The organism is Roseibium sp. AWQ4_290, assembly GCF_056160985.1.
The window spans coordinates 113642-169276 of the sequence record NZ_JBSWYG010000005.1 but is presented as its reverse complement, the minus strand read 5'-3'; the positions used below and the strand labels follow the sequence as shown (position 1 = coordinate 169276).

General features: G+C 60.1%; 54 protein-coding genes and 3 pseudogenes (2 of these 57 only partly in view). 28 read left to right on the top strand and 29 right to left on the bottom strand.

Going from position 1 to position 55635, the window contains the following annotated elements; genetic code table 11:
- Nucleotides 1-1021 carry the 5' portion of a TonB-dependent receptor gene (locus tag ACXAH0_RS07080; protein ID WP_475189936.1) on the bottom strand. It extends 1103 nt beyond the left edge of the window, so only the first 1021 of its 2124 coding nucleotides appear in the window; it begins with the start codon at nt 1019-1021; its stop codon lies off the left edge, out of view.
- Between the two features lie 470 nt (nt 1022-1491).
- Here ACXAH0_RS07080 and ACXAH0_RS07075 point away from each other — a divergent pair, with 470 nt between their 5' ends.
- The 5 genes from ACXAH0_RS07075 (at nt 1492) to ACXAH0_RS07055 (ending at nt 5935) form a co-directional block, all read left to right on the top strand.
- Complete coding sequence (locus tag ACXAH0_RS07075) at nt 1492-2118, top strand: TetR/AcrR family transcriptional regulator (protein WP_475185572.1); 627 nt, start codon at nt 1492-1494, stop codon at nt 2116-2118.
- 220 nt (nt 2119-2338) lie between these two features.
- Entirely contained in the window at nt 2339-3241 is a 903-nt protein-coding gene (locus tag ACXAH0_RS07070) for a siderophore ABC transporter substrate-binding protein (RefSeq protein ID WP_475189935.1), read from the top strand.
- 9 nt (nt 3242-3250) lie between these two features.
- Nucleotides 3251-4246: an ABC transporter permease gene (locus ACXAH0_RS07065; RefSeq protein WP_475189932.1), complete on the top strand. Its 996-nt coding sequence runs from the start codon at nt 3251-3253 to the stop codon at nt 4244-4246.
- 49 nt (nt 4247-4295) lie between these two features.
- Nucleotides 4296-5180 carry an iron chelate uptake ABC transporter family permease subunit gene (locus tag ACXAH0_RS07060; RefSeq protein ID WP_475185662.1) on the top strand — a complete coding sequence of 295 codons (885 nt, stop codon included), beginning with the start codon at nt 4296-4298 and terminating at the stop codon, nt 5178-5180.
- Nucleotides 5177-5935, top strand: coding sequence for an iron ABC transporter ATP-binding protein (locus ACXAH0_RS07055; protein WP_475185583.1), 759 nt, complete (start codon nt 5177-5179; stop codon nt 5933-5935). Before ACXAH0_RS07060 ends, ACXAH0_RS07055 begins: the two co-directional genes overlap by 4 nt.
- Before the next feature lie 127 nt (nt 5936-6062).
- Here ACXAH0_RS07055 and ACXAH0_RS07050 read toward each other — a convergent pair whose 3' ends face one another.
- From ACXAH0_RS07050 to ACXAH0_RS07025, 6 genes are all read right to left on the bottom strand, one after another.
- Nucleotides 6063-8096 (bottom strand): TonB-dependent receptor plug domain-containing protein, encoded by a 2034-nt coding sequence (locus tag ACXAH0_RS07050; RefSeq protein ID WP_475189931.1) that lies wholly within the window; start codon nt 8094-8096, stop codon nt 6063-6065.
- Between the two features lie 373 nt (nt 8097-8469).
- The gene (locus ACXAH0_RS07045; RefSeq protein WP_475189928.1) at nt 8470-9594 is read right to left on the bottom strand and encodes an energy transducer TonB; all 1125 of its coding nucleotides are present in this window, start codon (nt 9592-9594) and stop codon (nt 8470-8472) included.
- The gene (locus ACXAH0_RS07040; protein WP_475185591.1) at nt 9591-10001 is read right to left on the bottom strand and encodes an ExbD/TolR family protein; all 411 of its coding nucleotides are present in this window, start codon (nt 9999-10001) and stop codon (nt 9591-9593) included. Before ACXAH0_RS07040 ends, ACXAH0_RS07045 begins: the two co-directional genes overlap by 4 nt.
- 9 nt (nt 10002-10010) lie before the next feature.
- Nucleotides 10011-10409 carry an ExbD/TolR family protein gene (locus tag ACXAH0_RS07035; protein ID WP_475185593.1) on the bottom strand — a complete coding sequence of 133 codons (399 nt, stop codon included), beginning with the start codon at nt 10407-10409 and terminating at the stop codon, nt 10011-10013.
- On the bottom strand, nt 10399-11136 hold the full coding sequence (locus ACXAH0_RS07030) for a MotA/TolQ/ExbB proton channel family protein (RefSeq protein WP_475189927.1): 738 nt from the start codon (nt 11134-11136) through the stop codon (nt 10399-10401). The genes ACXAH0_RS07035 and ACXAH0_RS07030 overlap by 11 nt, the downstream gene beginning before the upstream one ends.
- Nucleotides 11137-11145: 9 nt before the next feature.
- Nucleotides 11146-11568 (bottom strand): hypothetical protein, encoded by a 423-nt coding sequence (locus tag ACXAH0_RS07025; protein WP_475189925.1) that lies wholly within the window; start codon nt 11566-11568, stop codon nt 11146-11148.
- Between the two features lie 609 nt (nt 11569-12177).
- Here ACXAH0_RS07025 and ACXAH0_RS07020 point away from each other — a divergent pair.
- On the top strand, nt 12178-12696 hold the full coding sequence (locus ACXAH0_RS07020) for a hypothetical protein (RefSeq protein WP_475185601.1): 519 nt from the start codon (nt 12178-12180) through the stop codon (nt 12694-12696).
- A 22-nt stretch (nt 12697-12718) separates the two neighbouring features.
- On the opposite strand, the gene ACXAH0_RS07015 is transcribed toward ACXAH0_RS07020, so the two are convergent.
- Complete coding sequence (locus ACXAH0_RS07015; protein WP_475189922.1) at nt 12719-13450, bottom strand: FadR/GntR family transcriptional regulator; 732 nt, start codon at nt 13448-13450, stop codon at nt 12719-12721.
- Nucleotides 13451-13636: 186 nt separating this feature from the next.
- On the opposite strand from ACXAH0_RS07015, the gene acuI reads away from it, so the two are divergent.
- The 5 genes from acuI to ACXAH0_RS06990 all read left to right on the top strand — a co-directional run bounded on the left by acuI (nt 13637) and on the right by ACXAH0_RS06990 (nt 18092).
- Nucleotides 13637-14629 (top strand): acryloyl-CoA reductase, encoded by a 993-nt coding sequence (acuI, locus tag ACXAH0_RS07010; protein WP_475185611.1) that lies wholly within the window; start codon nt 13637-13639, stop codon nt 14627-14629.
- 273 nt (nt 14630-14902) lie between these two features.
- Nucleotides 14903-15100, top strand: coding sequence for a 50S ribosomal protein L35 (rpmI, locus tag ACXAH0_RS07005; RefSeq protein ID WP_023002610.1), 198 nt, complete (start codon nt 14903-14905; stop codon nt 15098-15100).
- 26 nt (nt 15101-15126) lie between these two features.
- Nucleotides 15127-15486: a 50S ribosomal protein L20 gene (gene rplT, locus ACXAH0_RS07000; protein WP_475185615.1), complete on the top strand. Its 360-nt coding sequence runs from the start codon at nt 15127-15129 to the stop codon at nt 15484-15486.
- Between the two features lie 213 nt (nt 15487-15699).
- Complete coding sequence (locus tag ACXAH0_RS06995) at nt 15700-17130, top strand: alanine/glycine:cation symporter family protein (protein ID WP_475185619.1); 1431 nt, start codon at nt 15700-15702, stop codon at nt 17128-17130.
- 623 nt (nt 17131-17753) lie between these two features.
- The gene (locus ACXAH0_RS06990) at nt 17754-18092 is read left to right on the top strand and encodes a hypothetical protein (RefSeq protein WP_475185621.1); all 339 of its coding nucleotides are present in this window, start codon (nt 17754-17756) and stop codon (nt 18090-18092) included.
- 609 nt (nt 18093-18701) lie between these two features.
- On the opposite strand, the gene ACXAH0_RS06985 is transcribed toward ACXAH0_RS06990, so the two are convergent.
- Nucleotides 18702-20087 (bottom strand): multicopper oxidase family protein, encoded by a 1386-nt coding sequence (locus tag ACXAH0_RS06985; protein WP_475189920.1) that lies wholly within the window; start codon nt 20085-20087, stop codon nt 18702-18704.
- 112 nt (nt 20088-20199) lie between these two features.
- Nucleotides 20200-21120 carry a GlxA family transcriptional regulator gene (locus ACXAH0_RS06980; RefSeq protein ID WP_475189919.1) on the bottom strand — a complete coding sequence of 307 codons (921 nt, stop codon included), beginning with the start codon at nt 21118-21120 and terminating at the stop codon, nt 20200-20202.
- Nucleotides 21121-21215: 95 nt separating this feature from the next.
- On the opposite strand from ACXAH0_RS06980, the gene ACXAH0_RS06975 reads away from it, so the two are divergent.
- Entirely contained in the window at nt 21216-22076 is an 861-nt protein-coding gene (locus ACXAH0_RS06975; protein ID WP_475189916.1) for an MBL fold metallo-hydrolase, read from the top strand.
- 82 nt (nt 22077-22158) lie between these two features.
- On the opposite strand, the gene ggt is transcribed toward ACXAH0_RS06975, so the two are convergent.
- Nucleotides 22159-23754 (bottom strand): gamma-glutamyltransferase, encoded by a 1596-nt coding sequence (gene ggt, locus ACXAH0_RS06970; protein ID WP_475189915.1) that lies wholly within the window; start codon nt 23752-23754, stop codon nt 22159-22161.
- 285 nt (nt 23755-24039) lie between these two features.
- On the opposite strand from ggt, the gene ACXAH0_RS06965 reads away from it, so the two are divergent.
- A complete protein-coding gene (locus tag ACXAH0_RS06965; protein ID WP_475185638.1) occupies nt 24040-24474 on the top strand; it encodes a GlcG/HbpS family heme-binding protein in 435 nt (144 codons plus the stop codon).
- A gap of 528 nt (nt 24475-25002) precedes the next feature.
- Here ACXAH0_RS06965 and phaR read toward each other — a convergent pair.
- Nucleotides 25003-25596 carry a polyhydroxyalkanoate synthesis repressor PhaR gene (phaR, locus tag ACXAH0_RS06960; RefSeq protein WP_475185642.1) on the bottom strand — a complete coding sequence of 198 codons (594 nt, stop codon included), beginning with the start codon at nt 25594-25596 and terminating at the stop codon, nt 25003-25005.
- A 322-nt stretch (nt 25597-25918) separates the two neighbouring features.
- Here phaR and ACXAH0_RS06955 point away from each other — a divergent pair, with 322 nt between their 5' ends.
- Nucleotides 25919-27100, top strand: a complete 1182-nt coding sequence (locus ACXAH0_RS06955) for an acetyl-CoA C-acetyltransferase (protein WP_475189914.1) — start codon at nt 25919-25921, stop codon at nt 27098-27100.
- A 245-nt stretch (nt 27101-27345) separates the two neighbouring features.
- Entirely contained in the window at nt 27346-28074 is a 729-nt protein-coding gene (gene phbB, locus ACXAH0_RS06950; RefSeq protein ID WP_475189911.1) for an acetoacetyl-CoA reductase, read from the top strand.
- A 149-nt stretch (nt 28075-28223) separates the two neighbouring features.
- On the opposite strand, the gene ACXAH0_RS06945 is transcribed toward phbB, so the two are convergent.
- Nucleotides 28224-30185: a methyl-accepting chemotaxis protein gene (locus ACXAH0_RS06945; RefSeq protein WP_475189909.1), complete on the bottom strand. Its 1962-nt coding sequence runs from the start codon at nt 30183-30185 to the stop codon at nt 28224-28226.
- A gap of 666 nt (nt 30186-30851) precedes the next feature.
- Here ACXAH0_RS06945 and ACXAH0_RS06940 point away from each other — a divergent pair.
- Together ACXAH0_RS06940 and ACXAH0_RS06935 are read left to right on the top strand one after the other, a co-directional pair.
- Nucleotides 30852-31670 (top strand): alpha/beta fold hydrolase, encoded by an 819-nt coding sequence (locus ACXAH0_RS06940; protein ID WP_475189908.1) that lies wholly within the window; start codon nt 30852-30854, stop codon nt 31668-31670.
- Nucleotides 31671-31867: 197 nt separating this feature from the next.
- Complete coding sequence (locus tag ACXAH0_RS06935; protein WP_475189907.1) at nt 31868-32737, top strand: DUF3800 domain-containing protein; 870 nt, start codon at nt 31868-31870, stop codon at nt 32735-32737.
- Nucleotides 32738-32986: 249 nt separating this feature from the next.
- Here ACXAH0_RS06935 and ACXAH0_RS06930 read toward each other — a convergent pair.
- Nucleotides 32987-33118 (bottom strand): annotated as a pseudogene (locus tag ACXAH0_RS06930) (IS1595 family transposase); the annotation flags it as partial.
- 67 nt (nt 33119-33185) lie between these two features.
- On the opposite strand from ACXAH0_RS06930, the pseudogene ACXAH0_RS06925 reads away from it, so the two are divergent.
- Nucleotides 33186-34375 (top strand): annotated as a pseudogene (locus ACXAH0_RS06925) (IS3 family transposase).
- A gap of 51 nt (nt 34376-34426) precedes the next feature.
- Here the strand turns inward: ACXAH0_RS06925 and ACXAH0_RS06920 are convergent.
- Both ACXAH0_RS06920 and ACXAH0_RS06915 read right to left on the bottom strand, forming a co-directional pair.
- Nucleotides 34427-34699, bottom strand: a pseudogene (locus ACXAH0_RS06920) (transposase); the annotation flags it as partial.
- A gap of 20 nt (nt 34700-34719) precedes the next feature.
- On the bottom strand, nt 34720-35463 hold the full coding sequence (locus ACXAH0_RS06915; RefSeq protein ID WP_475189905.1) for a DUF3299 domain-containing protein: 744 nt from the start codon (nt 35461-35463) through the stop codon (nt 34720-34722).
- Nucleotides 35464-35784: 321 nt separating this feature from the next.
- On the opposite strand from ACXAH0_RS06915, the gene ACXAH0_RS06910 reads away from it, so the two are divergent.
- Nucleotides 35785-36456 (top strand): septation protein A, encoded by a 672-nt coding sequence (locus ACXAH0_RS06910; RefSeq protein ID WP_475186099.1) that lies wholly within the window; start codon nt 35785-35787, stop codon nt 36454-36456.
- Nucleotides 36457-36676: 220 nt separating this feature from the next.
- Here the strand turns inward: ACXAH0_RS06910 and ACXAH0_RS06905 are convergent, their stop codons facing one another.
- From ACXAH0_RS06905 to ACXAH0_RS06890, 4 genes are all read right to left on the bottom strand, one after another.
- On the bottom strand, nt 36677-37099 hold the full coding sequence (locus ACXAH0_RS06905; RefSeq protein WP_475186113.1) for a hypothetical protein: 423 nt from the start codon (nt 37097-37099) through the stop codon (nt 36677-36679).
- A gap of 180 nt (nt 37100-37279) precedes the next feature.
- The gene (gene rpmF / locus ACXAH0_RS06900) at nt 37280-37465 is read right to left on the bottom strand and encodes a 50S ribosomal protein L32 (RefSeq protein ID WP_207143138.1); all 186 of its coding nucleotides are present in this window, start codon (nt 37463-37465) and stop codon (nt 37280-37282) included.
- A gap of 181 nt (nt 37466-37646) precedes the next feature.
- Nucleotides 37647-38297, bottom strand: coding sequence for a monofunctional biosynthetic peptidoglycan transglycosylase (gene mtgA / locus ACXAH0_RS06895; RefSeq protein ID WP_475190040.1), 651 nt, complete (start codon nt 38295-38297; stop codon nt 37647-37649).
- A gap of 198 nt (nt 38298-38495) precedes the next feature.
- Nucleotides 38496-39713: a class I SAM-dependent methyltransferase gene (locus tag ACXAH0_RS06890; protein WP_475189904.1), complete on the bottom strand. Its 1218-nt coding sequence runs from the start codon at nt 39711-39713 to the stop codon at nt 38496-38498.
- 163 nt (nt 39714-39876) lie between these two features.
- Between ACXAH0_RS06890 and ACXAH0_RS06885 the strand changes: the two genes are divergently transcribed.
- Entirely contained in the window at nt 39877-40782 is a 906-nt protein-coding gene (locus ACXAH0_RS06885; protein ID WP_475189902.1) for a polyprenyl synthetase family protein, read from the top strand.
- Nucleotides 40783-40827: 45 nt separating this feature from the next.
- Here ACXAH0_RS06885 and ACXAH0_RS06880 read toward each other — a convergent pair whose 3' ends face one another.
- Genes ACXAH0_RS06880 through ACXAH0_RS06870 form a run of 3 tightly spaced genes read right to left on the bottom strand, consistent with a single transcriptional unit; the run spans nt 40828 to nt 43810 of the window.
- Nucleotides 40828-41769 carry a prephenate/arogenate dehydrogenase family protein gene (locus ACXAH0_RS06880; RefSeq protein WP_475186092.1) on the bottom strand — a complete coding sequence of 314 codons (942 nt, stop codon included), beginning with the start codon at nt 41767-41769 and terminating at the stop codon, nt 40828-40830.
- Nucleotides 41766-42896 carry a histidinol-phosphate transaminase gene (hisC, locus tag ACXAH0_RS06875; RefSeq protein ID WP_475190038.1) on the bottom strand — a complete coding sequence of 377 codons (1131 nt, stop codon included), beginning with the start codon at nt 42894-42896 and terminating at the stop codon, nt 41766-41768. The genes ACXAH0_RS06880 and hisC overlap by 4 nt, the downstream gene beginning before the upstream one ends.
- 14 nt (nt 42897-42910) lie before the next feature.
- Nucleotides 42911-43810, bottom strand: coding sequence for a chorismate mutase (locus ACXAH0_RS06870; protein WP_475186087.1), 900 nt, complete (start codon nt 43808-43810; stop codon nt 42911-42913).
- A 223-nt stretch (nt 43811-44033) separates the two neighbouring features.
- Here ACXAH0_RS06870 and metX point away from each other — a divergent pair, with 223 nt between their 5' ends.
- Together metX and metW are read left to right on the top strand one after the other, a co-directional pair.
- Nucleotides 44034-45236, top strand: coding sequence for a homoserine O-acetyltransferase MetX (metX, locus tag ACXAH0_RS06865; protein WP_475186107.1), 1203 nt, complete (start codon nt 44034-44036; stop codon nt 45234-45236).
- Nucleotides 45237-45239: 3 nt separating this feature from the next.
- On the top strand, nt 45240-45872 hold the full coding sequence (metW, locus tag ACXAH0_RS06860; protein WP_475186086.1) for a methionine biosynthesis protein MetW: 633 nt from the start codon (nt 45240-45242) through the stop codon (nt 45870-45872).
- 193 nt (nt 45873-46065) lie between these two features.
- Here the strand turns inward: metW and ACXAH0_RS06855 are convergent, their stop codons facing one another.
- Nucleotides 46066-46866: a methyltransferase domain-containing protein gene (locus ACXAH0_RS06855; RefSeq protein ID WP_475186085.1), complete on the bottom strand. Its 801-nt coding sequence runs from the start codon at nt 46864-46866 to the stop codon at nt 46066-46068.
- Nucleotides 46867-47012: 146 nt separating this feature from the next.
- On the opposite strand from ACXAH0_RS06855, the gene gloB reads away from it, so the two are divergent.
- The 3 genes from gloB (at nt 47013) to ACXAH0_RS06840 (ending at nt 48568) form a co-directional block, all read left to right on the top strand.
- The gene (gene gloB, locus ACXAH0_RS06850; protein ID WP_475186082.1) at nt 47013-47795 is read left to right on the top strand and encodes a hydroxyacylglutathione hydrolase; all 783 of its coding nucleotides are present in this window, start codon (nt 47013-47015) and stop codon (nt 47793-47795) included.
- Nucleotides 47796-47918: 123 nt separating this feature from the next.
- Nucleotides 47919-48122, top strand: coding sequence for a hypothetical protein (locus ACXAH0_RS06845; protein ID WP_475186079.1), 204 nt, complete (start codon nt 47919-47921; stop codon nt 48120-48122).
- Nucleotides 48116-48568: a cupin domain-containing protein gene (locus ACXAH0_RS06840; protein WP_475189900.1), complete on the top strand. Its 453-nt coding sequence runs from the start codon at nt 48116-48118 to the stop codon at nt 48566-48568. Before ACXAH0_RS06845 ends, ACXAH0_RS06840 begins: the two co-directional genes overlap by 7 nt.
- Here the strand turns inward: ACXAH0_RS06840 and ftsY are convergent, their stop codons facing one another.
- The 3 genes from ftsY to dapF form a co-directional block, all read right to left on the bottom strand.
- On the bottom strand, nt 48569-49972 hold the full coding sequence (gene ftsY / locus ACXAH0_RS06835; RefSeq protein ID WP_475189898.1) for a signal recognition particle-docking protein FtsY: 1404 nt from the start codon (nt 49970-49972) through the stop codon (nt 48569-48571). It abuts the gene before it with no gap.
- Between the two features lie 109 nt (nt 49973-50081).
- Nucleotides 50082-51350: a tRNA (N(6)-L-threonylcarbamoyladenosine(37)-C(2))-methylthiotransferase MtaB gene (gene mtaB, locus ACXAH0_RS06830; protein ID WP_475189897.1), complete on the bottom strand. Its 1269-nt coding sequence runs from the start codon at nt 51348-51350 to the stop codon at nt 50082-50084.
- Nucleotides 51347-52258, bottom strand: coding sequence for a diaminopimelate epimerase (dapF, locus tag ACXAH0_RS06825; protein WP_475186073.1), 912 nt, complete (start codon nt 52256-52258; stop codon nt 51347-51349). Before dapF ends, mtaB begins: the two co-directional genes overlap by 4 nt.
- 333 nt (nt 52259-52591) lie before the next feature.
- Here dapF and ACXAH0_RS06820 point away from each other — a divergent pair, with 333 nt between their 5' ends.
- Complete coding sequence (locus tag ACXAH0_RS06820; RefSeq protein ID WP_475186072.1) at nt 52592-53074, top strand: hypothetical protein; 483 nt, start codon at nt 52592-52594, stop codon at nt 53072-53074.
- 37 nt (nt 53075-53111) lie between these two features.
- Here ACXAH0_RS06820 and ACXAH0_RS06815 read toward each other — a convergent pair whose 3' ends face one another.
- Nucleotides 53112-53651 (bottom strand): L,D-transpeptidase family protein, encoded by a 540-nt coding sequence (locus ACXAH0_RS06815; protein ID WP_475186070.1) that lies wholly within the window; start codon nt 53649-53651, stop codon nt 53112-53114.
- Nucleotides 53652-53843: 192 nt separating this feature from the next.
- Between ACXAH0_RS06815 and ACXAH0_RS06810 the strand changes: the two genes are divergently transcribed.
- Complete coding sequence (locus tag ACXAH0_RS06810) at nt 53844-54527, top strand: response regulator transcription factor (protein ID WP_299477884.1); 684 nt, start codon at nt 53844-53846, stop codon at nt 54525-54527.
- A gap of 25 nt (nt 54528-54552) precedes the next feature.
- A complete protein-coding gene (locus tag ACXAH0_RS06805; protein ID WP_475189894.1) occupies nt 54553-55059 on the top strand; it encodes a Crp/Fnr family transcriptional regulator in 507 nt (168 codons plus the stop codon).
- A 122-nt stretch (nt 55060-55181) separates the two neighbouring features.
- Here ACXAH0_RS06805 and leuD read toward each other — a convergent pair whose 3' ends face one another.
- Nucleotides 55182-55635, bottom strand: partial view of a 3-isopropylmalate dehydratase small subunit gene (gene leuD, locus ACXAH0_RS06800; RefSeq protein ID WP_475186067.1) — the 3' portion only. The gene runs 152 nt beyond the window's last position; the window shows 454 of its 606 coding nt (coding positions 153-606); the start codon falls outside the window, past its right edge; its stop codon occupies nt 55182-55184.

The window sequence follows — 55635 nt, the reverse complement described above, 5'->3', positions numbered from 1 at the left end:
ATTCTGTTTTGGTGAAGGTCGTCGTGTTCTTGTTGTAGTAAGTCTGGAGCTCGAACGTGCCGCCTAGAAGGTCATCATTGGTGTAAGTGCCGTTCAGGGTCAGATTGTCCGTGCCCGGCGTTCTGGTGTTCAGATTGCCGCGGGCCGCAGTCGCACTGGTGTTGTTGACCCGGCTGCCGCCGGAAACAACGCCGGACCAGTCGCTGTCCTGCCAGAACCGGTATTTGTTAGCGCTGAACTCGATCGTGTGGCTCTCGTGCTCATAGCCGATCTTGCCCAGGAAGTTATAGGCGAAGATATCGTCCGTGCCACCCTGCGTGCCGAAGGAATCCGCAGGCCGGCGCTCGCCATCGGCGGTATAGGATGCACCCGTGTCTTCCCAGCTGCCATTTGCCAGATAGAAAAAGCCGTTCTTGGCGCCGGATGCCGACGCTTCGGTTGTATAGGCGAAGGACTCCGAGACATTTGTGGGAGAAACCGTCACACCCAGGCTGAGCTCGGCGTTGAATTCCCCATCCTTGGGCTTTTTGGTGATGATATTGACGATGCCTCCCGGCGCTCCGAAACCGTAGGCCGCCGTTGCGCCCCGCACCACTTCAATCTGCTCGATCGCTGTCGTGCTGATGCTGTTCAGTGCCCGGTAATTGTTGTTGAGCGTGTTGGTCTGGGGAACCCCGTCAATCAGGGTGAGGAAATTCCGGCCGCGCAGGGTCTGGCCATAATCGGTCATGTTTTCGGTCGACTGCCCGAAGCCTGGAACGGTCTTTGCCAGAATTGCCCCCACATTGGCGCTGACTTCAGCTTGCCGCTGCACCTGTTCTTCCGTCACCACGGACACGGAAACCGTTGATTCAGAAATCGGCGTCTCAGTCCGCGTTGCCGACTTCACGACGATCAAGTCCAGAACCGTTTCGTCTTCGCTGCTCAGCACCGGCTCTTCTTCAAGGGTGAGATCCTGTGCATGCACGCCTTGAACGGCCGCCAGAAGCGTTGCGCTCACCAGTCCAGAATATTTCAACATGTGCCCTACTGCCCATTTTTTTTGCGCATCCTGGCGTCTTGGCTGGATGATTTCTTTCTCAGGCGGTTTATAAATGTTGAATATAACATGCAAGAAATAATGCGAGCTATAGCTCATATTTTTGAGACTCCTGTTGCCGTCAGGCAACAAGTCATTTTTCCGTGAAATGTCAGATACATAGAAAAAGATCTGCCGCAGGGCACCTCTCGAAACATCACATTTCCTCTGACTTTCCAGCCCTTTCATGCCAAAGTTCCACGCGCCGCGAATACAATCTTCCTGATCGGCCCAGGCCAAAATCCTGACGGCTACGGCAGCCGGGCTCCGCTTGAAACACCGTTTGAATTTCGCAGCCAAACGGTCTATCTCCGCACTGAGCACAAGTTCGGCAGACCGGTTTGCACAACCGGCCGGCAGGAAACCCCTGCCGTCTGACAGGCCTCCCGGGCCCGTTGTTTGAAGGAGAGGACATGGATCCGGAATCAACCCGTGAGCGCCTGCTGGCAAATGCCGAGCGGCTGATGGCGGAAAAGGGGATTGCAGCCACCTCGGTGCGGGAGATCACCGACGCTTCGGACGCCAATGTCGCCTCGGTGAACTACTATTTCGGCAGCAAGATGGAGCTTCTGCTGGAACTGCTCAAGAACCGGTTCTCGCAGCTGGACAAAGAGCTGTTGACCCGGATCGAACAGGCCGAGCAGAGTGCACAGGAAGATGGCCCCGGCACCCGGGCTCTTGTCGGCGCCTATTTCGACGCGCTGGCCGATCTCGGTCAAGACGTGGCAACCGGCGCCCCTGGCCCCTTCATTATCCTGATCGAGCGGGCTTCGGCGGAACAGGAAGCCGTGCTGGAGCGGGCCCAGGACTATCAGGCGCCCGGGATCAGCAGGTTAAGGACGCTTCTGGGGGCCAAAGTGCCGCCGGAACACCGGAGCCGCTTGGAACCGACGCTCCTGATCGACCTGATGTTTTCCGCTTCCGTGTCGGCCATTCCGCTGATGGGCGCCGGCACAGGACCCAACGTCCAGCTGGATGCCTTGAAGGAATTCCTGTTTGCCGGAGTTGACGCCTATCTGACCCGGCTTGCGGCCCCGTGAGGCTGCGTGCAAAATTCAGTGGCAAACGGGCAATTGGCAAAGGCAGAATGCTGGCCCGGACCGGCCAATTGGCATAGACATGAAGCTCAGGCCCGCACCGCCCGGAGCGACGGCCCTCAAATAGCCCTTCTGCGGCCAGATCCGAACGCCGCATTGACGAAACCGCTCAGCCACTTCCAATGGAACAGCCAGGCGACCGGAGATGGAGACAAGGATGCGCATGATCCGACTGTCCGCCGCCGCTGCGGCCCTGTTTATGAGTGCACAGGCTGCCCTTGCCGGCATGGTGACGGTTGAAACGGCGGCCGGCCCGGTGGATGTGCCCGCACAGCCCGAAAAGGTTATTGTTTTCGACATTGCTGCGCTGGACACACTCACGGCCCTTGGCGTTCGCGCCGCAGGCGTTCCGAACCGGGTCTATGTCGACTATCTGCAAGAGGCCGCGCAAACCGCAGCGCCCGCAGGCTCCCTGTTCGAGCCGGATTTCGAGAGGGTCAACGCGGTGGCCCCTGATCTCATCATTGCTGGCGGACGGTCCTCGGCGCAGGTTGACGCCCTGTCCGCCCTTGCTCCCACCATCGACATGACCATCTGGGGCGACGGCCTGCTGACACAGGCCAAGGCCCGTCTGGACGCCTATGGCCAGATCTTCGGCAAGGAAGACGAGGCCAAAGCCCTCACCGGGAAGCTGGATGCGGCGGTCGCAGCCCTGCGCACCCGCACGTCCGGGGCCGGCAAGGCCCTGATCGTGCTGACCAATGGCCCGAAGATAAGTGTCTATGGTCTGGGGTCCCGTTTCGGCTGGCTGCATTCCGAGCTCGGCATTGAACCTGCCCTGCAAGAGGTCAAGGCCTCCACCCATGGCGAGGCGGTCTCCTTTGAATTCATCCGTGACACGGACCCGGACTGGCTGATCGTGATCGACCGGGCAGCCGCCATTGGCGAGGATGCAAGCCTTGCCTCAGAGACCCTGAACAACCGGCTCGTGGCCGAAACCAAGGCCTGGACCTCCGGTCAGGTGATCTACCTGAATGCCGCCAAGGTCTATATTGCGTCCGGCGGATACCGGTCCGTGATGGACACGGTTGACGACCTGAGCAAGGCTTTCTCCAAAACCAACTGACAGACCGCTTTGCCCTTTCCCTTTCCTGCCCGCGCGGCGCGGCCGCATCGTCTGGTCTGGCCGCTGCTGCTGGGTGCGGGTCTGCTGGCCCTGATAGCCGCCAGTGTGGCCACCGGGGCCGCCCAGGCCGGATTCTTCGAGCTGTTTCAGAGCGGCGGCAAGGGCGAACTGCTTTTGGTCAGCCGGGTGCCGCGTACCCTGGCCGCGATCCTCTCCGGCGCATCACTCGCCGTTGCCGGGGTCATCCTGCAAACGCTGGTGCGCAACCGCTTTGTGGAACCGGCCACCACCGGCACCGGTGAATGCGCCGCGCTCGGCCTCTTGCTGATGACCCTTTTCGTTCCGGGCGCCAGCCTGTTTGTCAAAATGGCCTGCGCCAGCGCCGCTGCCTTTGCCGGCACCGCCGTCTTTCTGGCCATTGTCCGTAAACTGCCGCCGACCCAACCCTTGTTGGTGCCCCTGACCGGGATTGTCTATGGTGGCATCATTGCCGCCCTGTCCACCTTTCTCGCCTATGAATACGATCTGCTGCAATATCTCGCTGTGTGGATGAACGGGGAATTCTCCGGAATCTTGCAGGGGCGCTATGAGCTCCTGTGGGCGTCCGGCGCAGTGGCCGCCTTCGCCTATCTTTATGCCGATCAGTTCACGGTGGCCGGATTTGGCCGCGAAACAGCGACAGGCCTTGGCCTCAACTACCGTTTCGTGATGACCTCAGGTCTCCTTTTCGTCTCTCTGATCACCTCCTTTACAGTGCTGACTGTTGGCTTGCTGCCCTTTGTCGGGCTGGTCGTGCCCAACATCATCAGCCGGTTCCTGGGCGATAACACCCGCGCGACGCTGCCGCTGATTGCCCTGACCGGCGCGGTTCTGGTGCTGGCGAGTGACCTTGCCGGACGTCTGATCCGCTACCCTTATGAAATTCCGGCCAGCACGGTGTTCGGCATTGCCGGCACCGGCATCTTTCTCTGGCTTCTGTTTGCAAGGCCCCCGCACCGTGGGTAGACCCCTGATCCTGCTCGCCCTTTTGGCCCTTCTGGCCATAGCGGCCTTCATGACCCTTGGCGCCCGGGGCAACTGGGACTTCATCCTCATGTTCCGGGGGGCCAAACTGCTGGCCCTGGTGCTGGTGGCCACATCCGTTGCCCTGGCCACGGTGCTGTTCCAGACCCTGACCGGCAACCGCATCCTGACCCCTTCCATCATGGGCTTTGATGCGCTGTATGTGCTGCTGCAAACCGCGCTGGTCTTTGCCCTGGGCGGGTTCGGATTTGCAGCCTTGCCGCCGGAAGGCAAATTTCTGGCCGAACTGGCGCTGCTGACCGGCGCCGCCCTGCTTCTCTTCGGGGCCCTGCTGGGCCGGGGCCTTCAGGACCTCTTCCGCATGCTGCTTGTGGGGGTCGTGTTCGGCGTCCTGTTCCGCAGCTTCACCAATCTGCTGCAGCGGATTATGGACCCGAGCGAATTTTCCATTCTTCAGGGCTCGGTCTTTGCCAGTTTCAACCGGGTCGATACCACGTTGCTGGCTCTGACAACGCCGTTGATCCTGCTGGTCTGCGCCTTTATCTGGCACAAGCGCCATGTGTTTGATGTGATGGCCCTGGGCCGCGATCAGGCCATCGGGCTTGGGGTGGATCACCGCCGGGAAGTGTTTACCGGCCTGACGCTCGTCGCCATTCTGGTGGCAACGTCCACCGCGCTTGTCGGTCCTGTTAGCTTTTTCGGGCTTCTGGTCAGCGCGCTCGCCTATGAACTCCTGAAGACCCACCATCACGGGCCGGTTTTTCTCGCCGCCACCCTGATCGCGATCACGGTCCTGGTCGGCGGGCAGGCCATTTTCGAACGGGTTCTGGGCCTGGGCGCAACGTTAAGTGTGGTGATCGAATTCCTGGGCGGCCTCACCTTTCTGGCCCTCATCTTGAGAAAGGCACGGATGTGATCGAGATCGAAGACGTCACCTTTCACCACGGGAAAACGCCGGTCCTGAGTGATATCTCCCTGACCATCGAAAAGGGCGGTGTGACGGCGCTGATCGGCCCGAATGGAGCCGGAAAGTCGACCCTCTTTGCGCTGATGGCCCGGCTCCTGCCGCTGGAAACAGGCCGGATCAGCTTTGACGGGCTCGATGTGTCCAGCTGCCCGTCCCGGGACCTTGCCCGCAAGCTGGCGATTCTGCGCCAGGACACCCATGTCGCTTCCCGCATTTCGGTCAGGGACATGGTCGGCTTCGGCCGGTTTCCCCATCATCAGGGCCGCCCGACGGACACCGACCGGGAGCGCGTGGCCCAGGCCTTGGCGCAATTTGACCTTGAGGCCCTTTCGGACCGGTTCCTTGACGAATTGTCCGGAGGGCAGCGGCAGAGGGTTCTGGTGGCCATGGCCTATGCCCAGGACACCGACTACCTGCTTCTCGACGAACCGCTGAACAATCTCGACATGCAGTTTGCCCGCAGCCTGATGCGCCAGCTGCGCGCTCTGGCCGACAGCCATGGCAAGACCATCGTTGCCGTGCTGCATGACATCAATTATGCCGCTGCCTATTCGGACCACATCATTGCTCTGAAACAGGGGCGGATCATCGCCCATGCCCCGACTGGCGATCTGATGCGCGAAGAGATCCTGTCGCAGATCTATGAAATGCCCGTGAAAATCAGGACCCTGGACGGCCTCAAAGTCGCTCTGCACCACATCTGACAGCAAAGGCTGGCCCCAGAGGGACCAGCCGCACAAGTGCCTGATTCCAACCTCGACAAATAAAACCGACCGCAATTGACTGAGACCGCCAGACTTTAAAGACTGCAGACGCTACAGCCCGCGAACGTCAGAATTTCAACTGTGCCTTCAGCAGGAAGGACCGGCCCGGCTCATAAAGCGGGGTAAGTTCATCCAGACCGTATTCGGCCCCATAGGTGGACCGTTCCGCATAGGTTTCATCGAAGATATTGTTGGCTTCCAGCCGGAGAGTTAGCTGCTCGACTTGCTTTGGCTTGTATTCGGCAAAGGCATTGGCAACAAAATAGCCCGGCAAGGCGTTGTAACCGGCTTTCTCGGTTCCCTCATATTCGAGCGCGGCGTCGAAGCTGGAGCCGAGGGTCAGATCATAGCGGTCAAATGTGTGCACTATCTCGGCGGCAATCACCTGGCCGACGGGAGCGCCCGCGTCGCTGGCGGAAAAGGAATCCACATAGCCGCTGTCATTCTTCAGGTCGCTGTCGGAATAGGACACCCGGACAAATCCCGCCCCCCAGGAATAGCCCGCGCCGAGCTTGAACCCCTTCACAGTGACATCCGTGTTATGAACGTTGAGGGCACTGGTGTATTCCCGGTAGTCGAAGAAGTCGGTCTGGAAGACATCCCCCGTGACATGAAAGCCCTGATAGTCAATCTTGATCCCGGCAACCAGGTTCTGGGCGCGGACCGGTTTCAGCCCGTCATAGCCGGTGATGCTGTCGAAAATGTAGTTTTCTTCCAGATCAATGCCGCCAAAGACGTTTGAATAGCCCGCATTGACAGAGAGAAACTCGGTCACGTCGACTTCAGCAAATGCATTGCCGCTCAGGCCGAAATTGTTCAGTTCGGTGCCATCAACCCCGGTGAACCATTGCTGATCCCCACGTCCGCCGAAGGACAGACGCACCCGGTCAACCGGCATCAACCGCGCCTGGGCGTAGAAGCCCACATTGCGGGCCTTTTCCTTGTATCCATCGGGACTGTAAAGCACATCGGAATATTCGCTTTCCGCGTTGTAGAAGTCGACACCGGCCGTCACCGTCTGCGCCTCACCGATATGGAACGTGTTTTCCGCCTTGCCGGACCAGGACCAGGCCGATCCGTCACTTTCAATGTTCAGCAGCCGGCCGGAGCCCGTGTGATAGAAGAACGGGACCTCGGTCGAGGCTTCGCTGTAGCCCAAAACCACAACCGGATCGATGAGACCTTCAGCCCCTTCCAGGCTGTATCTGGCCGAGTAGCTGCGCTGGGTGATCTCGTAGCGGCGGGTTTCCGGTTCCGTAGACGGCAAGCCGCCGAAATTCGCCCGGTAGGGCCGCTGGGAATGGTCCTGCACCTGCTGGGCGCTCAATTCAAACCGGTGCCCTTCGGAGGACTCAAACGCCGTCTTTCCCAGATAGCTCAGGAAGTTTGCCGATGTGCCATTCATCTCCGTGCCATCGCCGTCGGAGTAGTTGTCCCCATCGGCGTATTTGATGTAGCCGAGCAGTTCAAACCCTTCATAGCGGCCATATCCGGAGGCCGCTTCGGTGAAGGTGGCGCTGTTGGTATCAAAGGTCAGCGAAGCAAAGCCGCCATAGCTGCGGCCGTCTTCCAGAAGGTCGCCCACATCTACGGTTTCATAGACAATCGCCCCGCCAAGGGCGGCTGGCCCCGCATCTGCAGGAGCAACGCCCGGATCCACCCGGACAGACTTCAAAAGGGTGGGATCGATATAGTTGGTCGTGTTGTGGTGAAAGACCCGGTTGTTCTGCAGAACACCATCAACCGACACCGCAAGGTTGAGTTCGTCGATGCTGTTCACATAGACTTTCTGCGTTGACCCCATGGCACCGCCAACAGTGATGGACGCGTCCCCGGCAAACACATCTTTCAAAGATTGCGGATTGGTGCGCTGCAGGTCCTCTTGGGAAACATAGATCGCGCCTGCCCGGTCGGCCGCACCTGCATGCTTGTCATCCGCCGTTTCCTCGCCCGGGATCACCAGAATGGTTTCCAGGACAGTTGCCCCCGCAGTCTCCGGCTCAGAGGAAGACGCGTCCTGGGCCACCGCACCACCTGCCAGCATGGCCGACTGAATAACTGTGCCCGAAAGCAAAACTGAAAGACGCACGCGGTCATGCATGGTCAGGCCCCCTTGATGATTTTCCGTTGACAGCTGCACTCGGTGAAACACCGAAACTGGCGTGAACCGGCCTTTTTCAGCCAGTCGGCAATCCTATACATGAGATTTTTACTCATGTAAAACAATGTTTGAAATATTGTTTGAAGCCTAATCAAAGCCCATCAGGCCGCTTGAGGCTCCGGCCGAAAAGGCAACGACGCTGCGGTAAGGCATGAAAGTCTGTTATAAGTAGCTGGGCAGACCGGCAAACGCAGAAGCATGCGGAAAAGCAGCTGCCACCGCACCGGCTGCGAGAAAAAGCATCGGGATGCAGAGCTTCCTTCAGACAGCGAGGCCGCTCTGACACCAGGCCTCTGCTGTTGCTGTTAAGTTGTTACCGGTTCGGATCAAACATGATGGGGGCGGAAAAGGGCATATGCTTGGCCCGCAGGTTCGACGGAAATTTCGGCATCGGCGACGCGCGGCGGACCATGTCGAGGGCCGCCTGGTCGATTACGGGATGACCGGACGATCGCACAATGCGAACCTTCGACACCGACCCGCTCGGCGCAATCAGGAAGGACACCTGCACCGTGCCGCGCAGCTTCTTGCGTTTTGCCTTTTTCGGATATCTTTGGGCCCGCAAAAGCTTAGACCGGACCTTGCCTTTATAGTTCGACTTCGCCTTGTCGCCCCCGTCCTTGGACTTGGCATCCTGACGCCCATTTGCATTGGAGCGGGCAGTCTGGCTGGTGATGCGCTGCCCACCCCGGCGGGCATCTGCCTCTGCGCCGCGCTTCTGCTGCTTCTGAGCCTGTTTCTTCTGGGTCTTCTTTTTCTTCTTCTGAACCTTTTTGACCGGGGGGTCAGGCTTGACTTTCGGGGTCCTGGTGACCTCGCTCAACGGATCCGGAACGGGCTCGAGACGGTCAACAGCCGGCTCCACAAGCCTGGCCACTTCGACCGGCTTCTGGTCATTCACCGGCTTGACCTCGACGGGCTTTTGCGCGGTGACGGGCTCTGAAACCGGAGCCGCTTCGGGAACGACTTCCGCAACGGTCTCCGGCAAAGCCGCAGGGCTGGCTTCATCCGGAACCACATCCTTGAGCGGCTCTGTCACGGTAACCGCATCCGCCGACGTGACCCCTTCCACAACCGGAACCGCTTCGGCCGTCACAACCGGGGCCTCAACAGCGGTCTGCGGACTGACAGCCTGTACCGGCTGCACAACCTCCACCGCCTCCACCGGCGGCGTCACGTCGCTCACCGGCGCTGGCGCTTTCACCGGCTCGACCGGCTCTACATCGGGATCGGCTTCCTCGACCGCCTCCGCCACGCTGGCCAAATCGGCAACGCTGCCAGAAACAAGATCTTCCAGCCCGCCAATGACCGAAACACCGCCTCCTGCAGATGCCCCGACCTCGACCTTGTTGGGATCTTCGGCAAAAAAAGCCGATCCGGCACTGTGACCCAGAACCGACAGGACCAGACCGGCAATGAACAACCGCGTATAGCTCACTTGGCGCCTCGTCTTGTAATCAGCACAAGATCGGTCCGCCCGGCCGATCTGAATTCGTCCAGGACTTTTTCCAGCTGATCAGCCTTCAGGTCTCCGTCTGCGGCAATTTTCAAGGGCTCCCGGGCCGAGTCCTGAAGCTCCTGCGCCCCCTCCTGCTTCGCCAGCCAGCTGGCCACCGTGATTTCCTCGTCACCGGCATATGTCTTGCCGGCCCGGTCAATGATCAGAGCCCCGGTGGAGCGTACCGTTTCATCTTCAAGAATGTTGTGCGGCGGCTCGACCTTGCGCGCATCATCCTTGGCAATCGATCCGGCAAAGAGAAAAAAGATCAGCATCAGGAAAACGACATTGATCAGCGGAATGGTGTTTTCAGGTGGTTCACGGCGTATCTTTTGGGTCAGACGCATCTCATGGCCTCACTTTCCGGTCACCAGAACGGTCTTGAGACCGGACTGACGCGCCACCGACATGACATCGACAACGTCCTGGACCGTGGCCTCCGGACCGGACCAGATCGCCAGGACCCTGCTCCCGCCGGGCCCTTCCCCGTCAGCAGCAGCCAATCCTTTAAAGCGCGCGGCCAGTTCGGCCTTGGTCAAGGACACCCCGTTCAGGTCAATCCGGTCTTCACTGTGCAGCCTGAGATACGCAGGCTTGACCTGCGCGCCCCCGCCCTGCCCGCCGCTCGACAGATCCAGTGACTGGTAACGGGTGAAGCTGGAAGCCAGCATGAAGAACAGCAGAAGCAGGAAGATCACGTCGATCAGCGACGTCAATCCAACCGGCTTGCGTTTGACCCTCGGCTTAAACTGCATGCCCTGGCTGCGCCCCGGTTTCCACCATGTCCCTGGGCACAGACCTTTCGGCCCCGTGCCCGGCCCCACGCTCGGCAACAGCACCGGTGAAGAAGGCCGTGACCAGCGCTTCCATTTCCGCCTGCTCCGCTTCGATCCGGCTGTCGAACCAGCCGACAATGGCGGAAACCGGAATAGCCACCGCAAGACCCACGGCGGTGGTCAGAAGCGCGACCCAGATCCCGCCAGCCAGTACGGACGGATCCACGGCAGCCCCAGCACCCTGCATGGCCTGAAAGGCTTCGATCATGCCCAGAACCGTGCCGAGAAGGCCGATCAGAGGCGCCGTCTGGGCAATCATGTCGAGGGGCCGCAAATAGGCGCGCAGGCCGTTGATTTTCTGGAGGCAGATCCGCTCCACATCCTCTTTCAACAGCGCCTTGTCCACATTCGGCCTGGAGGCGCCCCGGATCATCTTGTCCATGATGCCCGCGGCCACGGAGCCCCCGTCGCTGGCAATTGCCAGAGCGTCGCGCTGCTGGCCGTCCAGCCAGACCCCAAGCGCTCTGCGGGCCCGGCCGAACCGGCCAACCCCGGCAAACGTGAATTGGAGCGCCTTGGTAATGATGAGGGCGACAGCCACGATGGACAGCGCGATCAGCAGCATGACAACCGGGCCACCCTGATCAACCAGTCCGGCCAGGGGCGACAAGAAAGACGGCAGCACAGGGGCAAGTTGGAAGGGCATGACGAACCTTTAAAGGATGAAGTCGATTTCGGAACGCGAGGAGATTTCCAGTCTGGACAGACAGTTGGGCAGCGGGGCGCCCTTCACGTCGCAGGACCGGACCTGGTTGAGCAGCACACGGGAAATTTCCGAACAGGGGCTTTTGCCGACGTCATACTGGCGCACCACAGTCTTGCCGGCGGGCATGGCCCCGAAGTCCACGGCGGTATAGCCCGAGACCCCTTCGGACGTGTCGAACGTGACCAGCTCAAACCCGAGGGCGTCAACGGCCGTGTCCATCCGGTTCTGGAGAACAAAGGTGAGGCGGCACGCTTTGCCTGCCGTTTCGGCCGCGTTCAGCTGAATTGAGATTGTCTCCGGCGACTGGGCATGCGCGGCCGAAGCAAAAAGACCCGCTGCAAGACAGAGAGTTTTGACAAGGGATCTTTTCATCTGGGCGCTCCTGGTTCGGCATGGGATCAGCGCAATCCAGCGGCCATGGCCTATGGATTGCCAGCAACGCTTCAGTCTTTGCCGCCAGCCGGACGGATCCGGTTGAAGGCCAGTCGCATGCCGTGCCTGGCACATCACGAATGAGATCGCAATTCTGCCGTTTGCAACGGTCCGGACCGTGGCCAGCCAGGGGGCAAAGCGCTTGTGAAGGTGCTGAAGAAATGTCGGGGCTGAGGCATTGGGACCCGCCGGTAATGCCCTGGCTGCGCGTTTCTTACACCAAAAAAGCGCACCGGGGAAACCAGCTTCCGCGAAAAAGTATGAGCTTCTAATCACATTCTTACCACTACCCTGCATAGAGCACCGATGCCGCGGATAAACTTGACTTTAAAATTCATGTATTTGATAACAGTGTTGCTGCAGCGGCACAACTGCAAAAACATTTGCCACCCATTCGAATGTGTTTGCAAACCGCTCTCCACCGCCAGACCCGGCCGGTTTCACCGGTTCAGGCTAGCCGACTGTCAGGAAGCGCAGCACACGGCATCAGGCCCTACGTCCTGAACATCCGCCAAGGCCACATTGCAATTAAGAGCTGGAGGGCAGACCTTGACCCATCATTCCCCCCATAAGGGCCGCAAGGCGAGCCGGACCACGGTTTCAGAGGCCGGCCTGTCCGCGGCGGAGCAGACCGTTCTGGCGGCGCTCAGACAGTTTTGCATGAGCTACGCCGCGCCGGACAGCTTTGCCTGGGAAGAAGCTTTTGAAACCTGCATGCACGCGTTCGGCCCCAAACACGGGCCACGGATCGGCCTTGCCGTGATGAACAGCGTCCGGGCCTTGCGCAGCACCCGCAAGACCGGATTCAGCTTCATAGACCCGGCCTGCCCCTGCTGCCGGGACAAACTGGTCAGCCATGAACATCACTTCATGAACCTGATTCAGGCCGAACGGCTTCAGGACGGGCTGACCCGGCAGACCAGCGCGATGGTCTTGTGCGAGGGGGAGGATCCGGGGCCGGTTCTCAAGGCGATCACGATCCTGGCGGGACATCTGGCCGAGGCCGCAGCGCCGTCCCCGGCAGGCCGGCCCAAACTCTCCAGGCGGCTCAGGTTTACCCGCTCTTGAAACAGAGGGCAGCCAGGATCGGTCAACTGGGTCCGGGCTTGCGCCGCTCGGCGGCCAGATCCCGCATATAGGCCCACAAGAGGTCCAGAGCGGCAGCCGCCGCCGCAGCATCGCGCTGCTCCAGGGCATCGGCCAGCGCCGCATGCAAATCGGCAATGCGTGTGCGGGCGCGCAGCCGGTACACCAGCATGTTCATCAAGGGCTGCATGGCCTCAACCGCCGCTGACAGTTGAAACGATAGAAGCGGATTGCAGCTTGCCCGGGCCAGTGCAGAATGGAACGCCACATCCGACGCACAGAAAGCCTCGTCGCTGGTCTCCGGGGCCCGCTGGCGGGCAATTTCCGCACGCAGCGATGCAAGGTGCTCTTTACCGGCCTTTTCCGCAGCCAGAGGCACGGCCGCCATCTCCAGCGCGAAGCGGGCTTCAATGGCATCTTCCAGCGGGATCTCGTTCATTCCAATCAATAGCCGGGTCGTTGTGACCAGGCTGTCCTGCGCATCGCGCCAGGTCATCCGGGTGACAAAGGCCCCGCCGGAAGACCCGCGCTCGCTGCGGACCAGGTTCTGGGCCGCCAGCCGCTTCAAGGCTTCGCGCACCGTGGACCGGGACACATCGAACCGGGCCGCCAGCTCCGCTTCGCTCGGCAGGCGCTCTTCTCCCGACAGGCGGCCATCCAGGATCGCATCGCGGATGGCGTTGGCGATCTGGACCGACAGCCCTTGCTTTTGAATTTGCTTGAAGTCGATGGCCAAAGCCGTTCCTGCACCCCGTCTCTAAGTCCGCGCACCTTAAAACTCCGGCTAGGACCGGGTCAAACCTAATCATCTAATGTCTGACAATTAAATGTTTGACATTTTTCGGTGCCAGAGGCAGCGTACCGGCCTGACTATCAAAGCGGCGGCCGCGGGAACGGGTGCCCAACCGGGAGGACAAACCCCATGAGCTTCAAGGCCCTTCTTGTGGACAAGGCCGGGGACGGCACCACCTCGGCATCGGTTCAGACCCTCGACGACAGCCGCCTGCCGGACGGCGATGTGACGGTTGCCGTTGAATATTCGACCCTCAACTACAAGGACGGCCTGTGCATTGGCCCCGGCGGCGGACTGGTGCGCACCTACCCCCATGTGCCCGGCATCGACTTTGCCGGCACGGTGCTGGATTCTTCCGACACCTGGTACAAGCCGGGAGAGAAAGTGGTGCTCACCGGCTGGCGGGTCGGCGAAGCCTGGTGGGGCGGCTATGCCCAGAAGGCCCGCGTGAAAGGCGAATGGCTGGTGCCCCTGCCGGAGGGCCTTTCCACCCGCAATGCCATGGCCATTGGCACCGCCGGGTTCACTGCCATGCTGGCCGTCATGGCTCTGGAAGACCATGGCCTGACGCCCGAGGACGGCCCGGTGCTGGTCACAGGGGCCTCCGGCGGCGTTGGTTCGGTTGCCACAGCCATACTGGCCAAGCTCGGTTATGAGGTCGCGGCTGTGACCGGGCGGGACAGCAACTGGGACTATCTGAAGGCCCTTGGCGCCAGCCGGATCGTGCCGCGTGACAGTGTCAGCGAAACCGTCAAACGCCCGCTGGAAACCGAAACCTGGGCAGGCTGCGTCGATGCGGTCGGCGGTGCTATGCTTGCAAGGATCCTCGGACAGATGAAATACGGCACGTCCGTTGCAGCCGTCGGCCTTGCCGGTGGGGCTGCCCTGCCCGCCACCGTCATTCCCTTCCTTCTGCGCGGGGTCAATCTGCTCGGCATTGACAGTGTCCTGAGACCCTATGATGCCCGCCTCAAGGCCTGGGAACGGCTGGCCCGGGACCTGCCCATGGACAAGCTGGAGGCCATGATCCAGCCCGCAACCCTTGCGGATCTGCCGAAACTTGGTGCCGACATTTTGAACGGGCAGGTCAAGGGCCGGGTGGTGGTTGATGTGAACGGGTAATACCTGCAGCTCGAGCGGCGTGAGGTCGCCTCCTCCGGACCAGCCTGGGCCGCACCGCGCAAAACAGGCGTTCAAGCGCAGGAATCCGGTTGCATTTGGCAAAAACCTCCCATATAAGCGCCCGGTCCAGAGTCGTCCGGCTCGTCGTGGACTGGTTTTCTGCATTCTGATGCAGATCCAGTACGACATTCAAGGGCATGCCGTGTCGGCTCTGAATGCACCAAGAAAGAAGCGCCTGCTGCTACACCGGGCGCACCAAGGAAAGGATGCAAAATGCCCAAGCTGAAGACCAAATCCGGCGCCAAAAAGCGCTTCAAGGTGACCGCGACCGGCAAGGTGAAAACCGCGCAGGCCGGCAAGCGCCATGGCATGATCAAGCGCACGAACAAGTTCATCCGCAACGCCCGTGGCACGACCACGTTGAGCGACCAGGATGCCAAGATCGTGAAGCAGTTCCTGCCGTACGCATAACGCCAGCCCCGAAGGAGATTCCCTAAATGTCACGCGTCAAACGGGGCGTAACCGCCCACGCTCGTCACAAGAAAGTTCTGAAGGCCGCAAAAGGCTATTACGGCCGCCGCAAGAACACAATTCGCGTTGCCAAGCAGGCCGTGGAGAAGGCAGGTCAATACGCCTATCGCGACCGCAAGGCCAAGAAGCGCACGTTCCGCTCTCTCTGGATCCAGCGCATCAACGCAGCAACCCGCCAGCACGGGATGACCTATGGCCGGTTCATCGACGGCCTGAACAAGGCCGGCGTTGAAGTGGACCGCAAGGTTCTGTCTGATCTTGCCATCAACCAGCCGGATGCCTTCAAGGCACTGGTGGACACGGCACAGGGCGCGCTGACCGCTTAAGCGCCCCTCTATAGTCTGACTTCTGGAGAAAGCGCGGGCTGAGCCCGCGCTTTCTTTTTTTATCCTCCAACGGGACTGCCAGCGACATTAAATCTCTGAAATAAAAGAGGAAATCTCTTTTGTGTTGCATTCGCCAAAGCGTGCGGCCTACCCTGTCAGATCTGACGAGGATTGCAGATTTCAGCAACAGACACATGATCGGGAGCAGAGACCATGGACTGGATTGAAGCGTTTTTCGGATTAATCGGAGATTTGACCTGGGGCTGGGCCCTGATCCCGTTTCTGGTCATTATCGGGGTGTTTTTCACTGTCTTGACCGGATTTGTCCAGTTCCGCTTCTTCGGCCGCATGTTCCGGGTGCTGTCGTCCAAGAACCAGACCGGGGACCCGAACGCGATTTCCGCCCGCGAAGCCCTGCTCCTGTCCGTCGGCGGCCGGGTGGGCGGTGGCAATATAGCCGGGGTGGCGGTTGCCATCACGCTTGGCGGGCCGGGCGCAGTGTTCTGGATGTGGGCCATTGCCCTGGTCGGCATGGCCACCAGCCTGATCGAATGTTCCCTGGCACAGCTCTACAAGCGCTCCGAAGGTGATGGCACCTACCGGGGCGGTCCCGCCCGTTCCATCCTGCATGGCCTTGGCCCGGACTACCGCTGGCTCGCGGTTTTGTACGCAATCTGCCTGATTGCCTCCTTCGCCTTCGGGTTCAACGCCTTTCAGGGCAATACTGTGGCTGGTGCAGCAGAAGAAAGCCTCGGTATCGACCGCCTGTGGACCGGTATCGGCCTGACCCTGATCACCGGCCTGATTGTCTTTGGCGGCATTCAGCGCATTGCCAAGGTGGCCGACGTGATCGTGCCGATCATGGCCGTTGGCTATATCGCCATGGCCCTCTTGGTGATTATCATCAACGCGACCCAGATTCCGGCCGTACTCTATACCATTGTTGCCAACGCCTTCGGCTGGCAGGAAGCGGTCGGCGGCGGCATGGGCGCGGCGCTGGCGCAAGGCCTGCGCCGGGGGCTCTTTTCCAACGAAGCCGGGCTCGGCTCGGCGCCGAACGTGGCTGCAACCGCTGATGTGCGCCATCCGATCAGCCAGGGCATCACTCAGTCCTTTTCGGTTTTTATCGACACCATCATCATCTGCACCTGCACGGCCATGATCATCCTGATGGGAGACGTTTATGTTCCAGGTGCAGAAGGCGTTGACGGGATCGTTCTGACCCAGCAGTCCCTCGCCTCCCATCTCGGCGGCTGGACCAGCTATTTCCTAACCGGTGCGATCCTGCTCTTCGCCTTCAGCTCGATCATCTACAACTACTATCTGGGCGAAAACGCCCTCAGCTCCATGACCGGCAACACGCTGGCCATCCAGGGACTGCGCATACTGGTCATGGGCGTCGTCTTCCTGGGCGCTACCGCGCCGGGCGCGACGGCGGTGTTTTTCTTCTCAGATCCGCTGATGGGCATTCTGGCGGTGGTCAACCTTCTGGCGCTGATGATGCTGTTCCCGACAGCCAAACGCCTGCTGGACGACTTCAAGGCACAGCTCAAGGCCGGAGTGGAACGGCCCGTTCTGGACCCGGCCAAGTTCTCCGATCTGGATATCGACCGCACAGCCTGGACCGGCAAAGCACCGGATTAAAGCAACACCGGAGCGGGCTGGTCCTGGCCTGCTCCGATCTGGAACACGCCGCGTTCCCAGGGAGCCAATCCGGTATGTCTTTTGGGTTGAGCTCTTTGATGTGAGGCAGCGGCAGGCAAACCCGATGTACCACAGCGTGCTTCAAAGACGCTGCCAAGCGCCCACCGGCTTCTGACAAGGACCTGCCGGCGGGCGCTTTTTGTTTGGTCGGCCTGCACGGTTGAGCCCGAGAAGGGCACATCGGTAGAAGCGCCCTTCGCTCTGGCCGCAGTTGCCGCCCCGGCGCCGGGAGAGCGGGCCAGTCTGCTTTGCCCGCTGACATCGTTGGATCGCACTTGTGGTGGGGAAACACCAAGGCGCGCGATCCGCCTCCTCAGCAGACAAAGCAGATCCGGTCAAATGGTGCAGACTGATCGCACAATACTCTAATCCCCCCTCCTTCAATCCCGGCATGTCGCCGGAAACTGTGCCGCCACGCACCAGCTTGTTAACTTTTTTGATCCGATTCCCAAGGTTTCTGCGGACAAAAGGTTAACAAAGCCTTACAATCTGGCATGGCGATTGCGACTGATCAGTCAGACAGGCGCCCACCGTGCCAATGTGAGACAACGAGGCAGATAGCAGTGAGAATTAACCCGGTCAGCGCAGCAGGGCGTCCCAATCTGAGGCGCAGGCGTCCCACTCAGGGAGAGACGGGCGAAGACCGCTCCGCAGGATTTGCGGCCTATCTGCCGGCCCCCCTCGACACGCCGAAGGACCGGGGCCCGAGAGCCTATTCCTCGCGATATCTGCCCAATTCTGCCTTTCTGGCCCATCTGATAGCCACCCGGGATGCCGAACAGCAGACCTGGTCACCGGGCCGCAAACGCAACAGCTCTGAGATCGGCGCCGATGCGTACCGTGCGACAGCCGCCTTGCCGCGCCGCCGCGCCGCCGGGCATCTGGTCAAGACGGAACGCTGACCAGAATTCCATTTTCTGTTTCCAGATGTACCACTGGATCTTACTGACCCGGGCCTTGCCCGGGTCTTTTTTTGGCCGGGGACAGACCGTGCCCTTTCAAAGGTCAAACCATCCGGTCTTTTGCGCAAAGCCAGACAGCATTCTGTGATGCGCAGCACACTCCGCTTTTCAGATCTGCCTTAATGTGATGTCAGTTCCGGATCTTCCGGACCTCCGATACGACTGGCCACGGACTGGCCCACCACGGAGTTCAGATCATGCAAGTCACTCCCGTTTCCTCAATCCCTGCCCTCTTTCAGCGCCAGAGGCCCGCCGAAGCCCCAATGCCCCGGCAGGAAAACTCAACCCCAGCACAATGGCCGTTCGAAACAAACCTTGAACTGCCACACCCCGCTTCGGTGACCAGCCGCTCCCTGCCTTCCGGGCCAGCGGCCGAATATGCAACTCAGGTGATAGCGGGGAGCCAGATGAACCAGGAAACCGCCCTGGAGCGGCACCGGCATGTTCAGCACTATGCCACTGCAACCGCCTATGAAGAGGATGAGCGGAGCGTCAGCATCTTCCTGTCGGCCTGAGCCCCTATCTTGCTGCAATATCCGGCCCGGCTCGTCAGGCCTCGATCCGCAGAAAACCGGCCAGTCCGGTTTTCTGATGCTCGATCACATGGCAGTGGAACGCCCAATCGCCGCGATTATCAGCCACCAGCGCCACATCCATTGTTTCTTCTTCCAGCAGCAGCGCCGTATCGGTCACAAGCGGGGGCAAAGCCCGCTTATTGGACCGCAGCAACTGGAAAGACACCCCATGCAGATGGATCGGGTGGGCGTTCGGAGTCTCGTTTCGAAGGCGCAGGATATAGGACTTGCCAAGTTTCAGTGTTGCCAGCGGATCAAAGGGACCGGGCACATCGCCCTGCCAGGCCGTTCGGTTGATGGACCAGAAGGTAAAGCCGAGCGAGCCGCAAATGCTGGCCCGCGGCGCATCCCCTCCCGGCGACCAGCCGAATACAAATTCCAGCACCTCTGCAGTGGCCAGATCCGGCACCGGCACAGGATTGGGAGGCAGCGGCGTAAGCTCCCCCAAGCTGCGCCTCCGGCTGGCGCCCACCGCCACAAACCGGGCCAGCACCTTGGTCTTACCGGCTTTCTTGCGCACCAGCCGGACTTCGCCGCCTTCCTGATCGGGCATTTTCAGCGCGATATCCGCCCGCTGGCCCGGGGACAGGATCACGTTCCCGGCAGCTCCTGGAGCTGGCAGCGGATTGGAATCCAGCGCAATCACCTGCGCCTCGCCGCCTTCAATACCGTAGCTTCCAACCCGGGTGACATCCGTGACCGCCAGACGCAGGCGCACCAGACTGCCCGCCGCAAACTCCTCGCGCGGATTGACCTGCCAGTTGACGGTGGAGACCGTGCCAAGCGTGCCGCCCCGGGCCGCCTTGCGCACCTTGAAGAGGTCAATGAACTGACCGTCACCGCCCAGACGGAAATCCCGGATGTTGAGCGGCAGATCCGCGTCAAATCCGGGGTCTTCCCGTTCTTCCACAATCATCACCCCGGTCATGCCCCGGGCCATCTGCTCCAGCGTGTTACAATGGGGGTGATACCAGTAGGTGCCCGCATCGGGCGGCGTGAATTCATAGCGGAAGGACTGGCCGTCCTCGATCGGCTGCTGGGTGAGATAGGGCACCCCGTCCATCTGATTGGCAATCCGGAACCCATGCCAATGCACCGTGGAGGCTTCTCCCAGACGGTTGGTTACGTCAACCGCAGCCTTTTGCCCCTGCCTGAAACGCAGCACTGGCGGCGGTCCGCCGTCTGCAAAACTCATCATGCCCTTTGTGGGCGGACCGGGCAGAAGCGGGTAGTCAAGATGCGCCATGGTCAAAGACTGATGCGCGGCTTGCGCCGTGCGGGCTACAAGACCACCTGCGGAAAAGGCAGCCAGAGCGCCGGTCCCGCCAAGCAGGAGTTCCCTTCGGGAAATACCGGACATTTTTACCTCTTGTTGTTCGGGCGCGTCCGGCCGCACTCAACACCTTTGCCTCCACCGTGACAAGCATGATTTTTCAAGGGCCCGCCTGCCGTGCATCGTGCTTCCGTTCAGGTCAGATCTCCAGGGAGCCCGCTCTTTTGAACCTGTCCCGGAACGCGCCCGGCGCAAGGCCGCAGCGCTGCGCAAACAGGCGGCCAAAGGAGGGCACATCCGCATAGCCGACGGCAAAACACACTTCCGCGACGCTCATCCCGGTCTCCACCAGCAGATCCCGCGCCCGTTCGATCCGCAATTCCTGATGATAGGTTTTGGGCGCCAGCCCCGTCGCCGCCTTGAACCGGCGCTGAAAGGTGCGCCGGGGCAGACCGCTTGCCGCTGCCAGACTTTCAACCGGCACCCCCTCGGCCAGACGGAGCTCAAGACAATGCTGCGCCTTGAGAACAGCCCGGTCCCCATGCCGAAGGTCCGGAATAAACCGGCGGAACCGGCGCTGGTCTTTCCGGCGGAACTCAACAATGAAATGGCGGGCGGTCTCGACAGCGGTTCTGTGACCCATGAAGCGCTCGATCAACACCAGCGCCAGATCGACCCAGGCCATCAGCCCGCCTGCGGTGATCAGGTCGGTATATTCGATCAGCAACTGGTCCGTATCCAGGATCACATCCGGATGGGCTTCCGCAAACCGGCTTTCCAAAGCCCAATGGGTGGTCACCTTGCGCCCGCCTGCCAGCCCGGCCGCAGCCACGAAGAAAAGACCGGTGCAGGCGGAACAGATAACCGTGCCAGCCCCATGCTGGCGCGCCAGAAAGCCGGGCAGCTCGGGCATGCTGTCCGCACTGACCTGTCCGGCCGAGGGCGGTAACAACGCGGCCGCATAGGATCTGGCCGTCCCGTCCAGCTCTTCAAGAACTGTCAGCTCCAGCTCAGTACCGCTGAGACGAGCAGCATAGGACAGCACATCCTGCAGCCCGAGCACAGCCGATTGAAGAGCCCCGGGATAGGCGAGAATGGCAAGAGACAAGTGTTGCGGCATTTGGCCAATCTAGCATATCAAATGTCATATGCGCCACTCGTTCAAAGGCCGCGCCGGATCTAGAGATTCTCCTGCCCAACACACAGGAGATCCAAATGCCTCTTCCTTCAGCCCAGAACCCGGCCCAAGCTCGGCCTCTTGGCAGCCCGGCTTTTGAAAGCCTTACCGTGAACACCCGCTCTGACGGGTTTCTGGAAATACCCGCAGCCATGTTTTCCAACCTTGAGCCTGCGGACCTGGCCCTTCTCAGCCCACGCACCCGGTTCGGCGCCAATACCTGGCGAATTGAAACAGGCGCACGGACCCTGCTGGTGGATGCCGGATCGGGCCGCGCCCTTCAGGACCGGTTTCCGTCCAGCGGCAACCTGAATTGGCAGGCAGATACCAAGCAGTCCGAGCGGGACGCGGTCACCGACATCATCATAACCCATATGCATGCCGATCACATTGGCGGTCTATCGGCAGAAGGCACCTGTCTGTTTCCAAACGCCCGCCTGCATCTTCAGGCCACTGAGTGGCGGTTCTGGACCGATGAGGGCCTGCTGGCCAAAATGCCTGAAGCGCGCAGGCCCATGGTGCAAATGATCCAGACGCTGGCCGCACCGCTTGCCGCGCAAATCGTCCTGCATGAGGGCGAGGCCGATCTTGGGGCGGGCATCACCCTTCTACCGGCCCCCGGCCATACACCCGGCCACCAGATCGTGCACCTGTCGGACGGACCCCATGAAGCGCTGCTGCTGGCCGACGCGGTTGTGTCCGGCGCCGTGCAATTTCAATGTCCAGAAATCGAATATGCCCTCGACATCGATCCGAAGCAGGCGGCTGCGACCCGGCGGGACCTGTTTGACCGGATAGCGGCAGACGGCATTCCCTTTGCCGCCACCCATCTGGATACCCAGGCCTTCGGTACACTGGACAGGCAACCGCAGGGATGCCGGTTCCACCAGATCCTCTGAGGCCGGACCATGCAGCCAAGGGATTGATCCGGTGTTTTTCCATGGGCTATTGGAATATCGGGCGACAAGTCTGCACGACCCTCTAATAGCCCGCCGCGTGCCCGTCCTTGCGCGGATCGGAGCCCGCCGTCAGCAGGTGCCGGGCCTTGTCGATCATGATCGCCTGGCTGCCCCCAATGGCACTTGCGGCGGTTGTCACGCTGTGGCCCCGGGCCCGAAGCCCATCCAAGGTTGATGGCGGCACCAGCTTTTCCGCCTCCAGCGCATGGCTTTCCAGATCGAAAAACATGCGCGGGAAGTCGATGGCCGCCTGCACATCCATGCCATAGTCAATGATGTTGGTCAGCAGATGGGCATGCCCGCAGGCCTGGTAGTGCCCTCCCATGACGCCAAAAGAGAGCCAGGGCGCCCCGTCCTTGAGAGCCATGGCCGGAATGATCGTGTGCAGCGGCCGTTTGCCGCCATCAATGGAATTGGCGTGGCCCGGCGCGGCCTGGAACGACTTGCCGCGGCAATGGAGCAGCACACCGCTCTCCGGTGCGACAATTCCGGAGCCAAAATCGCTGAACAGCGAATTGATGAAGGACACGGACAGCCCGTCCTTGTCGACCACCGAAAGATAGACCGTATCGGTCTGCGGCGGCAGCAACGCCTCCGGCACCGTGCTGAGGCGCTGGTCCGGCGACATCTGCGCCGCCAGCCGGTCGAGATAATCCGCACTGATAAGGCTTGACGGGCAGATATCCATGTAACCGGGATCGGTGATGAACCGGTCGCGAACCGCATAGGCGATGCGGGCTGCCTCCATCTCCAGATGGAAACGCTCCGGCCCGATCGGGTCCAGATCTTCCAGCGCAAACCGCTCCAGAAGGCCGAGCATGACCAGAGCGATCACCCCCTGCCCGTTGGGCGGCAATTCAGCGATCGTAAAGCCTTTATAGTCGCGCAGCACCGGCGAAACCGCCGTTGTATGGCAGGCGGCCAAGTCGTCCATGGTCATCAGGCCGCCCCGGCTTTCAAGCGCCGCCACAATGTCCCGCGCAATCGGGCCAGAATAAAACGCGTCCGCACCGCCTTCACCGAGCGCTTCGAACGTTTCAGCCAGATGCGGATATTTCAGGATTGTGCCAACGGCAGGAGCGTCTCCGCCAATCAGATAGCGAGCTGCACTGACCGGATCCGCCTTCAGCTTGTCCACGTCCTGCACCCAGTCCCGGGCCACCCGGGGCGCAACGGGAAACCCGTCTCTTGCATAGGAGACCGCCCGTTTGAACAGGTCCTTGAAACTGCGGGTGCCGTGGGCTTTCAAAAGGGTTTCCCAGGCCCGCACCGCGCCGGGCACTGTGACCGCATGGGGCGAGGTGTCGGTGATTTCGCTTACCCCGAGCTCGGCCAGCTTTTGTGGCGTGGCAGCCCGCGGCGCGGCGCCAGAGCCGTTAAAGCCGGTGAGGCGGCCATCCGGCTCGGTGACAATTGCAAAACAGTCGCCGCCAAGGCCGGTCATGTGAGGTTCGACAACACATTGCACCGCAACGGCGGCAATGGCCGCATCCACCGCATTGCCGCCCTCGTGCAGAACCTCAAGCGCCGCGCTGGTTGCCAGGGGATGGGAGGTGGCAGTGGCCGCAGTGCGGGCAAAAACCGGGGAACGGCCCGGTGCCTGAAAGTCGCGATTCACGTCATTTCCTCCCACCCTTTGGTGTTATTCTTTCCCATATGCCGCAGCTGTTTCTGCGCTGTGACACCTAGTCGCCCGCCCGCCGGTCTGTTAGCAAATTCCCATGTGCGGCAGCACCTTAAGGAGAAGCGGGCAAATGCGCAAATCTCTTTCGGCAGGTTCTGGAGCGCGCACAGCCCCACCGGCAGACGCCTGCGCAAAGGGCAGATCGCTGCAGTTTTGACGCGAATCGCCCCAAGCCCCGCAGGCACGGCCCGATATGACCCAAGGCAAGGAAGATTGGCAATGGCAAATGGCATCTCACTTTCAACGGCGGAAACCATCTCTTCTGCGGCGTTTGCAAAAGCAGCGGAACTCGGCCTGAAGCCCCTCACGGTTGCCGTTCTGGACGCAGGCGGTCACACGGTGCTGCTGAAGCGCCAGGACGGCTCGTCGAACCTGCGTCCGCAAGTGGCCTTCGGCAAGGCCAATGGTGCGCTTGCGGTGGGGACTGGTACCCGCTGGCTGAACGCCAATGCGGAAAGCCGCCCCCATTTCATCAACGCGCTGAACGGAGCAGCCGGCGGCACCATCATTCCTGTTCCGGGCGGCGTGCTAGTCAAGGGCCCCGAAGGGGAGACCCTCGGCGCTGTCGGCATCACCGGCGACACTTCCGACAATGACGAGGCCTGCGCCATCGCCGGCATTGAAGCCGCCGGCCTCACACCCGACGCTGGCTGAAGAAAAACCGGACCGCTCCCCAGCACGCCTTTCAAAGGCGGACTGGTTTTGGACGAGCGCACATTTTTGCCGCATGTACTGAAAAACATCCCCGCTTCGGCTTCGGGAATGAGAGGGGCCCGGCAAGATTGGGAACGACCGCCCCGGGAGTGGCAACGCTCATTTTTGCGGCCCCGCAGCATACACTCCTTCATCTTGAGGAGGCCAAAGGCATCCTCAAAAGATGGGCCGCATAATCGGAACAAGCAGCCCCTGCCTCGTGACAGGCCTTCCGTCTTGCGCAGGATGAGGCGGGAGAATGCCTCAGGCTTTGAAAACAGGCTGCGCGCAGCCCATATGCCATCCCGGCCTTGCGCCGGGACCGCAGCCACGCGGACAGAGCGCCGGTTTGGCCACGCACCGGCCAACCGGGCCCCGGCTCAGGACCGGGACGGCGCAGAAATCCGGGCATAGGTGACCACCCTTCAACGGAAACCCGCCGCTCTCTTCGCCCTGAGACAGGCCAAAGCCTACCCTAAAACAAACCCTTCAGGACTTGTCCGAGAGCTGATTGATCTTTTTCTGCATTTCGTCCAGCTGGCGCTTCATGTCGTCCAGATCGCCCGCATCCGATTTGGTTCCTTTGGCGCTGGAAGAGGCGGTCGGGGCTGAGGGGGAGCTGCTGTTGTCGCCTGCCGGGAAGGGCATGAACATCTTCATGGCCCGTTCGAACATTTCCGAGTTTCGCTTGACCTGATCCTCGATCGCATCAAAGGCAGTGGCGCCAAACGCCTCACTCATCTGGGAGCGCAGCTTTTCCTGTTCCTTGGTCAGCGAGGTCATGGAATATTCAAGGAAGCTGGGCACGAGCCCCTGCATGCTGTCGCCGTAAAAGCGGATCAGCTGGCGCAGGAACGTGACCGGCAGAAGGTTCTGCCCCTTGCCTTCCTGTTCGAAGATAATCTGGGTCAGCACCGACCGGGTGATGTCTTCCCCCGTCTTGGCGTCAAAGACCACAAAATCCTCCTCCCCCTTCACCATAACGGCCAGGTCCTCCAGCGTCACATACGTGCTGGTTCCCGTATTGTAGAGCCGCCTGTTGGCGTATTTCTTGATGATTGTGGGCTCGTTCGTTTTCGCCATCCGTACAGTCCGCCTGTCCGCCGTCCGGTCTGGTTCTCCAGCCGTCCGGACCGTTTCCCAACTGACGACAGGGCATTTTCAAAAAAATCCTGTCATCTCCTCCGGTTAAGAGACTAAGCCAATCCTATCGGCTCGTGCCAGCTTTTTATGTGCACTGACGAAAGGATGATGCCGCAAATGCGAAATCTGTCCGTTGATAAGGGGTCCTACGGTTGACAGGTCCGGGCCGTCAGTTTCTAGTCGCTGCATCATCAAGGATCAGAAGATGCCGAAAGGGCATCGGTCTTTTGCGGCCGTCCGGCCCACAGTCCTGGAGAATAGTATGAGCGCGTCCACCGATATTGTCATTGTCAGCGCAACCCGCACCCCCGTCGGCACGTTCAACGGGTCCTTTGCCAATGTCCCGGCCCATGATCTGGGCACCATCGTCATGAAGGCGGCCATGGAGCAGGCCGGCGTCACCGGCGCCGAGATTGACGAGGTCGTTTTCGGCCAGGTGCTGACCGCAGGCCAGGGCCAGAACCCGGCCCGCCAGGCGGCCATCAATGCGGGCATTGCCGAAAGCGCCTCTGCCTGGACCTTGAATCAGGTCTGTGGCTCGGGGCTGCGCACCGTCGCCGTGGCCGCCCAGCAGATCCAGACCGGTGATGCCACCATCATGCTGGCAGGCGGCCAGGAAAACATGTCGCTTTCCCCCCATGCCGCCCATATGCGCGCCGGTTACAAGATGGGCGACTACAAGATGATCGACACCATGATCAAGGACGGCCTGTGGGACGCGTTCAACGGCTATCACATGGGCCAGACGGCAGAAAATGTTGCCGAGAAATGGCAGATCAGCCGTGACCAGCAGGACGCATTCGCCGTTGCCTCCCAGAACAAGGCGGAAACGGCCCAGAAAGCTGGCAAGTTCAAGGACGAGATCACCCCGGTCACCGTCAAGGAGCGCAAGGCGGAGCGGGTTGTCGAGGACGATGAATATATCCGCCACGGCGCCACCCTGGAAAGCGTGGCCAAGCTGCGCCCGGCCTTCACCAAGGACGGCTCGGTGACCGCTGCCAACGCCTCCGGCATCAATGATGGCGCCGCCGCCATTCTGGTGATGAGCGCGGCCGAAGCGGAAAAGCGCGGCCTGACGCCGCTGGCCCGCATCGCCTCCTGGGCAACGGCGGGCGTGGACCCGGCCATCATGGGCTCCGGCCCGATCCCGGCCTCCCGCAAGGCGCTGGACAAAGCCGGCTGGGCCGCTGCCGATCTGGATCTTGTGGAGGCCAACGAAGCCTTTGCCGCGCAGGCCTGTGCCGTCAACAAGGACATGGGCTGGAATCCGGACATCGTCAATGTGAATGGCGGCGCCATTGCCATCGGCCATCCGATTGGCGCCTCCGGCGCGCGCATTCTGACCACGCTGCTGCACGAAATGAGCCGGCGCGACGCCAAGAAGGGCCTTGCCACCTTGTGCATCGGCGGCGGCATGGGCGTGGCCATGTGCCTGGAGCGCTAAAGCGCCCAGGCTGCGCGCGGCGGCTTTGAAAGCCTGAACCTTGAAAGAGCTCTCAGCTCCGGCAGCCGCAGCGCCCCATCAAGACAGGGGAATCTGGTGCGGGGAACGCCAGATTTTCCAGATCCGGCTCTGGTGCCTCTGGGCAACTGGGCGCCGGGACCCCAGCCGGAAGCGCTTTTTCAAAGGAGACGCTTCGCAATTCAAAAGAGCCGGAAAGGCCCAACTTGATGTCAGGAGGAACGGAAATGAACAAGGTTGCATTGGTCACGGGTGGAACACGCGGCATTGGCGAAGCCATTTCGCGCGGCCTGCTGGACGCAGGCTATACCGTTGCAGCCACCTATGCAGGCAACACGGAAAAGGCGGAAGCCTTCAAGGCGGAAACGGGTATCCACGTTTATAAATGGGATGTGTCCGACCCCGATGCCTGCGCCACCGGCGTGGCCGTGGTGGAAAAGGAGCTCGGTCCGGTGGATGTGCTGGTCAACAATGCGGGCATCACCCGTGATGGCATGTTCCACAAGATGGATTTTGCCCAGTGGCGTGCCGTTCTTGCCACCAATCTGGATTCCATGTTCACCATGACCCAGCCGGTGATCACCGGCATGCGCGGGCGCGGCTCGGGCCGGATCATCAACATTTCCTCCATCAACGGCCAGAAGGGCCAGATGGGCCAGACCAACTATTCCGCCGCCAAGGCAGGCGTTATCGGCTTCACCAAGGCACTGGCCCAGGAAAACGCCTTCAAAGGCATCACGGTCAACTGCGTCTGCCCGGGATATATCAACACGGATATGGTTGCCGCCATGCCGGAAAAGGTGCTGGAATCCATCGTCTCCAACATCCCGGTCGGCCGCCTCGGCCACCCGCAGGAAATCGCCCAGACGGTGGTCTACCTCGCCTCAGACGCCGCCGCCTTCATGACCGGCGCGGTGATGACCATCAATGGCGGCCAGTATATCGCCAACGGCTGACAGCCTCTAGGATCTGTGAATCCTATATGTCCACAGACCCTAGTCCTTGGGTCCGGCTCGCTTCCGGGCCGGACCATACGGGCATTCTTAAAAGACCACTCCCGGCACATTTGCCCGAACCAAGGACAATCGTCTGCTTGAGCAAAGGCTCAAGCAGCTGCAACGTTGCGCAGGAACGCTTCAATCTTGTCACGAAGGTCTGTCGTGCTGCGAGCCGTTTGGTTTGAACTGTCGAGCACATTGTCGGCGGTGTGGGTCGTTTGAGTCGCCCCATTTGCCACATCATGCATGTTTTCCGTAGCCAATCGGGTGCCTTGAGCCGCCTCGGAAACGTTGGAAGAAATTTCAGACGTCGCAGCCCCCTGCTCTTCCACAGCACCTGCAATTGCAGACGTATAGCCGTTCACCTCTTCCATGATCTTGGTGATGTCCTCAATCACCGCAACGGTCTCGCGCGTTGAGCCCTGAATCGCCGAAATGTGGGAAGAAATCTCCTCTGTTGCTTTGGACGTCTGAGTCGCCAATTCCTTGACTTCCGCGGCCACCACTGCAAAGCCTTTCCCAGCTTCGCCAGCACGTGCAGCCTCAATCGTAGCATTCAAAGCAAGAAGGTTTGTCTGTTCGGCAATGGCCTGAATCAGACTGACCACCTCACCGATTTTCTGCGCGGCTTCATCCAGACTTGCGACCTTGTGATTGGACGTCTGCGCGCTCTCACTCGCCTTGGCAACAACCTGACTGCTCTGGTTGACTTGGCGATTGATTTCTCCAATTGAAGCGCTGAGTTCTTCAGCGGCAGAAGCAACCGTTTGAACGTTTGCCGTTGCCTGTTCAGAGGCAGCCGACGCACTGCTCGATCGTTCCTCTGTCTGACTAGCAATAGACTTCAGGCTGACAGCCGCTTCATTCAGCCGGCTTGTGTTGTCATCCACGGTTTGCAGGGCAAGCTGAACATCACTTTGAAAGTCTCGAATAAGACTTTCCATAGTCTCTTGGCGACGCATCTGGATCAGGTTGTCTTCTTCGGACTGCGCTTCCAGCTCCTTGCGCACCTGCGCGTTGTCCCGGAAGACAGCCACCGCACGACCGATCGCTCCAATCTCGTCAGAGCGCTCTGTGCCCACGATCGGAGTGTCCAATTCGCCTTCGGCTATCCTGCTCATGGACGCGGTGACAGACGCCAGAGGCCGTGCAAGCAGCCTGTGGAACAAGGCGGCCAAGGTGACAAGCATGATGACACCGGCAACAAGCGTACCACCCACGGCCGCATAGCGCGACCTGTTCAAGCTGGCATAGGCCTCTGCCTTGTTCAGCGACATGCCGATATACCAGTCGGACGCGAGAGGAAGATTTTCCAGCTTTGTGAACGACACCAAGCGGTCGCCGTCCTGGGTCGATACCGTCTGCAAATCAGACGCCATCGCCGGCACGTTTTCCGGGAACAGTTCAGATATGTTTTTCGTCAAAAGCTCTTTGTTGGGATGAACCAGAATGTCTCCCTTTTCATTCACCAGGAAGAGATAGCCAAGACCATGCAGGTCAAGCTCGCCCAGCAATTTATTCAAACCTGTGATGCTGAAATCGCCTGCATAGACACCTTTCAGGTCGCCTCCTTTGTAAATGGGGTTGACGACGGCGATCACGAGCTCGCCGCTGACCTGATCCAGATAAGGTTCGCTCAAGGCGATGGAACCTGCGTCAACTGCGGTTTTGTACCAAGGACGCCTGCGCGGATCATAATCGGCCGGAGCATCCCAATAAGGCCATGTGTAGAGCTTGCCGCTCGATTGTTCGCCGAAATAGCTGTTAACGAAGGTTTTTTGCTGCACTTCATTGTCGACCAACTCGAGGCCCATTTTAGGGGCAGCTGCGATGGGCACGGACGCCATTTCGGCAAGCAGCATCCGCCCTTGAAACCAGTTTTCGACGGTTTGCCGGGAAGACAGGCCCGATGTTTCAGCAAACCCTTCGAGTTCTTCGGTTTTCGCAGTTCGCTGCATCGCATCATTGTAGATGGCGAATCCAGAGAAAACGACGGCAACGACAATGGTCGCTGCAATGAGAATCTTGGCGATAGCGCTGGTTTTTCGACCTGCGATAGACACATTCATCAAACTGCTCCTGAGCTTTATGTGTCCATGAGTAAGTTTTCAGGATTAAATTACAGTTAAATATTCAAGCCCCTTATACGCATTCAAAAATCATGACGGCAATATTCAGTCCGAAAGTTCTAAATACAAAGATCATCAATCCTTGAAATTATCATGACAAATTCATGACATTATGACAATTTTTTAAAGTTGAACAAATTCACCCTGTGACAAACAATATATTGTCAGCGTTATTATAACCAATGCACTTTGTTACAATGGTGGTGGGCGAGAGTTACGGACTGAGGCAATGGGGAAAATTGCCCTTCAGGCGCGGCGAGTTGACAGTCTGATGGAACACTCCAAGGCGCGAGCGAGCAGCACAAACGGAGCCAGCAAACAAACAGCGGCCCGACCAGTTTCTGCGGTGCACCATTTTTTCCTTTCTCCCGCCAGAGAAAAACCTTAGAAATCTGTCAAGAGAACAAAGTCAACGACGGCCTGAGAGCAGACATTTGCTGCGGCGCAGAAGTCAGGAAGTTTGGGTTTCGAACTGTCCCTCGCTGCGCAACGCTCCAACGGCCGCTCTCCGGACAAAGGTCAAAGCGCTGCAACTGCCCGAGTATCAGCGATCCCCATGCTCGATCATTTCAAAGTAGCATCCGTCTGAAAGAGAATTAAGATTTCATGGCCGATTGGAAATTAGAAGAGACCTATCAGACGAGTGCTGGCTCCGTTGCTGCCGGCCGCGCTGGCAGTGGACCAGACCTCGTGTTGGCGCATGGCTGGCCATGGTCTTCGTTTTCTTGGCATCGGGTCATTCCTGAGTTGGCGAAGTCCTTTACGGTTCACTGGTATGACATGCCTGGCTACGGCCAATCGGACAAATCGGAAACCCAACGGACGTCTCTGGATGTCCAGGGCGAGGTATTCGCCGAGATGTTGACGCATTGGGGGGTGTCCAGGCCTCGAGTGATCGCACATGATTTCGGCGGTGCAACCACGCTCAGGGCGCATCTGCTGCATGGATGCGAGTTCGAGAGATATCTGCTGATGAACATAGTGGCGATGCGTCCCTGGGGTTCAGAGTTCTTTGATCATGTCGGGCGACATATCGAAGCCTTTCAGGGCTTGCCACCACACATCCATAAGGCGGTGGTTGCAGCTTACATCGAGGGTGCTTTGGTGAATCCCATTCCTGCGGAAGACTTCGAGGCTTTGGTTGCTCCATGGCTCTCCAAGGAGGGTTCCACGAGTTTTTATCGCCAATTCGCTCAAGCTGACGAAAAATACACAGAGGAAGTCGAGGCTCAGTTCGGCGAAATTCGCTGCCCCGTGAAAATCGTTTGGGGTGAAAATGACCCTTGGATACCGCTCGAAAGAGGCAAAGCCCTGCATCAACTCATGCCAAAAGCAGAGTTCACGACCATCGCGGGCGCAGGACATATGCCCCAACTTGAAAAGAGGGATGAAGTTCTCCGGGAAGTTCTAGACTTCTTCCAGTAGGCCGACGCTCACAAAAGTGGTCGTTCAATGCAAATAGAGGGCGTCCGGTCTTTTCGCCTTTAGGTGGATGGCTTTTCGCGATACGCTTTAGTTTCGCGTCAAATGTTTCCTCGGATTCGTCGCAACCGAGTTCGTGGGCAGCGTCGCGGAATTTGTCCACTTGGCTCTTTTCCACCTTCTCGTGTCCCTTCTTGCTCATGTCGAATTCCAGTACCCCTGATTACGAATTCATAGCATTTATTGATGAGGCTGGGGACCCTTCGTTGAAGCGGGTTCGGCCGATCGATGAAAAGGGCGGAACCGAATGGATGGTGGTTTCCGCAGTTCTCGTCAGCCGGTCTCACGAACAAGACCTTGATACCTGGCTGCAAGAAACAGCAACACGCATTTCAGATCCAGGCGCCAAGGTTCTCAAGTTCACTAAGCGAACGCCGGAACAACGCGTCATCATTTGCAAGCACATGGCTGAGCTGCCGATGCGCATTTTTGTTGTGGCATCCAACAAGAGAAACATGCGCCGACACAGGAACACCAATGCTGAGAAAATCGACTCCAAACAGTGGTTTTACAATTGGCTCACCAGACTGTTGGTTGAGCGCATTACCGATTATTGCCACCGCCGCGCCGACCGTCATGGCCTTGAGCGACGACATGTAAAGTTCGTCTTCTCCAAAGCAGGGGGCCACTCCTACAGCCAGACCAGAGCTTATCTGCAATACCTCAAGATGCAGTCTGTCGGCGGAACCACGTTTCTAAGTCGCCGCACCGTAGAAGCCGATGTTTTGGATTGGCACCTTGTCGAAGAGTTCGAACACTACAAAAGAGCTGGACTGCAATACGCGGACATTCCCGCAGGGGCTTTCTATCAAGCCATCGACAACTTGGACACCGGCCCTTGCGATACACGCTATGCAGAAGCTTTAGAGCCTCGGATGGCCATGGATGTTGACGGCGTTGTTCGTGATTACGGCGTCACGATCCAGCCGCACAGAGAATGGCTAATCCCCATAGGCGAAGATCAGCGTGAGATTTTTCGTTTTTATGGCTACACATTCAGCGGTTTATAGCAGGGTCCCGGTCCTTGTTTCGTCCAAAGCGGATAGGTCAACTCTTTTTGTTTGACCGTCTTTGAATAAGCTTGGGCTCTCACCAAGCGAGGGTAACTCCGGCAACCCTGCCTTTTTGGATCTTAGTTGAAACAACCAGAATCGTCAAGATTCCTGTATATCTTTCCGCTTTCGAAACGACCTGCACCAGAACTGAAAAGATAGCTGATACGGCTTCCTGTAGTGCTGTTTCTTCGCCTCAACAGGTTGCCTATAGGTGAGGCCCTTGCCTTTGACACCAAGCAACGCGATTGCAGACCGTTCCACATTCGAAACACCAAGCTTCACGCGGTTCGAATAGCGGAAATCGAACTCTACTAGATACCGGTGCAGGTGCCGTTCTGCGTGACCTGCCACGGGATTTTTCCTCCACTGTTGATTAGAGTCCGACCCAATTTGAGGACGGACAATGAAGCGAACAAGATTCACGGACGAGCAGATCATCGGCATCCTTGCCGAGCATGATGCGGGCGCAAAGTGCGCGGATCTGTGCCGCAAACACGGCATGTCTGAAGGCACCTTCTACAACTGGAAAGCCAAGTTTGGCGGTATGACAGTGTCATGAGCCAAACGGCTGAAGGCGCTCGAAGATGAGAACGCGAAGCTGAAGAAGCTTCTGGCCGAGCAAATGCTGGATCTGGCTGCCATGAAGGAGCTGGTTTCAAAAAAGTGGTGACGCCTGCCGTGAAGCGCGAGGCGGTCGCGCACCTGGGGTCCCTGCTCGGGCTCTCGGAACGGCGGGCGTGCCGGATTGCCGGGGCGGATCGTAAAATGGTCCGCTACGAGGCGCAGCGTGCACCAGACACGGCGCTGCGTGGCCGCTAGCACGAACTGGCCAATGAACGACGGCGCTTTGGCTATCGGCGCCTGTTCGTTCTATTGCGGCGCGAAGGGGAGCCGTCCGGCATCAACCGGATCTATCGGCTCTACCGGGAAGAAGGCCTGACCGTGCGCAAGCGAAAGGCCCGACGCAAGGCAGTTGGGACGCGGGCGCCAATTCTGGTCGAGGCGCGACCCAATGCACGCTGGTCACTGGATTTCGTTCATGACCAGTTGGCTAATGGTCAACGTTTCCGGGTGCTCAATGTGGTCGACGACGTCACCCGCGAATGCCTTGCTGCGATCCCGGACACCTCGATCTCAGGGCGGTGCGTGGCGCGTGAACTCACCGCCTTGATCGAACGCAGCGGAAAGCCAGGAATGGTTGTCTCGGACATTGGAACGGAACTGACTTCGAACGCCATCTTGCGGTGGTGTTCGGAGCACCGGATCGAGTGGCACTACATCGCGCCGGGCAAACCGATGCAGAATGGCTTCGTCGAGAGTTTCAACGGTCGCATGCGTGACGAACTGCTCAACGAGACCATGTTCCGCAACCTGGCTCATGCGCGGGTCGTGATCACTGCCTGAATTGCCGACTACAACACCGAACGCCCACACTCGGCGTTGGACTATCAGACCCCCGCCGAATACGCCCGGACCCTGACCGCCGCAATCGCCCGACCCGCTACGCGATCTGAAAGCTCCGCGCGACGGGCGATTGCTCAACCTGCGCCGAATGGCGTAAACACCAATAGGGCTCAAGTCGCAGCTGGATGAAAGTTCAGTGGCAGGTCATGCGCAGTGCTGATAGATGCCTTTCATGCCGCGCTAGAAGATCGAGAAATAGCACTCAATTGTGTTCGTGTGTGCTGTGCCGCGCACATATTCGTTTTCGCCCCGGTTTACCATTTCATGCGAGGCGAAGTGTTTGCCGATGGCCGGATACATGTGAGCCGTATCGGTCATCAGAGCAGTTTCACGCTCAATGTTCCTGCGCACGATGGGCTCAACACGAGCCGTAGATGCGCTATCGATATGGAAGCTGCGTGCCCTGCCTTCGCGTTCTACGAGGGTCAGGAGAGTGTTCTTACGCGCGCCGCCGCCTGTCTGTTTCGAAACGCCTACGGATTCCCCGCCCGCTTGCGTCTGAAAAACGACAGGAACGAGCGGCCCTTGCCGCCCTCTTCCGCCTCGCTGCGCAGGCGCACGCCGGTGACCTTGAGGTCGAACACGGCGACCATGTCCACCTGACCGTCCAGCAGCTCAATATTCTGTTTGGTCGGGTGGATGGAGAGCTGGCCGGTCAGTTCCACCGGCTCATAAACAGCGTCCGGCTGCCAGTCGGTCGCCAGCGTATAGCGGATGGTCTGGTTGGGATCGGGCGGCGGCATATGGCTGCACATGCCCGCTTCGGGCACCAGATAGCCGCTTGAGGCCGTTTTTCCGTTCTTGTCCAGAACCGGGATCACATAGCCTGGAATGACAACGTCCTGCCCATTCAGCGCCTCATTGCCGGCCATGATCGCCTTGGCCCGCTTCTGGGCGACCGATGCCATCTGGGACAAAAGCCCGTCCGTATCAACGCCTGACGCGGCCAGTTTGGCCTCGTCCCGGGAAAGCTGGTCCTGAAGCTGGGCGCGGATGCCTGCGTCAAGCGTGTTGCTGGCCAGCTCCTTACGCAGCCGGTAGACCTCGCCAAGGGTGCGCAGCTGGGGGAGCGGCAAAACCTCGAACGGGTTCTTGAACTTGGCGGCCTTAGGGTCAACCAGATCCGGCCAGTCAACCTTCTTCGCCGCGAGGGCAGGCTGAGCCAGACCCAACAGCAGCGTCACGAACACCGCTTTTGAATAAAACGCCCTGCGCATGGGACTGTCTCCCCTGTCTCGAAGGTCACCCGACCCGCATATCAGACCCGGGCCCAGGGTGCACGGTCAATTGCTGGTGATGACAAAGGTTTCATATGGCCGTTTTGAGGCCTGTCTCCAGGGAAAACCCATCTCACTTGAGAGAGAACCATATGACCGGGGTTGGAGGTCTTGCGGATCAAGCTGCGAAGCAGAGCTGGAAAGAGGGGCATGAGATCGCTCCGGGCGGGAAATCGGGGCGCAATCTGGGTTTGAACCTTGACCCGCCTGCCCCTGTGCCCCTATCTGCCGGGAAACAAACCCAAAGAGAGCTGCAGCCCCATGGAACTGGAACACGCCCCGAATGACCCGACACGCAAGGAGCTGTCACCGCTTCTGAAACTGGCGCTGGAACTGGGTCCACTCGGGATCTTTTTCCTGTTCAACGCCCGGGGTGAGCAGATTGCCGCCGCCTTTCCCTTGCTTCAGGCCGTCGGCAAGCCGATCTTTCTGGCAACCGCCGCCTTCATGGTGGCCATCAGCGTGTCGCTGGCGGTGTCCCTGTGGCTCACCCGGCGGCTGCCGGTGATGCCGCTTGTGTCCGGCGTGGTGGTGCTGGTGTTCGGCGCGCTGACCCTTTGGCTGCATGACGATCTCTTCATCAAACTCAAACCGACCATCGTCAATTGCCTCTTCGGTGCGGTGCTGCTGGGCGGGCTTTTGTTTGGCAAATCGCTGCTCGGCTACGTGTTTGACAGCGCCTTCCGCCTGACCGATGAGGGCTGGCGGAAACTGACCTTCCGCTGGGGGGTGTTTTTCTTTGTTCTGGCGGCCATCAACGAGATTGTCTGGCGCAATTTCTCGACAGATTTCTGGGTCAACTTCAAAGTGTTCGGCGTCATGCCGATCACTCTGATCTTCACCTTCACCCAGCTGCCCCTGATCCATAAATATGCGGTGACCGACGAGGGCAGCAGCCAGGACCCGTCAGATGCCCCGAACACCGGCAGCTAACAGAACGGCATTCCGCCAGACACACGCCCTCAAACAAAGCATGCCGTGTTCAAGGGAATGTCAAACCGTTTTGTCAGTTGCTTTGACACCTTCGATGTGAGGCAGCGAAGGGCGAATCCAGCCAAACACGATAGGCTCTGCAAGGTAGACCCGCACCTTGTGTCACTTCACGCTGGTATCAGACCCCGGACGCAACCGCTTCCGGGGTCTTTTCCGTTGGTCAGTAGCCATTCCCATGGCCGAAGGAGACATCCCGCCGGGCACCGGTGATGGAGACGGAAAAACCTGCAATCACGTCAATCAGGGCAATCACCATCAGAATGAAAAAGAGAGACGTTGCCGCCGGCTGCAACACCAGAAATTCCACCAGATAGGCCACGAACACGAGCACGGAAAACATGTGGTCCAGAAGCGCAGTGGAGCCGATGCGCGTCGCCTTCAGGATTTCGATGAACAAAAACACCAGGCCAAGCGTGATCAGAAGATCGCTTGCCAGAAGCTGAAAGGTCGCCCCGGAGACCATGGTCACCGAAATGACCGGCTCGGCCCAGAAGCCCGGATTGCCCGCCCCGGAGGTGAAGGCCAGGGCATTGTAGATCAGAAGGGTGAACAATGTGAAGGGAATGGCCGAGAAGAGGCGCATCATGAAGCTCCGGGTGATCCTGGGGGACAGTCTGCAGGCAGCCTGCCGAAAGTCGGTGGACAGCCGCGACCTGACACGATCAGCAAAGCGATTTCAAGGCAAAGAAAAAGGCCGGCCTGTCGAAACAAGGCCAGCCTCAATCCTGGTCTGCCATCCGGCGATCCAACCCGAAAACGATGCTTATGCGTCGTCTTTCGGGGAAAGGATCTGACGGCCCCGGTACATGCCGGTCTTCAGGTCAACGTGATGCGGGCGACGCAGTTCACCCGAATCCTTGTCCTCGACGTAAGTCGGCTGCTTCAGGGCGTCCGCAGAACGGCGAAAACCGCGCTTCATGCGCGAGGTTTTTCTCTTTGGAACGGCCATTTTGTTTTTCTCCGTGGTCCATAACCGCGCGGCCCGGACCGGGTTAGCCCGGGGCGTGGCGTCACGCAACGTGTTGGAATGCGCGGCGTTATACAGGCAACGCCAGCGTTTTGCCACCCCAAAGACGAAATTTTCTCAGTCTATTTATTCCATCCCCCCGGACCGCGCCAGCGGCACAGGCTCATTTCCCCAGAACACAGCCGAAAATCGGCCCTGCGGAGCCCACCCGCGCATGGTTCTTCGCAGATAGCCGCCGGTGCCCGGACGAGGGTTTGGCAGGGTTGCGGCCTTTTGGGTTGGGCAGGGCCGTTGCCAGACGCGCCGCCTCCACCGTGCTCAGATCCTTGGCTTTTTTGCCAAACCAGGCCTGGGCGGCAGCCTCGGCCCCGAAAATGCCCTCTCCCCATTCGGCAATGTTGAGATAGATTTCCAGAATGCGCCGTTTGGTCAGCATCGCGTCCAGCATCAGGGCGAGCGGCAGCTCCAGCACTTTACGCACATACGAGCGCTCGCCCCATAAAAAGAGGTTCTTGGCGGTCTGCATGGTGATGGTGCTGGCCCCGCGCGGGCGTTCGCCCTCGCTGAGCGCGGTCACCTGATCCTTCAGGAGGCTCCATTCCACCCCGTTGTTGGAACAGAAGCGGCTGTCCTCGGAGGTGATCACCGAGCGGATGAGATTGGGTGAGATGTCCTCCAGCGGCACCCATTGCCGGTCAACCCACAGGAACTGGGCATAGCGGGCCATCATCAAGGTACTGACCGGGGGCACGACGGAATAGAGCACGGTCAGGGCCGGTGGCAGCAGCAGGACCAGCACAAGCGCCTGGATCATCCGCTTGCGCAGATGCGGCCAGAGCGGCAGGGCCCCGGCCACAGGGCCGGACGCGGCCGCGCCGGATCCGCGGCCGGATTTCCGCTCAGCCTTTCCGGCCTGTTTCGCTCCGGCAGTGCCGCTGGCTTTCCGCCCCTTTGCGGAGGCGGATTTTCCGCGGCCTGCCGGGGCCTTGCCCGCTGCTCGTGCCCGTGCCATTCAACTCCCGTTCAATTCCCGTTCCGCATCGACCATGAAATCGCGTGTGACCGGAACGGCATCCCGTTCTTTGGACAACAACAGCTGAAACACCATGTTTGAGCCGTGCAAAAAGCCAAGTTCCACAGCACAGAGATAAAATTCCCACATGCGGCAGAAGGCCTCGTCATAAAGTTCTGCGGCTTCGGCCCGCTTGTCCTGAAACCGCAGCCTCCAGTCCCGGATGGTATAATAATAGTGCAGCCGGAGGATTTCCGCATCGCACACCCATAGCCCAAGCCGCTCCGTGGAGGCAAAAACTTCCGATAGGGCAGGCACATATCCGCCGGGGAAAATATATTTGCGGATGAAGGGCCCGGTGGTGCCCGGCGGCGTCATGCGGCCGATGGAATGCACAACCGCAAAGCCCTGGTCCGTCAGACACTCCCGGATCTTGCCGAAATAGGCATCCAGATGGCCGATGCCCACATGTTCCATCATGCCGACGGAAATGACCCGGTCAAACCGGCCTTCAAATTCCCGATAATCCTTCAGCACAAAGCGCACCCGATCCTCCAGCCCGGCGGCGCGCACCCGCTCTTCGGCAATCTTGACCTGTTCCGGCGAGACATTGAGCGAAGTCACTTTCGCACCGGCTTCGGCCATGCGGATGGCCAGCGAGCCCCAGCCGCCGCCGATCTCCAGCACCTCCATGTCCGGGCGCAGGTCCAGCTTGGACACCAGATGGGTGAGCTTGGCCGCCTGCGCGGCCTCAAGGCTCTGATCCGGGGTGGTGTAATAGGCACAGCTGTAGTTCAGCCCCTCGTCCAGAAACAGGCGGTAGAGATCAGTCGACAGGTCATAATGATGCCGGGCCTGGGCCTTGGCCCGTTCCACGCTGTTTTTCTGCTGCCGCCGGCGCAGCGCCTTCCAGCCCTTGCGCAACAGTCCCTGCACCGGATGGGCGCCAAGCGGGGCCCGGTTGATGGAAAACAGGAACATGAAGTCATAGCATGTCGAGCCCTCCTCCATGGTCAGCGTGCCGTCCATATAGGCCTCACCCGCCGCCAGCTCAGGATTGAGAAAGAGGGAGGTGTGCAGTTTCCTGTCGTGCAGGCGGATGGTCACTGTGGGCCCGTCGTCGCCGGAGCCGAAACTGTGCAGAACACCACCGGCATCGTACACTCGCATACGCCCGCGTTTGATGAAGGACCGCAACAGGCTCGACAGCAATTTCATAAAGATCACCTTTGGAAAAGACCCCAGGCCGGGAGCGGGACGCACCCGGCTTTGACACTTGAAACATCTGATTTTTCAAATTCCAGTCTTGACGATACAGGGATTTGGTTTCAGGGAAACCCGGACTTTGGCAAAGCAGGCAGAATTCTGCCCGGAGTGGACCGTGACATTTGATCTGAAGCAGCACCTGACGACCCAGGCCCGCCAGGTGGAGGCCGCCCTCGCCCGCGTCCTGGACGGCGCCGTACTGGAAGGCGAAATTGTCCGGCCCGCGCGGCTGCTGGCGGCCATGCGCCACGGCGCGCTGAATGGCGGCAAGCGCCTCCGCCCTATTCTGGTGATGGAGACGGCAAGGCTGTTCGGCCGGGCGGATGACGGTGTCGTGGAAGCGGCCTGCGCGCTGGAACTGATCCACTGCTATTCGCTGATCCATGACGATCTTCCGGCCATGGATGATGACGACCTGCGCCGGGGCCAGCCCACAGTGCACAAGGCTTTTGACGAAGCCGCCGCGATCCTGGCGGGTGACGCCCTGCTGACGCTTGCCTTTGACGTGATTACCGGTGAGGCAGTGCACGCGAATCCGGCGGTGCGGCTCAGCCTCAGCCGGGATCTGGCCCGCGCGTCGGGCCTTGGCGGCATGGCGGGCGGGCAGATGCTGGACCTGGAGTCTGAACACCGGGAGCGCAGCGAAGCGGAAATCCGCCAGCTGCAATCGATGAAAACCGGAGCCTTGCTGCGCCATGCCTGCCGGGCCGGGGCCGTGCTGGCAGATGCCGGTCCTGCCGACATTGACCGCCTGACCCGCTTCGGCGACGTGATCGGGCTGGCCTTTCAGCTGGCCGACGACCTTCTGGATGTGGAAGCCAGCCCGGAAGCAATGGGCAAGGCCACCGGCAAGGATGCGGAGGCAGGCAAGGCAACCCTGGTCGGCCTTCTGGGCACCGGCGCCACCCGTGCCGAGCTGACCCGGCTGCGGAACGAGGCCGACGCCCTGCTGGCGCCTTATGGGGAGGCCGCAACGGCTCTGCTGGCGCTGGCCGATTATATAGTCACCCGCCAGAGCTGACGGAGTGGGCCGGAAGCGGAGCGTAACGCAGGACTTGCCGAGTATCTATTCCGCAGGATCTTTCGGATCTGTGCCGAGGCGGCCGAAATCCGGGGCGTCGGTTTCCTGTCCCGCCTCGATGATCGACCGGCGGATGCCGCGCGTACGGTTAAAAAGGTCAAACAGCATGTCGCCGTCCCCCCAGCGGATCGCCCGCTGGACCGCCGACAGATCTTCTGAAAAGCGCGACAGCATTTCCAGAATGGCGTCCTTGTTGTTCAGACAGACATCCCGCCACATGGTCGGATCTGACGCCGCCAGGCGGGTGAAGTCGCGAAAACCGGACGCGGAATATTTGATCACTTCGGATTTGGTAACCGCCGCCAGATCATCGGCCGTGCCGACAATATTGTAGGCGATCAGATGGGGCAGGTGGGAAACGATGGCCAGCACCAGATCATGGTGCTTGGGGTCCATCACATCCACATTTGAGCCGCAGCCCTCCCAAAAGGCCTTAAGCTTGCCGAAGGCGGCCGGATCGGTCCCTTCCGGCGGTGTCAGAATGCACCAGCGTTGCTCGAACAGCGCGGCGAAGCCTGCATCCGGGCCGGATTGCTCTGTTCCGGCAATCGGGTGACCGGGAATGAAATGAACCCCGTCCGGGACATGGGGGCGCACCTGATCGACGACCGACTGTTTGGTCGAGCCCGCATCGCTCAGGATGGCACCTTTCTTGAGCGCAGGCGCAATCCACTTGGCCACTGCCTCGTTGGCGCCCACCGGAACACACAGGATAACGAGATCGGCGTCTTCCACAGCCACCGCCGCATCCAGCTCATAGCAGTCCCCAAGACCAAGCTCTTCGGCCCGGCGCAACGTGTCCGCAGAACGGGTGGACACCGAAATCTCCTTCACCAGACCCCGCTCACGGGCGGCAAGGGCAATGGAAGACCCGATCAGGCCGATCCCGATCAGGGCCAGCCGGTCAAAAAGGGGAGCACCAGTCATGTATTCTTGTTCTGCCTTCCGGCTTTTCCCAGAAAGTCTTTCAAATGTGCCACAACCGTCCGGTTGGCCTCTTCCGTACCGATGGACATGCGCAGCGCGTTGGGCAGGCCGTAATTGGCCACCCGGCGCAGCACGCAGCCACGCTCCAGAAGATAGGTATCCGCATCGGCGGCCTGCTTGCCCTTCTCGTCCGGGAAATGGATCAGCACGAAATTACCGACACTCGGCGTCACGGTCAGACCGAGCTTTTCCAGTTCCCCGCTCACCCAGGGCAACCACGTCTCATTATGCTCGACCGCCCGGGTCACAAAGGCCCGGTCGCGCATGGCGGCCGTCCCGGCGGCAATTGCCATGCCGGACATGTTGAACGGGCCTCGGATCCGGTTCATGGCATCGATGATGTGAGCCGGACCGAAGCCCCAGCCGATGCGCAGATTGGCAAGGCCATAAATTTTTGAAAACGTGCGGGTCATGACCACATTCTGAGAGGTCGCTGCCAGTTCCAGCCCGCTTTCATAGTCGTTCCGGCGCACATATTCACCATAGGCCGCATCCAGAACCAGCAGCACATGCGGGGGCAGGCCCGAATGCAGGCGCTTGACCTCCTCAAAGGGCAGATAGGTGCCGGTCGGATTGTTCGGATTGGCCAAAAAAACCATCTTGGTCCGGTCCGTCACCCGCGCCAGCAGCGCATCCACATCGGTGGTCAGGTCTTTTTCCGGCGCAACAACCGGGGTGGCCCCGGCAGCCCGGATGACAATTTCATAGACCAGAAACCCATGCTCGGAATAGACCGCCTCGTCGCCCGGAGCGAGATAGGCATTGGCCAGCATGGTCAGAACCTCATCGGACCCGGCGCCACAAATGATCCGCTCCGCGTTGAGGCCATAGACCTCCGCAATCGCAGCTCTGAGTTCCGCCGAACTGCCATCAGGGTAAAGCTCCAGATGGGCGGCAACCTCCCTGGCCGCCTCAACCGCAGCCGCACTTGCCCCCAGCGGGGATTCATTCGACGACAGTTTATGCAGGGTCTTGCCATGGGTGCCCTTGGACTTTCCGGGCACATAGGCGGCAATATCCAGCACACCTGCTCTCGGTTCTGGGCGGTCCGGCGTCCTCACCGGCATTTCCCTCACTGTCGTCATGTCGTCCCTATCACTTCATCCTTGCCGCCTCCGGCCGGCAGGTCGGCGCTGCCGAACTCGTCGTCAGCATCCCCTTCCGCATCGATCGGCGCCGCATAACCGCCAACCCGCCGCAAGACACCGGGCTCAGCCCCGGCCTTTTGACAGGCGTCCCGGACATCTTCCTCGCTAAGGTCTCCGGAAATCGCCAGAAGGGCATCCACCCCATTGGCGGAGCGGAAGAAACTCATCACCTCAATGCCCTGATCCATCAGTCGGCCGGGCAGAAGATCCGACCAGCGGGCATCATACACCGCAATATCGGCACTCTCCGCGAGACTGTCCGCCTTGCCCAGCACCAGGGCCGGCAAATCGGCGGGCCGCTCGTCCAGAACCACAAAGGGCAGCCGGGCTTTCACAAGAGCGCCGGTCTCGCTCAGACCCCTCCACCAGGGCAGATCCGCCCGGTCGCTGAGCGCAACAAGGCCGATGCCAGCCCTGGACAGGGCCACGGCATCCACCACATCGGCAGCATCGCTGCAAGGGTCCAGCTCCACCGAAAAGCCGAAATAGAAGCGGGCGAGATCCAGCATCTCGATCAGCTCGGCCCCGCCATCCAGAAATACGGTCACATCACCCTGCAGCCCGGTGCAGGCGCAGATAATATCCCGCCACAAATGCTCCACCGTGGCCAGGGGCAGGACGCCCCGGTGCCGCTCGACCATCTGGCGCATGCTGTCGGCATCCCGTTCCGGATGGTGAAACCCGGATGGCACACCCGTGGCCATTCCGGCTGCGCGGATTGCAGTTTCTGCGTCAGCCCGGGCGATCAGGGCCTGATGGATCTCAGCGTCAATCCCGTCAACGCGCGCGCGCAGATCAGCAAGGGTCTGCCCGGTCTCCGGTGCTTGCGGCATATTCGCTCCAGCCTTGTTTACAGGTTCAGCGGCGCATAGTCATAGGCATGTGATCGCCCAAAGGCAAAAGAAAACGTTGACACTGCAAGCGCTGCACGGCTAGGTCGCCAGTCTGGCTGTTTGTCCCAGAGGATCTTGCGTCCGGCTTTCCGGGTTGTCAGGCCCGTCCGGGATGCACATCCAAGGCCTGCCAGACCAGAACGAGAAGACACCCGTTTCGCTCATGCCCGCTGACAGCACACCTCCAGCCGACCTGAAAAACCTGAACCCGGGCGAAGCCGAATCCCCGTCCAGCAAACTGGCGAAATTTCCCGCAAGCGCTCCGCTGGAATTGGATTCAGGTATCAAGCTCGGTCCCTGGCAGATTGCATATGAGACCTATGGCACGCTGAACGCGGACAAGTCCAACGCCATCGTCGTCTGCCATGCGCTGACGGGAGACCAGTATGTGGCCTCCACCAGCCCGGTGACCGGAAAACCTGGCTGGTGGCACCTTATGGTCGGCCCGGGCAGGCCTGTAGACACCAATCATTATTTCGTGGTCTGCGCCAATGTGCTTGGCGGGTGCCTCGGCACCACAGGCCCGGCCAGCCTCAATCCCGGGACCGGAACCCCCTATGGCCTCGACCTGCCCGTTGTCACGATCCGTGACATGGTCCGCGCCCAGGCCCGGCTGATCGATCACCTTGGCATCGAGACGCTGTTCGCCGTCATTGGCGGCTCCATGGGCGGCATGCAGGTGCTGCAATGGGCGGCCAGCTATCCCGAGCGGGTTTTTGCGGCCGTGCCGATCGCATCTGCCGCCCGCCACACCTCCCAGAACATTGCCTTTCACGAGGTTGGCCGCCAGGCGATCATGGCCGATCCCAACTGGCGCGGCGGCAATTACATCGAAGAAGGGGTCAGGCCCACCAAGGGGCTGGCGGTCGCCCGCATGGCCGCACACGTGACCTATATGTCAGATGAATCGCTGCATCAGAAATTCGGCCGCAACCTGCAGGACCGGGAGCGGCTGACCTTCGGCTTTGACGCGGATTTCCAGATCGAGAGTTATCTGCGCCACCAGGGCATGACCTTTGTCGACAGGTTCGACGCCAATTCCTATCTCTATGTGACCCGGGCCATGGACTATTTCGACCTGGCCCAGGAATTCGGCGGTGCACTGGCAAGTGCTTTCCGCAACACCCCGACCCGGTTCTGCGTCATGTCCTTCACCTCCGACTGGCTGTTCCCGACCTCTGAAAGCCGCCGGGTGGTCAAGGCGCTGAACGCGGCAGCAGCCAACGTGTCCTTTGTGGAAATCGAAAGCGACCGGGGCCACGATTCGTTCCTGCTGGACGTGCCGGAAATGTTTGACACCATTCAGGGCTTCATGACGGGGGCGGCCCGGGCCCGGGGCATCCCTGCCCCGGGGGAGGAGGCCTGAGCCATGACACCGCTCCCCAAAGACAGCCATACCGGAGAGGTCCGCGGGGACCTGAAGGTCGTTGCCTCCCTGGTGCCGGAAGGCGCCCGGGTTCTCGACATCGGCTCGGAGGATGGAACGCTGCTGGATCATCTGGTCCATCAACGCCGGGTGGACGGGCGCGGCATCGAATTGAGCCAGGCCGGGGTGAACCGCTGCGTTGCCAGAGGCCTGTCGGTGATCCAGGGGGACGCCGATACGGATCTGGACGACTATCCGGACCATGCCTTTGACGTGGTCATCTTGAGCCAGACCCTGCAGGCGACACGCGCGCCCAAGGAGGTCATGAGCAACCTGTTGCGGATCGGCAAGCAGGTGGTCGTCTCCATTCCCAACTTCGCCCATTGGCGCAACCGGATGCAGCTCCTGTTCCGGGGGCGGATGCCTGTGACCAAATATCTGCCCTATGAATGGTATGACACTCCGAACATCCACTTCTGCTCTTTGCGCGACTTTGTCGAATTGTGCCGCGAGCTGGATGCGGATGTGAACACGGCCATTGCCCTCAGCTCAAAGGGCAACAAGATCCCGGTCAACGCTCCCTGGTGGTTCTGGAATCTGGCGGCTGAACAGGCCGTGTTTTTGCTGAAGCGGTAAGCTTTGCCCGACAGAACATTCCCGCGCTCCGGCCGAACGGCAATGATCCCGGCTCAGGGCCGGGACGGCGCTGCGGCATGCAGCTCGCAAAGCCTCGTTCCAAAGAGCTTCAGACGGCCCTCGCTTCGTCCTCGGCAGCTTCGCAAAACGGCCCGGGAGCCGGGCCGCTCGGGACACGTCTCAGCACGCGCCCTCAAACACCTTCAGGCGCCCTTTTCGAGGCGGAGATGTTGTGTGGCCGCACGGCCCGTACCGGCTTAAGTCCGGTAGCCACCCCTTCGGGCAGGAACACCGGGCGCAGCACGCGCAGGCGGTTGCGCTTGCCGTCCGCGGGCAGGCTCTGGAAGACCACCTTTTCCGCCTCGACCAGAAGAATACCGCCAAAAAGCGGCCAGATCCGCCGTCCAATGCCCTCCCAGGTGCGGGCCGCCCGCAGGATCGGACGGGCCTTGGACGGCGGCATGAACAGGGCTTCCCTGTCCTGCAGCACGTTGAACTGGGTGCTTTTGAGAAGGTCCTTCAACTGCCCCCCGGAAAAGGGGCGGCCATAGCCGAAGGGTGACAATTCGGACCGGGACCACAGGCCCCGCCGATTGGCAACAACGGCAATCAGCCGACCGCCCGGCGCCAGCACCCGCCAGGCTTCCTTCAACACGTCTTCCGGATTGGAACAATGGTCCAGCGCATGCACAAGCATCAGCCGGTCAAAGGACAGGTCTGGAAAGGGCAGCGCGTCGTCTTCCACCAGGGTGCAGGCATTATCTTTCTCGCGCGGCCAGTGAACGGCCCCTTGCGGGGCCGGCATGGCGGCAATCGCCCGCTCGGCGGTTCCAAGATAGGGCCGCATGAACGGGCCGGCATAGCCGACCCCCAACAGGCTCTGGCCCTTCAGATCCGGCCACATCTCGGCAATCGGTCCCCCGATCAGACTTCTGAGCAGGCTTCCAAGCGGCAGATCATAAAAGGCACGCAGATGAACAACGTCGAGATACATCGGGGCAAGGACTCACATCAGGCAGATCTGTCGGGACCGTTTGACACAGGCCGGAAGCGAAAGCGCGCACGACCACACCTTGCCCTCCGGCATTCTGTTTGCCACTGTGGCGAACATCAAGTCAATCACTTCAGGACACCATCACCATGGCCTTGAACACCACAACCGAGATCCATCAGTTTCCCTGCCTAAGCGACAATTTCGGCGTACTGGTGCACGATGCGGACAGTGGCACGACCATCGCCTTTGATGTTCCGGACGCCGCCGCCTGCCAAAAGGCCCTGTCAGAGACCGGCTGGACCCTCAGCCACATCCTGATCACCCACCATCATTGGGACCACATTCAGGGGCTGGGCGAGTTGAAACAGGCGACGGGCGCTGTTGTCTACGGCCCTGCCCGCTCCCGCCAGAAAATCGCTGAGCTCGACCGGGTGGTGGAAGATGGCGACCATATTCTGTGCGGACCCTACGAGATCAAGGCGGTCTCCACTCCGGGGCACACGCTCGACCAGATTTCCTGGTTTATTCCCGCAATCGCTTTTGCCCATACGGGCGATACCCTGTTTTCCCTCGGCTGCGGCCGGGTGATGGAAGGGGACAAGGAGATGATGTGGTCATCCCTGAAAAAACTCATGCGGGAGCTGCCCGACGAAACCACAATCTATTGCGGCCACGAATATACAAAGGCAAATGCGGCCTTTGCCCTCACCATAGAGCCGGGCAATGCGGACCTGCAGACGCGGGCGCAGGAAGTGGACGGGCTGAGAGCAAACGGCGCGCCGACCCTGCCGACAACCATGGCCCGAGAAAAGGCGACCAACCCGTTCCTGCGCGCCGGAGAGCCTGCAGTTGCTGCCGCCCTTGGCATGGAAGGCAAAAGCCCCGTAGAGATTTTTACCGAGATCCGCACACGCAAGGACAATTTCTGAACCTGTTTCGCAGCCCGGCGTTCGGGAGGGAAAAATGCCGGGCCCGTTTTCCGGCAAAGCGCCTTCAATCCATCCGGCCAGCCCCCATATGGGGTCTTTCGGGATCATGTGAGGGCAGACATCATGACCACAACCCCAGATTCATCCACGCAACGCAGCGCCGAGCAGCGTGCCAAGGACGTTGTTCACCGTATTCTCAGCCAGGCCGAGCCGATACCGGCCCACCAGGGCGGCGGTCACAAGCTGGACATGCAGGTACTTTATGAGGAGGTCGTTGCCGCCTTGCGCGAAACCATTGATGATGTTGCCTATGCTGGAGAATGCTGACTGTGACCCCTTCTCCCAGCCTGAGCGCGGATGACATCGTCACATTGCTGAAAATGCAGCCCCATCCCGAAGGCGGCTTCTATGCCGAAACCTTCCGGGATCCGGAAACTGACGACACCGGGCGGGCAGCCTCAACCCTGATCTATTTTCTGCTGCCGGAGGGGGTGCGCTCACGCTGGCACAAGGTGGATGCGGTGGAAACCTGGCACTGGTACGCGGGCGCCCCACTGGAACTGTCCATCAGCGCAGACGGCCGCACAAAAGAGGGGCTGACCCTCGGCAACGATCTGCGCGCCGGGGAACGGCCCCAGGGAATCGTGCCGCGCCATGGCTGGCAGCAGGCCCGCTCGCTGGGCGCCTGGACCCTGGTTGGCTGCACAGTGGCGCCGGGTTTTCAGTTTGACGGCTTTGAGATGGCGCCAGAGGGCTGGGAGCCGGGTCTCTGATCAGGCCAGCCCGGCAATCGCGCTGGCAAAGTCCTTTGCCGAGAACGGTTCCAGATCCTCCACCCCTTCGCCAACCCCGATGAAATGCACCGGCAGGCCGTGTTTGGCGGCAATCGCCACCAGAATCCCGCCCCTTGCCGTTCCGTCCAGCTTGGTCATCACAAGGCCGGTGACCCCGGCAACCTTGCCGAAAATCTCCACTTGATTGAGCGCGTTCTGACCCGTTGTCGCATCGAGTGTGAGCAGGACCGTGTGGGGGGCTTCGGGATCATGCTTCTTGATCACGCGGATGACCTTTTCCAGCTCATCCATCAGCTCCGCCTTGTTCTGAAGACGCCCGGCCGTATCGATCAAAAGTACATCAACCTGTTTTTCAAGCGCTTCCTTCATGGCGTCAAAGGCCAGACCGGCCGCATCCGCGCCGGTGTCCCGGGCCACAACCTCAGCCCCCGTACGCGTGCCCCAGATCTTGAGCTGTTCCACCGCTGCAGCACGGAACGTATCGCCAGCCGCCAGCATCACCGACTTACCCTCAGAGCGCAGTTTCTCCGACAATTTGCCAATCGTTGTGGTCTTGCCCGTACCGTTGACCCCCACCATCAGCACCACATGGGGTCTCTTGCCGGTTTCAAGATCAAGCGGCTGCGCAACTGGATCCAGAACCTTTTCAACCTCCTCCGACAGGATCTCCCGCACTTCTTCAGGCGAAATTTCCTTGTTGTAGCGCCCATCGGACAGGCGATCGGTGATTGCCATGGCCGTGTCGACGCCCAGATCCGCCTGAATGAGAATGTCCTCCAGCTCCTCCAGCATGGAGGCATCCAGCTTGCGTTTGGTGAAAATCGACGTGATGCCATCGGTCAAGGAGGCAGAAGAGCGGGAAAGCCCGTTTTTCAGCCGCTGGAACCAGGAGAGCTTCGGCGCCTCGCCTGCTTCAGAGCCACTGTCTGACGCAGTCTCTTCCGGCCCTTCGGGCATTTCTGGCGCAGCGCCGGGGCCTGTTTCAGAGACTGGAGCTTGCGGGTTGACCGCAACGGCGTCTGTATCGCCAGGCCCTGCGTCCGCAGCCGGTGCTTCTTGTGTTCCCTGATCCCGCTCTGCCTCCAGCACCGGACCAAGATCCGTAGGCGGCGTGTCCCCGGAGAACTCCGGCAAGGAAGAGGGAGCGTCCGTCAGCAGACTTGGCGCTGCACCGGCCGGCTGAACGGGAACGGTTTCGCCAAAAGAGCCCACCGGCTCAACGGCCATGCTGGAGGCGGGAGGGGTCTCCCCGTCTGCCGTATCCGGTGAAGCATGCGGCGCTCCGCTTGCGGATGTGTCCTCAACGGACGGGCTTGCCTGCTCCTCCGGCTGGTCCGCGCCCCCGAAGAGCCGTCCCAGAAATCCGCGTTTTTTCTCGCTCATAAAACCGCCTTGAACATTTGGCACCGCTTGGTCCGGCTCCGGATTGCGAAGCCTTGGCGTCCGGCCTTGCGAAACACAAGCCGTTGAAACCCAACCCTTAGACCACGGCTCAGGCTGCCTTGGAAAGGGCCTCGCCCAGAAGATGGCGTCCGGTATGGCCGATAATCCGGGTCTCGACGACCTCACCGGCCTGGCCAAGGGGAAGCTCAACCTGGGTAAACTGTTCCGTCCGGCCCAGGCCTTCCTTTTCGATAAGGACCGGCCGCACCTTGCCCACCTCTCCTTCAAGGTGCTTCACCAGCACCTCTTCCCCCTTGGCCCGCAGGCGCGCGCCCCTTGCCTTGACGACGCTGCGCTCAAGCTGGGGCATGCGTGCGGCCGGAGTGCCCGGACGCGGAGAAAACGGAAAGACATGCAGATGAGTCAGGCCGCATTCATCGACGATCTTGAGGGAATTTTCGAACATAGCCTCGGTCTCGGTCGGGAATCCGGCAATGATATCAGCGCCAAACACCACGTCCGGGCGCAGGCGCCGGACCTCCTCGCAAAAGCGGATCGTGTCGGCGCGCAAATGCCGGCGCTTCATCCGCTTCAGGATCATGTCGTCCCCGGCCTGCAGCGACAGGTGAAAATGCGGCATCAGGCGCTCATCATTGCCAATCACCCGCATCAGATCCTCATCCGCCTCGATGGAATCGATGGAGGACAAGCGCAGGCGTTTCAGATCCGGCACCATTTTCAGGATCTTGGCCGTCAAGGTACCGAGCTTCGGCGCCCCCGGCAAATCCGCACCATAGGAAGTGATGTCGACCCCGGTCAGGACAATTTCATTGTAACCATTTTCCGTCAGACGGCGGATCTGATCAATCACCACACCCATGGGCACGGATCTGGAATTGCCCCGGCCATAAGGTATGATGCAGAAGGTGCAGCGGTGATCACAGCCGTTTTGAACCTGCACAAAGGCCCGTGCGCGCCCGGTCAAACCATCGATCAGATGGCCCGCCGTTTCTTCCACGCTCATGATGTCGTTGACGCGGACCTTCTCGCTGTCGGAAATGCCGAACGCGGCCACATCCTGATAGGATTTGCGCTCCAGCTTTTCCGTATTGCCGAGCACCAGATCCACTTCCTTCATAGCGGAAAACGTGTCTGCCTCGGTCTGGGCCGCACAGCCGGTCACGATCACGCGCGCACCCGGATTGTCCCGCTTGGCCTTGCGCACGGCCTGGCGGGCCTGACGCACCGCTTCATTGGTGACGGCACAGGTATTGATGAGGATCGCGTCCTTGAGACCGGCGGCCTCCGCTTCGCGCTTCATCACTTCCGATTCATAGGAATTGAGCCGGCAGCCGAATGTGACCACATCAATGCTCATGACGCCGCTCCGGCCTCCTGGGCGTCCCCCGGTCCGGTCTTTGTCCAGGCCAGCGTTTCAAGGTCGATTTCACCTTCAAATTCCACTTCCGTCAGACCGGTCATCAGAACATGGCCGTCGCTTTCGCGCCATTCGATGCCAAGCGGGCCGCCGGGCAGATGCACGGTCGTTGTCCGGCCGGTCTTGCCGTCGCGCGCAGCAGCCACCCCGGCCGCACAGGCGGCGGTGCCGCAAGCCAGGGTGAGGCCGACCCCGCGTTCCCAGACTTTCAGGCGGATCTGATCTTCTGCGAAGACATGGGCGAGCGAGATATTCGCCCCTTCCGGGAAGACCGGATGATGTTCCAGAAGCGGGCCGAAACGTTCCAGCTCATACGCCTCCACATCGTCCTTCACCCAGAAGATCGCATGGGGGTTACCCATATTGACCACAGCCGGAGTGTGCAGCACCGGCGCATCAATTGGCCCGATCTGGAGTTCAATCGCCCGTGTATCGGCAAATTCCTCCGCCAAGGGAATCTCTTCCCAGGTCAGCCGTGGCGTGCCCATGTCAACCGTCACACTGTGCGGCGCGGAGGTGTCAAATGCGTGCAGCAGACCGGCGGCGGTTTCAATTGTCACGACATCCTTGCCGGCTTCTTCCATCAGAAGGCGGCCGATACAGCGGGTCGCGTTGCCGCAAGCAGACACTTCACCGCCATTTTGATTGTGAATGCGCATGAAGGCATCCACACCAAGCGGTGACCGCTCCACCGTGATCATCTGGTCAAAGCCGATCCCGTGCGCACGATCCCCCAATCTGGCTATCACCTCGCGGGACAGGCGCAGCGGTGCCTGCCGCGCGTCCCAGACCACGAAGTCATTGCCAAGACCATTCATCTTCAAAAAGGGTCTGATGTCAGACGCCATATCGGGTGCACTTCTTTTGAATTGATGAGAAAGAGACCGTTTTTCGGATCAAGTGCTCCTATATGGCGGAAAACATGCGAAATTACCAGTGGCCTGAGCTTTGCGAGCCGCAAGACAGTCAAAACCGGTAAAAATTCTGGCTCCAGTGGCGTTCGCCGCTCCCTGCCTCATGGACCACTTCCTCAAGTTACAACCAAGACTTGAAACATTCTCACCTCAGGATACTTGATTGCAGAAAAGATCTTTTCAGTACTCTGTGACCAGAATTACAGACAAAGGGCGAACCGTCACGCACACTGCATCTATCGTTAAGTCAACTTGAGGACAGTTGCTATGCGTGATGTCACTGAACAGGAAGCAAGACGTCTGATCTCCTTTGCCGCAGACAGGCTTGGCCGTCAGGAAGGAAACGGCGAGTGCTGGACCTTGGTCAATAATGGCTTTTCAACCCTCGGGTTTCACAAACCGTCTGCGACCTATGCCTGGGGACGTCAGATCGAACAGCTCAGCAATGCCAGACCCGGCGACGTGTTCCAGTTCACCCGCTTTGAGGTGTCAGTTCGCGTTGAAAACGAAGACGGCTATGAGGTTCAAACAGAAACCCGCGGCGCGCCCCGGCATACGGCCATTCTGGAGAGCATTGACGAGAATGGCATTGCCACCTTTCTGGAATGCAATGTCTATTCGGACTACAACGTCCAGCGCAACCGGTTCCGGCTCAGAACCGCTGATCTGGACAATGGCCAGGGCACCCGCACCACCGTGCGGGTCAGCGGGCAGTTCAGAATCTACAGGGCACAAATGGCCGAAGACTGAACCCTGGCCACCGGACCTGGGCCGTGCCTTGCCGGGCTCACAGATGAATGCGCATGGCCGCGCCGGGCCGGACCTTTGACAGGAGCAGGCGCATATGGCGGGGGGCGACGGCCACACAGCCTTCCGTCGGCGTGTAGTGCGGACGCGCGATGTGAAAGAAAATGGCGCTGCCCCGGCCCCTAACCGCCGGGGCCAGATTGTAGTCAAGCACAACAACGATGTCATAGAGCGGATCATCCCGCCACATGATCTCATGACTTTTTGGAAAGGGCAGCGTGACCGGCCGGTTGTAAAGCCGGTGGCCCGGGTCGTCGCACCAGCCCGCCCGGGATGTCAGCGCTGTCACCGGCAGGCCGGTTTTCAGGCGCGGCCCCCGGTCCGGCCGGTAAAAGACCTTCACAAGCTGAAAGCAACCGGCCGGTGTCGTTCCATCGCCTTCGTGTTTGCGCTGCACGATGCCGGAGCGGCCAAGGGCACACGGAACCGTGATCGGCCCAAAACGCAGCAGACCTTTCCGACGGTCATGGGGCAGCGCCCGCACCTCCAGCAATTCCGCCGGTTTTCCAAGTCTTTTCATAGGCACACGATCCGCTGAACCTGTTGCTGCGACAAGACATTGATAAACCGGCGCTAACCCTCGCGTGAAGAAGAATTGACGAAGGCCCGCTTGTGCGGCGAAACTTTCCCACGCACATAGAAGCAGGAACACGCTCGTGTGGTTTTCACACAGTGGCGTGATCAGGTTGAATTTCAGGCGAGGACACCCCTTATGACCGCCCGCACCATTTTGATTGTCGATGATGATACGGAACTGCGTGAAGCGCTTGTCGAGCAGCTTTCCCTTTATGACGAATTTGAAACCATCCAGGCAGACAGCGCCACCTCAGGCATCGGCCTTGCCAAAGATGAACATGTCGACCTTCTTTTGATGGATGTGGGCCTGCCGGATATTGACGGCCGCGAGGCTGTCAAGCTGCTGCGCAAGAACGGGTTCAAGGCGCCGATCATCATGCTGACCGGCCATGACGGCGACAGCGACACCATTTTGGGCCTGGAAGCCGGGGCCAATGATTATGTCACCAAGCCGTTCAAATTCGCCGTGCTGCTGGCGCGGGTCCGCGCCCATCTGCGCCAGCATGAGCAGAGCGAAGATGCCACCTTTGCCATTGGCCGCTATTCCTTCCGCCCGGCCGCCAAGGTGATGCAGGACGATGCCGGCAGCAAGGTGCGGCTGACGGAAAAGGAAACCTCGATCCTGAAATTCCTCTACCGGGCAGGTGAAAAGCCGGTCACCCGGGACGTCTTGCTGCATGAGGTCTGGGGCTACAATTCCGGGGTCACCACCCACACGCTTGAGACCCATATTTACCGGCTGCGCCAGAAAATTGAGCGAGATCCGTCCAATGCGGAGCTTCTGGTCACAGAAGCCGGTGGATATAAGCTTGTGCCCTAGCGGGTTATCAGCGTAAATCTTGGGCATGAGCCTTGCCCAAGACATTGCGATTCTCAAAGAAATCCCGATGCTTTCGGAGTTCCAGGACGACCAGCTGCGCCTGCTCGCCTTCAGCGCCGAAAGCATGGATTACGCCAATGGCCAGACCCTTTTCGACGAAGGGGAACGGGCGGATGGCGGCCTTGTGGTCACCCAGGGCACTGTCAGCCTGCAAAAGCGCGGCGACAACGGGTTTCAGGAGATGGAAAGGGTCGGCCGGGGGGTGCTTCTCGGCGAGTCCGCCCTGCTGACGGACATCAAACGCCCCTGCCGCGCACTGGCCCTCGGAGACGTCAGCATCATCCGCATCCGCCGGGCCCTGTTCAAGCGCATGATCCAGGAATATCCCGAACTCGCCAGACGCCTGTTCGAGCAGCATTCCTTGAGATACCGCACCACAGTGGCCGCGCTGCGGCCCATTGGTACCAAACTGGCGGAGCTGGAGCAGCTCAACGCAGAACGGCGCGTGCGCGAGGATGACAAGGGCCAATAGGCCGAGCTGATGCCCTTCCCCGGCCCTAGACGCTCTGAAAGGCAGTTCCGCCTTCCAGAAGGGTCTTTGCCGTCACATGCCCTCTATCAGGCCAAAGGGGCAGCACTGGAACCGGGCCTGCCTTAAACCCAAGGACGGCTTTCGCCGATCTTGCCTTCAAACGTGTCGATCTCGCCAGCCTTGGCCATGGTCAGGCCGATATCATCCAGACCGTTGATCAGGCAGTGCTTGCGGAAATGGTCGATCTTGAAGGCAATGTCGCCGCTCTCAAGACCCTGGATTTCCTGGTTTTCCAGATCGATCGTCAAGGTGAAATTTGCCCCGCGCTCGGCAGCGTGGAGCAGCGTTTCCAGCTCGTCTTCGGACACCTGGATCGGCAGAATGCCGTTCTTGAAGCAATTGTTGTAGAAGATGTCGGCAAAGGACGTGGAGATCACACAGCGGATGCCGAAATCCTGCAGCGCCCAAGGAGCGTGCTCGCGGGAAGAGCCGCAGCCGAAATTGTCGCCTGCGATCAGGATCTTGGCATCCCGGTAGGCGGCTTTGTTAAGAACGAAATCCGGGTTCTCCGAACCA

Excerpts from the sequence above, each read along its gene's own strand:
- ACXAH0_RS07075 (WP_475185572.1), top strand. The coding sequence starts at position 1,492 with ATGGATCCGGAATCAACCCGTGAGCGCCTGCTGGCAAATGCCGAGCGG.
- ACXAH0_RS07070 (WP_475189935.1), top strand. The coding sequence starts at position 2,339 with ATGATCCGACTGTCCGCCGCCGCTGCGGCCCTGTTTATGAGTGCACAG.
- ACXAH0_RS07060 (WP_475185662.1), top strand. The coding sequence starts at position 4,296 with ATGACCCTTGGCGCCCGGGGCAACTGGGACTTCATCCTCATGTTCCGG.
- ACXAH0_RS07050 (WP_475189931.1), bottom strand. The coding sequence starts at position 8,096 with ATGCATGACCGCGTGCGTCTTTCAGTTTTGCTTTCGGGCACAGTTATT.
- ACXAH0_RS07040 (WP_475185591.1), bottom strand. The coding sequence starts at position 10,001 with ATGCGTCTGACCCAAAAGATACGCCGTGAACCACCTGAAAACACCATT.
- ACXAH0_RS07035 (WP_475185593.1), bottom strand. The coding sequence starts at position 10,409 with ATGCAGTTTAAGCCGAGGGTCAAACGCAAGCCGGTTGGATTGACGTCG.
- ACXAH0_RS07030 (WP_475189927.1), bottom strand. The coding sequence starts at position 11,136 with ATGCCCTTCCAACTTGCCCCTGTGCTGCCGTCTTTCTTGTCGCCCCTG.
- ACXAH0_RS07025 (WP_475189925.1), bottom strand. The coding sequence starts at position 11,568 with ATGAAAAGATCCCTTGTCAAAACTCTCTGTCTTGCAGCGGGTCTTTTT.
- acuI (WP_475185611.1), top strand. The coding sequence starts at position 13,637 with ATGAGCTTCAAGGCCCTTCTTGTGGACAAGGCCGGGGACGGCACCACC.
- rpmI (WP_023002610.1), top strand. The coding sequence starts at position 14,903 with ATGCCCAAGCTGAAGACCAAATCCGGCGCCAAAAAGCGCTTCAAGGTG.
- rplT (WP_475185615.1), top strand. The coding sequence starts at position 15,127 with ATGTCACGCGTCAAACGGGGCGTAACCGCCCACGCTCGTCACAAGAAA.
- ACXAH0_RS06995 (WP_475185619.1), top strand. The coding sequence starts at position 15,700 with ATGGACTGGATTGAAGCGTTTTTCGGATTAATCGGAGATTTGACCTGG.
- ACXAH0_RS06985 (WP_475189920.1), bottom strand. The coding sequence starts at position 20,087 with ATGTCCGGTATTTCCCGAAGGGAACTCCTGCTTGGCGGGACCGGCGCT.
- ACXAH0_RS06980 (WP_475189919.1), bottom strand. The coding sequence starts at position 21,120 with ATGCCGCAACACTTGTCTCTTGCCATTCTCGCCTATCCCGGGGCTCTT.
- ACXAH0_RS06975 (WP_475189916.1), top strand. The coding sequence starts at position 21,216 with ATGCCTCTTCCTTCAGCCCAGAACCCGGCCCAAGCTCGGCCTCTTGGC.
- ACXAH0_RS06965 (WP_475185638.1), top strand. The coding sequence starts at position 24,040 with ATGGCAAATGGCATCTCACTTTCAACGGCGGAAACCATCTCTTCTGCG.
- phaR (WP_475185642.1), bottom strand. The coding sequence starts at position 25,596 with ATGGCGAAAACGAACGAGCCCACAATCATCAAGAAATACGCCAACAGG.
- ACXAH0_RS06955 (WP_475189914.1), top strand. The coding sequence starts at position 25,919 with ATGAGCGCGTCCACCGATATTGTCATTGTCAGCGCAACCCGCACCCCC.
- phbB (WP_475189911.1), top strand. The coding sequence starts at position 27,346 with ATGAACAAGGTTGCATTGGTCACGGGTGGAACACGCGGCATTGGCGAA.
- ACXAH0_RS06945 (WP_475189909.1), bottom strand. The coding sequence starts at position 30,185 with ATGAATGTGTCTATCGCAGGTCGAAAAACCAGCGCTATCGCCAAGATT.
- ACXAH0_RS06940 (WP_475189908.1), top strand. The coding sequence starts at position 30,852 with ATGGCCGATTGGAAATTAGAAGAGACCTATCAGACGAGTGCTGGCTCC.
- ACXAH0_RS06935 (WP_475189907.1), top strand. The coding sequence starts at position 31,868 with ATGTCGAATTCCAGTACCCCTGATTACGAATTCATAGCATTTATTGAT.
- ACXAH0_RS06915 (WP_475189905.1), bottom strand. The coding sequence starts at position 35,463 with ATGCGCAGGGCGTTTTATTCAAAAGCGGTGTTCGTGACGCTGCTGTTG.
- ACXAH0_RS06910 (WP_475186099.1), top strand. The coding sequence starts at position 35,785 with ATGGAACTGGAACACGCCCCGAATGACCCGACACGCAAGGAGCTGTCA.
- ACXAH0_RS06905 (WP_475186113.1), bottom strand. The coding sequence starts at position 37,099 with ATGCGCCTCTTCTCGGCCATTCCCTTCACATTGTTCACCCTTCTGATC.
- rpmF (WP_207143138.1), bottom strand. The coding sequence starts at position 37,465 with ATGGCCGTTCCAAAGAGAAAAACCTCGCGCATGAAGCGCGGTTTTCGC.
- mtgA (WP_475190040.1), bottom strand. The coding sequence starts at position 38,297 with ATGATCCAGGCGCTTGTGCTGGTCCTGCTGCTGCCACCGGCCCTGACC.
- ACXAH0_RS06890 (WP_475189904.1), bottom strand. The coding sequence starts at position 39,713 with ATGAAATTGCTGTCGAGCCTGTTGCGGTCCTTCATCAAACGCGGGCGT.
- ACXAH0_RS06880 (WP_475186092.1), bottom strand. The coding sequence starts at position 41,769 with ATGACTGGTGCTCCCCTTTTTGACCGGCTGGCCCTGATCGGGATCGGC.
- hisC (WP_475190038.1), bottom strand. The coding sequence starts at position 42,896 with ATGCCGGTGAGGACGCCGGACCGCCCAGAACCGAGAGCAGGTGTGCTG.
- ACXAH0_RS06870 (WP_475186087.1), bottom strand. The coding sequence starts at position 43,810 with ATGCCGCAAGCACCGGAGACCGGGCAGACCCTTGCTGATCTGCGCGCG.
- metX (WP_475186107.1), top strand. The coding sequence starts at position 44,034 with ATGCCCGCTGACAGCACACCTCCAGCCGACCTGAAAAACCTGAACCCG.
- metW (WP_475186086.1), top strand. The coding sequence starts at position 45,240 with ATGACACCGCTCCCCAAAGACAGCCATACCGGAGAGGTCCGCGGGGAC.
- ACXAH0_RS06855 (WP_475186085.1), bottom strand. The coding sequence starts at position 46,866 with ATGTATCTCGACGTTGTTCATCTGCGTGCCTTTTATGATCTGCCGCTT.
- gloB (WP_475186082.1), top strand. The coding sequence starts at position 47,013 with ATGGCCTTGAACACCACAACCGAGATCCATCAGTTTCCCTGCCTAAGC.
- ACXAH0_RS06845 (WP_475186079.1), top strand. The coding sequence starts at position 47,919 with ATGACCACAACCCCAGATTCATCCACGCAACGCAGCGCCGAGCAGCGT.
- ACXAH0_RS06840 (WP_475189900.1), top strand. The coding sequence starts at position 48,116 with ATGCTGACTGTGACCCCTTCTCCCAGCCTGAGCGCGGATGACATCGTC.
- ftsY (WP_475189898.1), bottom strand. The coding sequence starts at position 49,972 with ATGAGCGAGAAAAAACGCGGATTTCTGGGACGGCTCTTCGGGGGCGCG.
- mtaB (WP_475189897.1), bottom strand. The coding sequence starts at position 51,350 with ATGAGCATTGATGTGGTCACATTCGGCTGCCGGCTCAATTCCTATGAA.
- dapF (WP_475186073.1), bottom strand. The coding sequence starts at position 52,258 with ATGGCGTCTGACATCAGACCCTTTTTGAAGATGAATGGTCTTGGCAAT.
- ACXAH0_RS06820 (WP_475186072.1), top strand. The coding sequence starts at position 52,592 with ATGCGTGATGTCACTGAACAGGAAGCAAGACGTCTGATCTCCTTTGCC.
- ACXAH0_RS06815 (WP_475186070.1), bottom strand. The coding sequence starts at position 53,651 with ATGAAAAGACTTGGAAAACCGGCGGAATTGCTGGAGGTGCGGGCGCTG.
- ACXAH0_RS06810 (WP_299477884.1), top strand. The coding sequence starts at position 53,844 with ATGACCGCCCGCACCATTTTGATTGTCGATGATGATACGGAACTGCGT.
- ACXAH0_RS06805 (WP_475189894.1), top strand. The coding sequence starts at position 54,553 with ATGAGCCTTGCCCAAGACATTGCGATTCTCAAAGAAATCCCGATGCTT.